The sequence below is a fragment of the Burkholderia pyrrocinia genome (assembly GCF_018417535.1).
GTDB classification, from domain to species: Bacteria; Pseudomonadota; Gammaproteobacteria; order Burkholderiales; family Burkholderiaceae; genus Burkholderia; species Burkholderia pyrrocinia_E.
Genome location: NZ_CP070978.1, coordinates 2967460 through 3025130, shown reverse-complemented (window position 1 = coordinate 3025130; position 57671 = coordinate 2967460). Strand labels below are relative to the sequence as shown.

46 protein-coding genes (2 of these 46 only partly in view) are annotated in these 57671 nt (G+C 68.8%); 25 read left to right on the top strand and 21 right to left on the bottom strand.

From position 1 onward, the window contains the following. Positions 1-6002: the 5' portion of an autotransporter-associated beta strand repeat-containing protein gene (locus JYG32_RS31685; RefSeq protein ID WP_249744795.1), read on the bottom strand. The gene continues 2593 nt to the left of window position 1, outside the view; the window shows 6002 of its 8595 coding nt (coding positions 1-6002); its start codon is at positions 6000-6002; its stop codon lies beyond the left edge, outside the window. On the opposite strand from JYG32_RS31685, the gene JYG32_RS39505 reads away from it, so the two are divergent. Further along, positions 6001-6135 (top strand): hypothetical protein, encoded by a 135-nt coding sequence (locus tag JYG32_RS39505; protein ID WP_283842734.1) that lies wholly within the window; start codon positions 6001-6003, stop codon positions 6133-6135. The two genes, JYG32_RS31685 and JYG32_RS39505, sit on opposite strands and share 2 nt — an antisense overlap. 38 nt (positions 6136-6173) lie before the next feature. Further along, the gene (locus JYG32_RS31675; RefSeq protein WP_213266232.1) at positions 6174-6683 is read left to right on the top strand and encodes a hypothetical protein; all 510 of its coding nucleotides are present in this window, start codon (positions 6174-6176) and stop codon (positions 6681-6683) included. A 50-nt stretch (positions 6684-6733) separates the two neighbouring features. Here the strand turns inward: JYG32_RS31675 and JYG32_RS31670 are convergent, their stop codons facing one another. Both JYG32_RS31670 and JYG32_RS31665 read right to left on the bottom strand, forming a co-directional pair. Beyond that, positions 6734-7393: a YdcF family protein gene (locus JYG32_RS31670; RefSeq protein WP_213266231.1), complete on the bottom strand. Its 660-nt coding sequence runs from the start codon at positions 7391-7393 to the stop codon at positions 6734-6736. A gap of 247 nt (positions 7394-7640) precedes the next feature. Next, entirely contained in the window at positions 7641-8675 is a 1035-nt protein-coding gene (locus tag JYG32_RS31665; protein ID WP_174383566.1) for a rod shape-determining protein, read from the bottom strand. A 268-nt stretch (positions 8676-8943) separates the two neighbouring features. Here JYG32_RS31665 and JYG32_RS31660 point away from each other — a divergent pair, with 268 nt between their 5' ends. Further along, a complete protein-coding gene (locus tag JYG32_RS31660; protein WP_213266230.1) occupies positions 8944-11337 on the top strand; it encodes a patatin-like phospholipase family protein in 2394 nt (797 codons plus the stop codon). Between the two features lie 39 nt (positions 11338-11376). Here the strand turns inward: JYG32_RS31660 and JYG32_RS31655 are convergent, their stop codons facing one another. Continuing rightward, entirely contained in the window at positions 11377-12540 is a 1164-nt protein-coding gene (locus JYG32_RS31655) for an ATP-binding protein (RefSeq protein ID WP_213266229.1), read from the bottom strand. 64 nt (positions 12541-12604) lie between these two features. Beyond that, complete coding sequence (locus JYG32_RS31650) at positions 12605-13315, bottom strand: response regulator (RefSeq protein ID WP_213266228.1); 711 nt, start codon at positions 13313-13315, stop codon at positions 12605-12607. Positions 13316-13533: 218 nt separating this feature from the next. On the opposite strand from JYG32_RS31650, the gene JYG32_RS31645 reads away from it, so the two are divergent. The 3 genes from JYG32_RS31645 to JYG32_RS31635 all read left to right on the top strand — a co-directional run bounded on the left by JYG32_RS31645 (position 13534) and on the right by JYG32_RS31635 (position 16429). Further along, on the top strand, positions 13534-14448 hold the full coding sequence (locus JYG32_RS31645; RefSeq protein WP_174381380.1) for a glutaminase: 915 nt from the start codon (positions 13534-13536) through the stop codon (positions 14446-14448). Between the two features lie 237 nt (positions 14449-14685). Beyond that, positions 14686-15276, top strand: coding sequence for a cysteine hydrolase family protein (locus JYG32_RS31640; protein WP_213266227.1), 591 nt, complete (start codon positions 14686-14688; stop codon positions 15274-15276). A 199-nt stretch (positions 15277-15475) separates the two neighbouring features. After that, positions 15476-16429, top strand: coding sequence for a fatty acid desaturase family protein (locus JYG32_RS31635; protein WP_213266226.1), 954 nt, complete (start codon positions 15476-15478; stop codon positions 16427-16429). Positions 16430-16462: 33 nt separating this feature from the next. Here JYG32_RS31635 and JYG32_RS31630 read toward each other — a convergent pair whose 3' ends face one another. Genes JYG32_RS31630 through JYG32_RS31620 form a run of 3 tightly spaced genes read right to left on the bottom strand, consistent with a single transcriptional unit; the run spans position 16463 to position 20140 of the window. Next, complete coding sequence (locus JYG32_RS31630; RefSeq protein WP_249744794.1) at positions 16463-17599, bottom strand: aromatic ring-hydroxylating oxygenase subunit alpha; 1137 nt, start codon at positions 17597-17599, stop codon at positions 16463-16465. A gap of 4 nt (positions 17600-17603) precedes the next feature. Next, complete coding sequence (locus JYG32_RS31625; protein ID WP_213266224.1) at positions 17604-19202, bottom strand: GH3 family domain-containing protein; 1599 nt, start codon at positions 19200-19202, stop codon at positions 17604-17606. Beyond that, positions 19202-20140 carry a fatty acid desaturase gene (locus JYG32_RS31620; protein ID WP_213266223.1) on the bottom strand — a complete coding sequence of 313 codons (939 nt, stop codon included), beginning with the start codon at positions 20138-20140 and terminating at the stop codon, positions 19202-19204. The genes JYG32_RS31625 and JYG32_RS31620 overlap by 1 nt, the downstream gene beginning before the upstream one ends. A 95-nt stretch (positions 20141-20235) precedes the next feature. On the opposite strand from JYG32_RS31620, the gene JYG32_RS31615 reads away from it, so the two are divergent. Both JYG32_RS31615 and JYG32_RS31610 read left to right on the top strand, forming a co-directional pair. Then, positions 20236-21123, top strand: a complete 888-nt coding sequence (locus tag JYG32_RS31615) for a metal-dependent hydrolase (RefSeq protein WP_213266222.1) — start codon at positions 20236-20238, stop codon at positions 21121-21123. Continuing rightward, positions 21120-22013: a hypothetical protein gene (locus tag JYG32_RS31610; protein ID WP_213266221.1), complete on the top strand. Its 894-nt coding sequence runs from the start codon at positions 21120-21122 to the stop codon at positions 22011-22013. Before JYG32_RS31615 ends, JYG32_RS31610 begins: the two co-directional genes overlap by 4 nt. A gap of 16 nt (positions 22014-22029) precedes the next feature. Here JYG32_RS31610 and JYG32_RS31605 read toward each other — a convergent pair whose 3' ends face one another. Together JYG32_RS31605 and JYG32_RS31600 are read right to left on the bottom strand one after the other, a co-directional pair. Continuing rightward, on the bottom strand, positions 22030-23145 hold the full coding sequence (locus JYG32_RS31605; protein ID WP_174381387.1) for a hypothetical protein: 1116 nt from the start codon (positions 23143-23145) through the stop codon (positions 22030-22032). Between the two features lie 10 nt (positions 23146-23155). Beyond that, positions 23156-23866 carry a hypothetical protein gene (locus tag JYG32_RS31600; RefSeq protein ID WP_174381388.1) on the bottom strand — a complete coding sequence of 237 codons (711 nt, stop codon included), beginning with the start codon at positions 23864-23866 and terminating at the stop codon, positions 23156-23158. 61 nt (positions 23867-23927) lie between these two features. Between JYG32_RS31600 and JYG32_RS31595 the strand changes: the two genes are divergently transcribed. Then, positions 23928-26615: a fatty acid desaturase gene (locus JYG32_RS31595; protein ID WP_213266220.1), complete on the top strand. Its 2688-nt coding sequence runs from the start codon at positions 23928-23930 to the stop codon at positions 26613-26615. Then, positions 26573-27478 (top strand): metal-dependent hydrolase, encoded by a 906-nt coding sequence (locus tag JYG32_RS31590; protein ID WP_213267520.1) that lies wholly within the window; start codon positions 26573-26575, stop codon positions 27476-27478. Before JYG32_RS31595 ends, JYG32_RS31590 begins: the two co-directional genes overlap by 43 nt. 88 nt (positions 27479-27566) lie before the next feature. On the opposite strand, the gene JYG32_RS31585 is transcribed toward JYG32_RS31590, so the two are convergent. The 3 genes from JYG32_RS31585 to JYG32_RS31575 form a co-directional block, all read right to left on the bottom strand. Further along, positions 27567-28298 (bottom strand): ribonuclease T2, encoded by a 732-nt coding sequence (locus tag JYG32_RS31585; protein ID WP_213266219.1) that lies wholly within the window; start codon positions 28296-28298, stop codon positions 27567-27569. A 246-nt stretch (positions 28299-28544) separates the two neighbouring features. Next, complete coding sequence (locus JYG32_RS31580) at positions 28545-29123, bottom strand: hypothetical protein (RefSeq protein WP_213266218.1); 579 nt, start codon at positions 29121-29123, stop codon at positions 28545-28547. Between the two features lie 98 nt (positions 29124-29221). Beyond that, positions 29222-30625 (bottom strand): HdeD family acid-resistance protein, encoded by a 1404-nt coding sequence (locus JYG32_RS31575; protein WP_213266217.1) that lies wholly within the window; start codon positions 30623-30625, stop codon positions 29222-29224. A gap of 359 nt (positions 30626-30984) precedes the next feature. Between JYG32_RS31575 and JYG32_RS31570 the strand changes: the two genes are divergently transcribed. From JYG32_RS31570 to JYG32_RS31540, 7 genes are all read left to right on the top strand, one after another. After that, positions 30985-31623, top strand: a complete 639-nt coding sequence (locus JYG32_RS31570; RefSeq protein WP_213266216.1) for a hypothetical protein — start codon at positions 30985-30987, stop codon at positions 31621-31623. A gap of 84 nt (positions 31624-31707) precedes the next feature. Next, positions 31708-32265 (top strand): helix-turn-helix domain-containing protein, encoded by a 558-nt coding sequence (locus JYG32_RS31565; protein WP_213266215.1) that lies wholly within the window; start codon positions 31708-31710, stop codon positions 32263-32265. A gap of 79 nt (positions 32266-32344) precedes the next feature. Continuing rightward, positions 32345-32926 carry an HD domain-containing protein gene (locus JYG32_RS31560; protein WP_213266214.1) on the top strand — a complete coding sequence of 194 codons (582 nt, stop codon included), beginning with the start codon at positions 32345-32347 and terminating at the stop codon, positions 32924-32926. 55 nt (positions 32927-32981) lie between these two features. Then, a complete protein-coding gene (locus tag JYG32_RS39745; RefSeq protein ID WP_433960867.1) occupies positions 32982-33146 on the top strand; it encodes a hypothetical protein in 165 nt (54 codons plus the stop codon). 289 nt (positions 33147-33435) lie between these two features. Then, positions 33436-34629 (top strand): efflux RND transporter periplasmic adaptor subunit, encoded by a 1194-nt coding sequence (locus tag JYG32_RS31550; protein ID WP_213266213.1) that lies wholly within the window; start codon positions 33436-33438, stop codon positions 34627-34629. A gap of 2 nt (positions 34630-34631) precedes the next feature. Next, the gene (locus tag JYG32_RS31545; RefSeq protein WP_213266212.1) at positions 34632-36656 is read left to right on the top strand and encodes a MacB family efflux pump subunit; all 2025 of its coding nucleotides are present in this window, start codon (positions 34632-34634) and stop codon (positions 36654-36656) included. 12 nt (positions 36657-36668) lie between these two features. Then, on the top strand, positions 36669-38042 hold the full coding sequence (locus tag JYG32_RS31540) for an efflux transporter outer membrane subunit (RefSeq protein ID WP_213266211.1): 1374 nt from the start codon (positions 36669-36671) through the stop codon (positions 38040-38042). A gap of 21 nt (positions 38043-38063) precedes the next feature. Here the strand turns inward: JYG32_RS31540 and JYG32_RS31535 are convergent, their stop codons facing one another. Continuing rightward, entirely contained in the window at positions 38064-39602 is a 1539-nt protein-coding gene (locus tag JYG32_RS31535) for an MFS transporter (RefSeq protein WP_213266210.1), read from the bottom strand. A 178-nt stretch (positions 39603-39780) separates the two neighbouring features. Here JYG32_RS31535 and JYG32_RS31530 point away from each other — a divergent pair, with 178 nt between their 5' ends. Then, complete coding sequence (locus JYG32_RS31530) at positions 39781-40710, top strand: LysR family transcriptional regulator (RefSeq protein WP_213266209.1); 930 nt, start codon at positions 39781-39783, stop codon at positions 40708-40710. A gap of 30 nt (positions 40711-40740) precedes the next feature. Here the strand turns inward: JYG32_RS31530 and JYG32_RS31525 are convergent, their stop codons facing one another. The 6 genes from JYG32_RS31525 to JYG32_RS31500 form a co-directional block, all read right to left on the bottom strand. Then, positions 40741-41880, bottom strand: a complete 1140-nt coding sequence (locus JYG32_RS31525; protein ID WP_213266208.1) for an enoyl-CoA hydratase/isomerase family protein — start codon at positions 41878-41880, stop codon at positions 40741-40743. Then, positions 41877-42668, bottom strand: coding sequence for an enoyl-CoA hydratase (locus tag JYG32_RS31520; protein ID WP_174381403.1), 792 nt, complete (start codon positions 42666-42668; stop codon positions 41877-41879). The genes JYG32_RS31525 and JYG32_RS31520 overlap by 4 nt, the downstream gene beginning before the upstream one ends. Next, the gene (mmsB, locus tag JYG32_RS31515; RefSeq protein ID WP_174381404.1) at positions 42665-43567 is read right to left on the bottom strand and encodes a 3-hydroxyisobutyrate dehydrogenase; all 903 of its coding nucleotides are present in this window, start codon (positions 43565-43567) and stop codon (positions 42665-42667) included. Before mmsB ends, JYG32_RS31520 begins: the two co-directional genes overlap by 4 nt. Positions 43568-43585: 18 nt before the next feature. Continuing rightward, complete coding sequence (locus JYG32_RS31510; RefSeq protein ID WP_213266207.1) at positions 43586-45115, bottom strand: CoA-acylating methylmalonate-semialdehyde dehydrogenase; 1530 nt, start codon at positions 45113-45115, stop codon at positions 43586-43588. A gap of 99 nt (positions 45116-45214) precedes the next feature. Further along, complete coding sequence (locus JYG32_RS31505) at positions 45215-46921, bottom strand: AMP-binding protein (protein ID WP_213266206.1); 1707 nt, start codon at positions 46919-46921, stop codon at positions 45215-45217. A gap of 169 nt (positions 46922-47090) precedes the next feature. After that, positions 47091-48224 (bottom strand): acyl-CoA dehydrogenase family protein, encoded by a 1134-nt coding sequence (locus tag JYG32_RS31500; protein WP_213266205.1) that lies wholly within the window; start codon positions 48222-48224, stop codon positions 47091-47093. Positions 48225-48361: 137 nt separating this feature from the next. On the opposite strand from JYG32_RS31500, the gene JYG32_RS31495 reads away from it, so the two are divergent. The 3 genes from JYG32_RS31495 (at position 48362) to JYG32_RS31485 (ending at position 51853) form a co-directional block, all read left to right on the top strand. Continuing rightward, entirely contained in the window at positions 48362-49396 is a 1035-nt protein-coding gene (locus JYG32_RS31495; RefSeq protein WP_174381408.1) for an AraC family transcriptional regulator, read from the top strand. A 121-nt stretch (positions 49397-49517) separates the two neighbouring features. After that, positions 49518-51083, top strand: coding sequence for an NfeD family protein (locus tag JYG32_RS31490; RefSeq protein WP_213266204.1), 1566 nt, complete (start codon positions 49518-49520; stop codon positions 51081-51083). Next, positions 51080-51853 carry a slipin family protein gene (locus JYG32_RS31485; protein ID WP_174378450.1) on the top strand — a complete coding sequence of 258 codons (774 nt, stop codon included), beginning with the start codon at positions 51080-51082 and terminating at the stop codon, positions 51851-51853. The genes JYG32_RS31490 and JYG32_RS31485 overlap by 4 nt, the downstream gene beginning before the upstream one ends. Positions 51854-51934: 81 nt before the next feature. On the opposite strand, the gene JYG32_RS31480 is transcribed toward JYG32_RS31485, so the two are convergent. Beyond that, positions 51935-53212: a haloacid dehalogenase-like hydrolase gene (locus JYG32_RS31480; RefSeq protein ID WP_213266203.1), complete on the bottom strand. Its 1278-nt coding sequence runs from the start codon at positions 53210-53212 to the stop codon at positions 51935-51937. A 616-nt stretch (positions 53213-53828) separates the two neighbouring features. Here JYG32_RS31480 and JYG32_RS31475 point away from each other — a divergent pair. From JYG32_RS31475 to JYG32_RS31460, 4 genes are all read left to right on the top strand, one after another. Next, positions 53829-54728, top strand: a complete 900-nt coding sequence (locus JYG32_RS31475) for a M24 family metallopeptidase (RefSeq protein WP_213266202.1) — start codon at positions 53829-53831, stop codon at positions 54726-54728. 44 nt (positions 54729-54772) lie between these two features. Beyond that, on the top strand, positions 54773-56560 hold the full coding sequence (locus JYG32_RS31470; RefSeq protein WP_213266201.1) for an SDR family oxidoreductase: 1788 nt from the start codon (positions 54773-54775) through the stop codon (positions 56558-56560). 30 nt (positions 56561-56590) lie between these two features. Continuing rightward, a complete protein-coding gene (locus JYG32_RS31465) occupies positions 56591-57496 on the top strand; it encodes a metal-dependent hydrolase (RefSeq protein WP_174378454.1) in 906 nt (301 codons plus the stop codon). Between the two features lie 78 nt (positions 57497-57574). Continuing rightward, positions 57575-57671, top strand: the beginning of a protein-coding gene (locus JYG32_RS31460; protein WP_174378455.1) for a hypothetical protein. It continues 191 nt past the right edge of the window; only the first 97 of its 288 coding nucleotides appear in the window; the start codon lies at positions 57575-57577; its stop codon lies beyond the right edge, outside the window.

Sequence of the window (57671 nt, the reverse complement as noted above, 5' to 3'; positions counted from 1 at the left end):
TTGGTGCCCGCCCCGCCGGTCAGCGTGCCGATCGTCTGCGCGCCTGTCGCGCCGCTCAGATTGAACGTCGCGCCCGTGCCGGCCAGATTCACCGCGCTGCCCGACGCGAGGCTGCCGCCCGCGCCGAGCGCGAGCGTGCTGCCGCCGTTGATCGTCGTGCCACCGGTGTACGTGTTCGCGCCCGTCAGCGTCTGCGTGCCCGTGCCCGCGAGCGTGACGCTGCCCGCGCCGCCGATCGTCCCGCCGAACGTACCGGCGCCGCTCCCGTTCAGCGTCAGCGCGTTCGTGCCGAGGTTCACGGCGGTGCCGGCCACGCCGGCCAGCGTGCCGATCGTCTGCGCACCCGATGCGCCGCTCAGGTTGAACGTCGCGCCCGCGCCGGCGAGATTCACCGCGCCGGTCGATGCAAGGCTGCCGCCCGCACCCAGCGCGAGCGTGCCGCCGCCGTTGATCGTTGTGCCGCCGGTATAGGTGTTTGCGCCCGTCAGCGTTTGCGTGCCGGTGCCGGCCAGCGTCAGGCCGCCGGTGCCGTCGATCGCACCGCCGAACGTGCTGGCGCCGTTGCCGCTCAGCGTCAATGCGTTGGCGCCCAGGTTCACGTTCGTGCCGGCCACGCCGGTCAGCGCGCCGATCGTCTGCGCGCCCGATGCGCCGCTCAGGTTGAACGTCGCGCCCGCGCCGGCCAGGTTCACCGCGCCGCTCGCCGCGAGGCTACCGCCCGCACCCAGCGCGAGTGTGCTGCCGCCGTCGATCGTCGTGCCGCCGGTGTACGTGTTCGCCCCCGTCAGCGTCTGTGTGCCCGTACCGGCCAGCGTCAGACCGCCGGTGCCGCCAATCGCGCCGCCGAACGTACTGTTGCCGCTGCCGTTCAGCGTCAGCGCGTTCGTGCCGAGGTTCACGGCGGTGCCGGCCGCGCCCGACAGCGTGCCGATCGTCTGCGTGCCTGTCGCACCGCTCAAATTGAACGTCGCGCCCGCGCCGGCGAGATTCACCGCGCTGCCCGACGCGAGGCTGCCGCCCGCACCCAGCGCGAGCGTACTGCCGCCGTCGATCGTCGTGCCGCCGGTATACGAATTCGCACCCGTCAGCGTTTGCGTGCCGGCGCCCGCGAACGTCACGCCGCCGGTGCCGCCGATCGCGCCGCCGAAAGTCCCGCCGCTGCCGGACAGCGTCAGCGCGTTGGCACCCAGGTTCACGTTCGTACCGGCCGCGCCGTTCAGCGTACCGATCGTCTGCGCGCCCGACGCGCCGCCCAGATTGAACGTTGCTCCCGCGCCGGCGAGATTCACCGCGCCGCTTGCTGCGAGGCTGCCGCCCGCACCCAGCGCCAGCGTGCTGCCGCCATCGATCGTCGTGCCGCCCGTGTACGTGTTCGCGCCCGTCAGCGTTTGCGTGCCGGTGCCCGCGAGCGTCACGCCGCCGGTGCCGCCGATCGCACCGCCGAAGGTACTGTTGCCGCTGCCGTTCAGCGTCAGCGCATTCGCGCCGAGATTCACGTTCGTACCCGCGGCGCCGCTCAGCGCACCGACCGTCTGCGCGCCCGTCGCGCCACTCACGTCGAACGTCGCGCCCGCACCCGCGAGGTTCACCGCGCTGCCCGACGCGAGGCTGCCGCCCGCGCCGAGCGCCAGCGTGCTGCCGCCGTCGATCGTCGTGCCGCCGGTATACGTGTTCGCGCCTGTCAGCGTTTGCGTACCGGTGCCTGCAACCGTCACGCCGCCCGCACCGCCGATCGTCCCGCCGAACGTACTGCTGCCGCTGCCGTTCAGCGTCAGCGCATTCGTGCCGAGGTTCACGCTGGTGCCGGCCACGCCGGCCAGCGCGCCGATCGTCTGCGCGCCCGATGCGCCGCTCAGGTTGAACGTCGCGCCCGCGCCGGCCAGGTTCACCGTGCCGGCCGATGCAAGGCTGCCGCCCGCACCCAGCGCGAGCGTGCTGCCGCCGTCGATCGTCGTGCCGCCCGTGTACGTGTTCGCGCCCGTCAGCGTTTGCGTGCCCGCGCCGGCGAGCGTGACGCCACCCGTGCCGCCGATCGTCCCGCCGAACGCATGGTTGCCGCCGCCGCTCAGCGTCAGCCCGTTGCCACCCAGGCTCACGATCGTGCCGGCCGCGCCGCTCAGCGCGCCGATCGTCTGCGCGCCCGATGCGCCGCCCAGGTTGAACGTCGCGCCCGCGCCGGCGAGATTCACCGCGCCGCTCGACGCAAGGCTGCCGCCCGCACCCAGCGCCAGCGTGCTGCCGCCGTCGATCGTCGTGCCACCCGTGTACGTGTTCGCGCCCGTCAGCGTCTGCGTGCCGGTGCCGGCCAGCGTCACGCCACCGGTACCGCCGATCGCGCCGCCGAACGTGCCGCTGGCGGTCCCGCTCAGCGTCAGCCCGTTGCCGCCCAGGTTCACGTTCGTGCCGGCGGCACCGCTCAGCGCGCCGATCGTCTGCGCGCCGGTCGCACCGCTCAGATTGAACGTCGCGCCCGCGCCGGCCAGGTTCACCGCACCCGTCTCCGCGAGGCTGCCGCCCGCGCCGAGCGCGAGCGTGCCCGCGTTGATCGTCGTGCCGCCGGTGTAGGTGTTCGCGCCGGTCAGCGTGGTGGTCGCCGCGCCGTTCTTCACGAGGCTGCCCGCCCCGGCGATCGCGCCGCTCAACCCGAGCGCGTTGCTGCCGCCCAGCGTGAGCGCGGCACCCGTGCCGAGATTGACCGCGTTGCCGACCGTCAGGCTCGCATTCGTATCGAGCGTCGCCGCGCCGCCGACGTTCAGCGCGCCGGTGCCGAGTGCCGCGGCGTTGCCGAGCACGAGGCCGCCGCTGTTCAGGTTCGTGCCGCCGGTATAGGTATTCGCACCGTTCAGCGTCTGCGTGCCGGTGCCGGCCAGCGTCAGGCTGCCCGTGCCGCCGATCAGGCCGCTGAACGCGCCGCTGGCTGTGCCGCCCAGCGTCAGCGCGTTGCCGCCAAGGTTGACGTTCGTTCCCGCGACGCCCGACAGCGCACCGAGAGACTGCGCGCCCGTTGCACCGCTCAGGTCGAGCGCCGCGCCCGCGCCGGCCAGGTTCACCGCGCCGGTCGTCGCGAAGCTGCCGCCCGCGCCCAGCGCGAGTGTGCCGCTGTTGATCGTCGTACCGCCGGTGTACGTGTTCGCCCCCGTCAGCGTCGTGGTCGCCGCACCGTTCTTCACGAGTGCGCCCGCGCCGGAAATCCCGCCGCTCAGCGCGAGGGCATTGCTGCCGCCGAGCGTCAGCGTCGCGCCGCTGCCGGCGAGGTTGACGGCGTTGGCGACCGTCACGCTCGCGTTCGTATCGAGCGTCGCCGCGCCGCCGACGTTCAGCGCGCCCGTGCCGAGCGCCGCGTTGTTGCCGAGCACGACGCTGCCGCTGTTCAGGTTCGTGCCGCCCGAGTAAGTGCTCGCGCCGTTCAGCGTCTGCGTGCCGGTGCCGGCCAGCGTCAGGCCGCCGGTGCCGGAGATCGCGCCGCTGAAGGTGCCGCTCGCCGTACCGCCGAGCGTCAGCGCATTGCCGCCGAGGCTCACGCTCGTACCCGCCGCGCCCGACAGTGCGCCGATCGCCTGCGCACCGCCCGTGCTGATGTCGAGCGCCGCGCCGGCGTTGGCGAGATTCACCGTGCCCGTTGCCGCGAGGCTGCCGCCCGCGCCGAGCGCCAGCGTGCCCGCGTTGACCGTCGTGCCGCCGGTGTAGGTGTTCGCGCCGGTCAGCGTGGTGGTCGCCGCGCCGTTCTTCACGAGGCTGCCCGCCCCGGAAATCGCGCCGCTCAACCCGAGGTTGTTGCTGCCGCCGAGCGTCAGCGCGGCGCCCGTACCGAGATCGATCGCGTTGCCGACCGACAGGTTCGTGGTCGTATCGAGCGTCGCCGCGCCGCCGACGGTCAGCGCGCCGGTGCCGAGCGCCGAGCCGTTGCCGAGCACGAGCCCGCCGGCATTCAGCGTCGTGCCGCCCGTATAGGTGTTCGCGCCGGACAGCGTCACCGCCGCCGCGCCGTTCTTCACGAGACCGCCGCCGCCGGCGATCACGCCGCCCAGGCCGAGACTGGTGCTGCCGCCGAGCGTCAGCGTCGTGCCCGTCGCGATGTTGACGCCGTTCGCGAGCGACACGTTGGTGGTCGCATCGAGCGTCGACGAACCGTTGACGTTCACCGCGCCGAGGCCGAGCGACGTATTGCTGCCGACGACGAGGTTGCCGCCGTTCAGGTTCGTGCCGCCCGTGTACGTGTTCGATCCGGTCAGCGCTTGCGTGCCGGTGCCGGACAGCGTCACGCCGCCCGTGCCGCCGATCGTGCCGGCATAGGTCGCATTGCCGCTGCCGTCGAGCGTCAGCGAATTGCCGCCCAGGCTCACGTTCGTGCCGGCCGCGCCGGCCAGCGAGCCGATCGTCTGCGCGCCCGTCGCGCCGCTCACGTCGAACGTCGCGCCCGCGCCGGTCAGGTTGACCGTGCCCGTCGCCGCCAGACTGCCGCCCGCGCCCAGCGCGAGCGTCCCGCTGTTGATCGTCGTGTCGCCGGTATACGTGTTCGCGCCCGTCAGCATGGTCGTCGCTGCGCCGTTCTTCACGAGGCCGCCGGCGCCGCTGATCGAGCCCGCCAGCCCGAGACTGTTGCTGCCGCCGATCGTCAGCGTCGAGCCGGTGGCGAGATTGACCGCGTTGCCGAGCGTCACGTTCGTGCTCGTGTCGAGCGACGCGTTCGTGTTGACGTTCAGCGCGCCCGTGCCGAGCGATGCCGTGTTGCCGACCACCAGACCGCCGCCGTTCAGGTTCGTGCCGCCCGTGTACGTGTTCGCACCGGACAGCGTCAGCGTGCCGCCGTCGTTCTTGGTCAGCGCGCCGCCGCCCGACACCGTGCCCGACAACGTGAGCCCGTTGGTGCCCTGCACCGTCATTCCGCCGGCGTTGAGCGTCACGTTGTTGGCGACGTCGAGTCCGGCCGCGCCCGCCTGCAGCGCGCCGCCATTCGCCGTGACGTTGCCGGTGCCGAGCGACGCGTTGTTGCCGACGATCGCGACGCCGCCGTTCAGCGTCGCGTCCTGCGCGGTGGACGCGCCGTTGATGGTCCAGTTGCCGGCGTTGACGTCGAGGTGGTTGAAGTTGATGTAGTTGTTGACCGCGATCGTGCCGTTCGTCGTGGCCCCCTGCTGCAGCACGAGCGTGTTGTTGCCGCCCGCGCCGCCGTCGACGACGCCCGTCGCCGCCACGCCGATCGTGATCGGGCCGACCGTGATGTTGAACGCACCGCCGGTGCCGCCCGCCGTGTTGACCGACGAGCCGGTCACGGCATTGAACGTGTTGGTGCTGTTCGCGCCCATCGACACGCCGCCGTTGATCGTACCGGAGTTGGTAAACGTATTGCCCTGCCCGGGCGTGCCGTTCGAGCCGAACGATACGCGGCCGGTGATCGTTCCGCTGTTGCTCATGTTGACCTGGCCGCCGCCGTATGCGGCGACCACGGGCGCGTCCGCGCCGACGAGGGTCGCACCGACCAGCGGGCTGGAGCCGATCGTGCCGGTGTTCGTGATGTTCGACGTGCCGCCCGTGCCGTTCTGGACCGACAGCGCCATGCCCGTCACGCCGCTGATCGCCACCCCCGTCGAGCCGTTCATCGTGCCGTTGTTGATGACGGTCGTGTTGCTCGCCGACGCGTTGCCGACCACGGTCCCGCTCGACAGCACGCCGAGCCCCGTGCCGAGCGCGGACGGGTCGATCGTGCCGTTGTTGGTCAGCGTGACGCCGTTGCCGGTCAGCGACATCGCGGTGCCGCCGACGCCGAGCAGCACGCCGACGCTCGCGCCGGGGTTGACCGTCACGTTCAGGTTGTTCGCGCCGTTCGAGTAACTGGGAGCCAGCGGGTTCGCGACACCGGAACAGGTCACCGTCGTGCCTGCCGAGCTGCAGGTCGCCTGGGCGGGAACGATGCCGGCGCCGGACAGCGCCAGGAAAACACCCGTCGGCAGCAGCAGTCTCGGGAACGGCTCGCCGGCTTTTTTCGAACGCGCAAGGTTCATGCTTTCCCTCATTTTTTTCTTTGATATTGGCATTGCGCCTACGCCGAACGGCATGCAGCAGAAAATCGCGGTCAAAAGCGTGCCCGCCGGCGGTCGCGATGCGACGTCGGTTTATTCATGGATGAATTTTTAATCGGCCCCGGGTTGCGGACGCGTGACTAGTCGAATGACATGACGGTGCCCCTGATTTTATGCAGCGACTTTCTGGTTGATTTGATTACTGCCCTGCTTTTTGTCAGACAAGGCTATATCAAACTCACACCATTTTCCAGCCGATATTTACCCATCGGATCAAGGGCCGACGAGCATGTATTTTTTACCCGTCGATGCGTGTTTGGCGACAGCATTCCGCATGTTTTTCGCCTTCCTGCCTTGATCTTTCGCAAAAACATCGGAGTCGCCGCATCCGTGGAAACGCTGATATACGACCTCGAATCAAGACACCCTATTTTTGCAGCGCAATATTTCCATATCGACAAATCGTCGATACAGATAATCAGCACCCGTTTAATAATCAAATACAAACCGGATTTTCAAGCGCTCGACAAAATCGCTTCGATTTCCACCTTGCATCAAACCGGAAACGCGAATCGTTATCGCTTGTCCGGCGAAAATGGGATCCGTGCGGCCGGCGAGAAAAGGAAGAACGCCGCATGCGGCGTGAAACGGCAGGAAACCTGAACGGACGGAGAAGATCGGACGCCGGGGGCATTCGCCCCCCGGGCACCGCGTTACGAAAACAGGCTCATCAGATAGAGCATCGGCCGGAACGATACCGGCCGCGCGTCGGGATTCACCCACAGACGCATCGCATACACCGCGTAGGCCGGCACTTCTCGCCAGCTCGAATAGACATCGCGCAACTGGAAGCGGCGCGGGTACGCGGCGTAGATGTTCGCCCGCGCGATGCCGACGCGCTCGAACGCAAGGCGCGCCCGCGCAAGGTGGTAGTACTGACTGACGATCAGCACGCGCGACAGGCGGTGCGCCTGCAGGTACGCGAGCGTATGCTGCGCGGTCGCGAGCGTGTTGTCGCCCTGGTCGTCGACGGCGATCCGGTCGGCCGGCACGCCGCGCGCCACGAGATAGTCGCGCATGGCCGTCGCTTCGTTCAGCCCCGGGCCGTCGATCGCGCCGCTGACCAGAAACGCCGGGCACTGCCCCGTGCGGTAGCAGCGCACGCCGACGTCGAGCCGGGCCGCGAGCACGGGCTTCGGCGCCCCCGTATCGTCGAGCGCATTGCCGAAGATCACGGCGACGTCGGTCGGCTCGCTCGGCATCCGCATCCCGTACGCGACGAGCACGACGGCCGCGGCGATCCAGATGCACGTGACGACGGCCAGCAGGCGGCCCGCTCGGGCCGCAAAGCCCCGTTTGGTGTGGGTTTTCAAGGTTCTCGGTCTCTCAGGTCGTCGGGCGTATCGGCTGGCCCGGCCCCGCATGGGCGCGTAACCCTAGCATGGCTCGCTCGCGCGTGTCCACGCGGCGGACCGATACCGGACTGTTAACGACCTGTTGGAAAGGTGACCGACACGCTTTGCGCGGGAAGGCGCTCCGGCGCTCCGGCGATACGGAGATCGAAGGAATGTGAATGGCTGCGCGCGCAGTGATGCCCGGCTTGGCCCGGCCCGAACCGAATCAATCGGCCGGACACATCGCGAGCCGCCCCATCGCCTCGCCGGCGCCGCGCACCGCGCAGGTGGCCGGCTCGTCGGCGATCCGTGCGACCAGCCCCGTCTCGTCGTACAGCAGGCGTTCGAGATCCGCGAGCAACGCGCCGCCGCCCGTCAGCACCATGCCGCGATTCGCGATGTCGGTCACGAGCTCGGCCGGCGCGTTTTCCAGCACCGACTTCACCGCGCCGATCACCTGCTTGAGCGGCGCGGCCAGCGCGTCCGCGACGTCGTGGTTGGACAGCTCGACCGAGCGCGGCAGCCCGTCGCCGATGCTGCGCCCGACCGCGCGCGTCGACGTACGCGGCACCGCACGGGTGGCCGAGCCGATCGTCTTCTTCACGTGCTCGGCCGTCTGCTCGCCGAGCAGCACGCCGTACAGGTTGCGGACGTGGTTGACGATCGCCGCGTCGAACTGGCTGCCGCCGACGCGGATCGCCTCGCGGTAGACGATGCCGCCGAGCGCGATCACCGCGACTTCGGTCGTCCCGCCGCCGATGTCGACGACCATCGAGCCGACCGGCTCGGTCACCGGCAGGCCCGCGCCGAGCCCGGCAGCCAGCGATTCCTCGATCAGTTCGACCTCCGACACGCCGGCCGCAAACGCGGCCTCGCGGATCGCGCGGCGCTCGACGGCCGTCGCATCGGACGGCACGCACAGCGTGACCTCGACGCGGCGGCCGAAGCGCGAGCGCGTGCGCGACATGTCGATGAAGCTGCGGATCATCTGTTCGGCCGCGTGCGCGTCGGCGATCACGCCGTGCCGCATCGGCCGCACGGCTTCGAGATGCCCCGGTTCGCGGCCGAGCAGCGCCTTCGCGAGCTCGCCGACCGCCTCGAGCGTCGGCCGCGCATCGGTTGCGCCGGCCTTGCGGAAGCAGACGACCGACGGCTGGTTCAGCACCACGCCGCGCTCGTGCGTATAGATCTGCGTACTCGCCGTTCCAGGGTCGATCGCAACGGGTTGCGCAAACAACTTTCCGAACAGCGGTGTCGACATATCAAGCCTTTTTGAACGATCGGGCCGGGACGGCCCCGCCGCATCCCAGCGGCGCGCCTGCCGCCCCATCATGAAGTTAGCGGCAAATCGTTCCGATACTTTAGCCAAATCCGATGATTATTTCGCGACGAAATTGCCGAAAACACCGCTTCGAGGGTGTCGGACTCCGAATCGGCCTCTCGCGTTACGCCTGTAAAACACGGTAATCTCTCGGTCTTGCCTGCTCCCGGCAGGCTTCAGACGCCCGATCACGCCAGGTATTTCCTCCATGACAGCGACCGTTTCCTTCCGCTGGGCGCGGGTGCGCCCGCTCTGCACGACGCTCGTCGCCTTCTGGTGCTGCACGGTCGTCGCGCAGCCGCTGCCGGCCACCGAACCCGCGCCCGCCCCCGCTGCAGCCGGCACGTCGGTGGCCGCTACCACCGCCGCCACGCACGACTGCACGGCCGACGGCGGCCCGGCCGGCCGCCCGTCGATCGGCCTCGTGCTGTCCGGCGGCGGCGCGCGCGGCTACGCGCACCTCGGCGTGCTGAAGGTGCTCGAGGAAAACCGCATCCCGGTCGACTGCATCGCGGGCACCAGCATGGGCGCCGTGGTCGGCGGCCTGTACGCGAGCGGGATGGCCGCCGCCGACATGCAGAAGCGACTGTCGGAGGTCAACCTCGCGGATATCGCGTTCGACGTGACGGATCGCGCGGACTTGCCGCAAAGCAGCCGCGAAGACGAGCGCCTGTACATCAACGGCCTGACGCTCGGCTTCGGCAAGAAAGGCGTGAAAGCGCCGGTCGGCCTCGTGCAGGGCAACCGGCTGCAGGCGCTGCTCGCGAACTGGACGGCCTCCGTGCCGACCAACCAGCCGTTCGACCGCCTGCCGATCCCGTACCGCGCGGTCGCGACCGACCTGCAGACCGGCCAGATGGTCGTGCTCGACCGCGGCTCGCTGCCGCTCGCGATTCGCGCGAGCATGGCGATGCCGGGCCTGTTCGCACCGGCCGAGATCAACGGGCGCGCACTCGTGGACGGCGGCCTCGTCAGCAACCTGCCGGTCGACACCGCGCGGCAGATGGGCGCGAACGTCGTGATCGCCGTCGACATCGGCTCGCAACTGCGCCCGCTCGACGCGCTCGCGTCGCCCGCCGACGTGATGCAGCAGATGGTCGGCATCCTGATTCGCCAGAACGTGTCGGCCCAGCGCCAGCAGATCACCGCGAACGACGTGCTGCTCACGCCCGCGCTCGGCTCGCTCGGCTTCACCGATTTCCAGAACGCACGCCAGGCCATCTCCGCCGGCGAAGCGGCGGCAACCGCCGCGCTGCCGAGCCTGAAGCGCTACGCGCTCAGCCCCGAGGAATACGCCACCTACCGCTCCGCGCACGCGCAGCCGCTGCCGCCGCCGGTCCGGATCACGCGCATCGAGATCAAGACGAGCGGCGGCGTGCCGAAACGCGTCGTCAGCGACGCACTGCACGTGAAGCCCGGCGACCTCTACGATCCGCAGACCGTCAGCCAGGACCTGCTCGGGCTGACCACGGGCGGCAATTTCGAGAGCGTCACCCAGCAGGTCGTGAGCCACGGCGACGACAACGTGCTCGAGATCGATGCGCGGGAGAAATACTGGGGGCCGAATTTCCTGCTGTTCGGCCTGGGCATGTCGAGCAGTTCGACCGACGAGGGCGGGTTCCGGCTGCATGTCGGCTACCGGCGGCCCTGGCTCACCGAATCGGGCCTCGAGTTCCGCGCGGATACGACGATCGGCAGCGACCTGCAGTCGGCGCGCGTCGAATTGCGCCAGCCGCTGCCGATGGCGTACGGCGTCTACATCTCGCCCTACGCCGAGTACCAGCGCCGCTACGCGAACCTGTACGACGACACCGGCAACGTGAAGATGACGCAGTACCTGATGCAGACGGCGCGCGCCGGGATCGATCTCGGCCTGCCGATCGCGCGGCTCGGCGATTTCCGGATCGGCCTCGGTTACGTGACCGGACACGGCTCGCCGACCTACAACCTGCCGCTCGACGTCGACGCAAACGGCCAGCAGTTGCTCTGGCCAAGCTTCACGTCGCAGGCGCTGACTGCGCGCGCGCGGCTCGTCATCGACCAGCTCGACGATCCGATGTTCCCGCGCAAGGGTTACTACACCGAATTGCGCGTCGAACGCTCGCTGGTGTCGCGCAACGGAGGATCGGCGCAGGAGTTCGACGACGGGATCAACAACGCGCCCTACACCGAGATCTACGGCAAGGCGATGATCGCGCAGCAATTCGGCCGGCACAGCTTCAGCGCGACGATCGAAGGCGGCAAGAGCATCGGCGGCACCAACCTGATCAACGCGTTCAACTTCACGCTCGGCGGCTTCCAGCATTTGTCCGCCTACGCGGCCGACCAGTTGAACGGCAACGAGCTCGCGTACGGCCAGATCACCTACATGAATCAGTTGATGACGTTCAACGCGTCGCCGGTCAAGGCGCTGTCGGTGGGCGCCAGCGCGGAAGTCGGCAACGTCTGGTCGAGCGGCCAGCTGATCGGCGGCGGCGCGCTCAAGCAGAGCTATACGTTCTTCACGAGCCTGTCGACCGCGTTCGGGCCCGTCTACATCGGCGTTGCGCTCGCGCCCGGCGGCCGCCGCAACTTCTACCTGCAGCTCGGCCGCACGTACTGACGCGCCCGCGGCGCGCGAAATGGTCCGTCGCGCCCGCCGTCAGGACGACGGGCCGGCCGCGGCGCGCGCCGTTCCGATCGGCCAGCTGATCTCGAAGCGCGCGCCGCCGAGCTCGACCGGATCGACGACCGCGATCCGGCCGTTGTGCGCATGGAGCACCTGCCGCGTGATCGACAGGCCGAGCCCGTAGCCGCCGGTGCGGCGGTCGAGGCGCACGAACGCATCGAAGATCCGCTCGCGTTCGTTCTCCGGCACGCCGGGGCCGTCGTCCTCGACGAAGATCCCGATGTTGCCGTGCTCGATCGCGATGCCGACGACGATCCGCGATTGCGCATACTTGCTCGCGTTGCGCAGCAGGTTGCGCATCGCGTACGACATCAGCCGCCGGTCCATCTTCACGCGCAGGTCCGATTCGAGCGCAATGCGCGACTCGATCGCACGCTCCGGATACAGCAGTTGCGCGTCGTTGACCTGGTGCTCGAACCACGCGACGGGCGCGGTCATCTCGAGGTTCGACTGCAGCGAGCTGTATTCGAGCCGCGCGAACGTGAGGCTCATGTCGATCAATTCCTCGAGCTCGGTCACGTCCTGCGCGATGCTCTCGAGCGCCCCCTGGTATTCGGCCGCGGAAGCGGGCTCGCGCAGCATCTCGAGCGCGAAGCGTACGCGCGCGAGCGGCGTGCGCAGCTCGTGCGAGATGCCGTTCGTGAGATCGCGCTGCGCGGCGATCAGCCGCTCCATGCGCATCGCGAGCGCGTTCAGCGTGCGCGCGAGCGGGCCGATGATCACGCTGTGCGATTCGCGTGCGCGCGTGTTGAAGCGTCCGCCGGTGAAGTCGATCGCGCGTTCGCGCACCATCACGAGATCGGACCAGACCGGCCGCATCCACCGGTATGCCGCGAGCGCGGGCGCGGCGAACACGAACGCGAGCACGATCCAGATGTCGCCCGGCAGCGAGTCGAACGCATGCCACACGACCTGCGGCGACAATTCGACGCACAGCGCGAGCGCCGGCACGAGCGCGGTCAGCAAGACGAGGCCGAGCAGATGCAGGTAGGTGCGCACGTAAAGGCGCGACCAGCTCGGAATGCGGTCGGCGCGCGTATCGGTCCACGCGCGACGGAAATGCAGCCAGCGCCATCTGACATAGCGCAGCGTCGGCAGCGGCGGTGCATCGGGGTGCGAACGGGTTGGTCGGATCATCGCGGCTCCCCGCTGGCGGGCGGAATGCCCGCGCGGAACGTGACGGCGTCGCCTGACGGCGGCGTCATTCCCACGCGTGCTTGCTGAATTGGTAACCCTTGCTGCGGATCGTCTTGATCCGCTGCGGGTTGCTCGCGTCGTCGCGCAGCTTGCGGCGCAGCTTCGAAATGCGCCCGTCGATCGTGCGGTCGAGGCCGTCGAATTCGACGCCGCGCAACTGCAGCATCAGGTCGTCGCGGCTGACGACCTCGCCCGCATGGCACACGAGCGCCCACAGCAGGTCGAATTCGGCCGACGTCAGATCGGGCGTGCTGCCGTCGGGCAGCACGACGGTCCGGTCGGTGCGGTCGATCGAGAACTTGCCGAACGCATAGCGTTCGGGCTGCGGCGCGGTGCTCGCGGGCGCGCGCGCGGGCGCGCGGCGCAACTGCGCCTTGATCCGCGCCAGCAGGATGCGCGGCTCGACCGGCTTGTGTACGTAGTCGTCCGCGCCGAATTCGAGGCCGAGCAACTCGTCGAACGGCTCGTCGCGCGCCGTCACCATGATGATCACGCCGTCGTACTGCTTGCGCGCCTCGCGACAGATTTCGAAGCCGTCCTTGCCCGGCAGGTTCACGTCGAGAATGACCAGATCGGGGCGAATGGACAGGATCGCCGACACCGCGGCGTCACCATGCAGCACAGTGTCGACTTCATAGTCGTTCTTGCGCAGGTAGCCGGCGATCAGCGTGGACAGGCGGGTGTCGTCTTCGACGAGCAGGATGCGAAAAGACATGGGCAACGGTCGGGTCATCGGGGAAGCCGTGGCGGCGCCGGTCATTCCGGACGCCGGCCATCGGCCGAAACGTACCGCATGATACTGCGCCCGCCGATTGCCCGTTTGCCAGTCTCAAAAATAAGGGCGCGATGCCGGCCGCGCTTGACGAATCGTCGCCGGGACGGTTCCATACGGGCTCGCCGGAATCCGGGCCACGCATCTACCCTGCCTGACTGATGAATTACCAGACGATCCTCGAACGCATCCACACCGAACTCGCCCCCTGGATTGGCCAGGGACGGGTCGCCGACTATATTCCCGAACTCGCGAGAGTCCCTGCCGACAAGTTCGGGATGGCCGTCGTGACGCTCGACGGAAACGTTTACACGGTCGGCGATGCGGACGAGCGCTTCTCGATCCAGAGCATCTCGAAGCTGTTCGCGTGCACGCTCGCGTTCCAGATGCTGGGCGATGCGCTGTGGGATCGGGTCGGCCGCGAGCCGTCCGGCACCGCGTTCAATTCGCTGGTGCAGCTCGAAAGCGAGCGCGGCAAGCCGCGCAATCCGTTCATCAATGCCGGCGCGCTGGTCGTCACCGACGTGCTGTGCCGCCGCTTCGTGAAGGCCGAGACGGCGCTCGTCGAATTCGTGCGGCGGCTGATCGGCGCGACCGATATCGACTACGATTCGCGCGTCGCGCTGTCGGAGCTGCAGCACGCGGAGCGCAACCGCGCGATGGCGCACTTCATGGCGAGCTTCGGCAACATGCAGATGCCGCCCGACACGGTGATCGATGCGTATTGCCGCCAGTGCGCGATCACGATGAACTGCGTCGAGCTGGCGCGCGCCGCGCTGTTCCTCGCGAACGGCGGCGTCGCGCCGGTGACCGGCGAGCGCATCGTCGATTCGAGTTCCGCGAAGCGCCTGTCGGCGCTGATGCTGACCTGCGGCACCTACGATGCGGCCGGCGATTTCGTGTATCGCGTCGGGCTGCCCGCGAAGAGCGGCGTCGGCGGCGGGATCGTCGCGGTGCTGCCCGGCGAGATGGCCGTGTGCGTGTGGGCGCCGGGGCTCGATGCGAACGGGAACTCGCTGGCGGGGACGCTGGCGCTGGAGTGGTTGACGACGTATACGGGGCGGTCGATTTTCTGACGCGCGCAAAGCCGGCTTGTGCAGGTGGCGGAGCAAGACGCTCCAGGTGCCGCCCGAGCTGTAACGCGATGGTTCGGCGAGCCCGGTCACGCACGACGGGCCGACCAGGTACCTGGGACTCGCGCGACCGCTGCTATGCTGATGCACGCATTCGTCGTCTGCAACGACAGCCGGCGGGAATGCGCCGATACGGAGAAAAGCAGCGGTAAAACCAACAACGATCGAGGGCCGTCAATAATGAATCAGCAAAACACATCGGATCACGCAACGGCCATCGTGCCGTCGCAAACTGCGCTGCTCGTCATGCATTACCAGACCGACATCCTCGGACTCTTTCCGTCGGTCGCGCCCGCGTTGCTCGCCAATACACGCCGGCTGTGCGACGCGGCGCGAGCCGGCGGCGTCGGCGTCTGGTTCGCGAACCTCCGGTTCAGCCCCGGCTATCCGGAAGTCAGCCCGCGCAACAAGAACGGGCAAGGCATCAAGCAGCTTGGCCTGTTCGTCGACGACGGCCCGTCGCCGGAGCTGGCGCGGCAGCCCGACGAACCGCTGATCGTCGCGCACCGCGCGAGCGTGTTCTTCGGCACCGATCTGCAGGCACGGCTGGTCGCGCAAGGCGTCGATTCTCTGATCATGGTCGGCATCGCGTCGACCGGCGTGATGCTGTCGTCGATCGCCCATGCGAGCGACGCGGACTTCCGCCTGTATACGGTCAAGGAATGCTGCTACGACCCGGACCCGGTGGTCCACGAGCATCTGTTCTCGACCGCCTTCGAATCGCGCACGACGGTGCTGTCGCTCGCGGATGCGCTGCGGCTGCTCGGGTAACAGACTGGCAGCATCGCCCGGAACCGCCCGCAGAATGACGGCTTACCGGGCGCTGCCGATTCCCGCCAGCTCGACAAGCCCTGCGCGCGGAATGGATCGCGTCGGCTGCCCGCACGGCCGCTCGTTGCGCGAAACCGGTGTATATTCCCGACCGATACGCCTGCATGCGCGCCTTCAACGACGCGCCCGACACCACCGAATGCCCACCCCATCCGCGCTGCCAACACCTGCCGAACTGAACCGTACGCTGCCGTTCGCGGCCGGCGCGCGGCCGTGGCGGCTCGTCCGCTATGCGTGCGTCGACTGGCTCGGCATCCTGCTGTGCTGGGCTGCAATCCGCTTCGTGCCGAATCCGTTCGTCTACGTCGCGGCCGGGCTGCTGATCGCGGGCCGGCTGCAGGCCTTCGGCGTGATCCTGCACGACGCGTGCCATATTCCCGCGCGGCGCATGACACTGCCGCTCGCGCTCGTCGACGCGCTCGCCGGCTGGACCATCGGCTCATCGATCGCCGCGATGCGCTATCACCACCTGCGCCATCATCGCGCGGTCGGCACCGCCGAAGATCCGTACCTGCACCGGCTGGCCGCGCGCGGCGGCTGGGTGCGACGCGCGATGATGCTGCGCGGCGCGCTGCTGCCGGCCTGGTGGCCGCTGCGCGCGCTGATGGCGCCGCTCGCGCTCGCGTGGCCGGCGTTCCGGCCGTGGTATGCGCGCGGCTTCATGCAGGACCGCTCGCGCCAGGATCTGCGTCGTCACCCCGAAGTCATCGCCTGCGCGCGGGCCGACCTGCCGCACTGCGCGGGCTATCTGCTCGCGATCGCCGCCGTCCTGCACTGGGATCTGCCGTTCTTCACTTACTACGGACTGCCATGGATCGTCGGCGGCATCATGAACGCGAACCGCGTGCTGCTCGAACATGACCACGTCGAGATCGGCGAACGTTCACCGGAATCGATCTGGCGGATGACGCGCACGATGACGTTCGGCTGGATCGGCAAGCTCGTGCTGTACCCGCGCAACATCGGCTATCACCAGGTGCATCACGCATATCCGGCGCTCGCGCTCGAGCATCTGCCGGCCGTGCACCGCTATCTGACGGACGGCAACGCGTTCGCGCCGCCCAGGTCCGATGTGGCCGGCACCGAGCGCTAGACGCCCTTCCCGGCGCGACATCGCCTGCCGCGCCTACAGCTCGAACCGCATTACCTTCTCGCCGCACTGCTCGGCCGGCAGCGGCTCGCCGCGCTTCACCGCGTCGAGCAGCCGGTCGATCGCGACATGCACGATGTCGGCGCGCACGTTGTGCGGGCGGAATCCCGGCGCGTTGTCGAGGCCCTGCCGGTGCGCGCGCATGATCCGCACGTCCTGCTGGATCACGAGGTGCGTGTACAGGTTCAGCAGCGGCCGCAGCGCGCGCAGCACCCAGCGCGGCAGCCTGAAGCGATACGCGATGTACGTGTAGACGCGCGAGCGGCGCGCATCGATCGGCGTGATCTGGCTGACGATCAGGAACCCGGAACGCTCGCCCCACAGGTAGTCGCAGCGCGTCACGTTCGGCGCGATGAAGCGGTCGACGTGCGCGAGCGACACCCGATCGGGGTTCGTGAGCCAGTCGACGCAGAAACCGATCTTGTCGTCGCCGTCGTGGTAGGTGACGGCGACGCTGTCCGGCGTCGCCGCGACCGTCGCTTCCATCGCCTGGCCGCGGCTGCTGCGGAAGATCCCGTCATGCACGAACACCGTATGCGGCACGTCCATGAAGTTCTGCGCGAGCATCGCGATGTCGCCGTCGAACGTGTTGACCATGAAGTACGATTGCCACGGCACGACGTCGCGGAACGGCATCCGGAATATCGCGCGCGCCGACGAATCGCCTGCGCCGAGGTACACCCAAACGAGCCCGTCGAGCAATTGCACGGGCAGCGTGCGCTGCCGGAACGGATAGCGGCCGGGCGTGCCCGTCGGCCGCGTGCCGTCGATGCTCGGCACATGGACGACCTGCCCTTCCCCGTCGTAGCGCCAGCCGTGATACGGGCAGACGAGCGCGTCGCCGTCGACCTTGCCGGCCGACAGGCGCGTACCGCGATGCACGCATTGATCGATCAGCGCGGCAATCCGACCGTCGCGCTGCCGGAACAGCACGATGCCGGTGTCGAGAATCCGGACACCGAGCGGCTTGTCGCGCGGGAGTTCGCGTTCGGTGCACGCGACGAACCATTGCTCGTGCAGGCCGTTGGCGGGCAGCGCAGGTTCAAGCGCGTGCGCCGCGTCGCGCGACGGGCAATCCTGCCCGCATCCGCGTGGTTCGATCATGTCGTTCATTGGGTCATTCATCCGTCATCGCGAGCAGCGCATCGGCCATCGGCAGCCGCGTCACGAGCGCGCACGGCTTCACGTCGCCCGCGCGAATGCCGGCCCGTTCGGCCGCCTGCTGCAACAGGTCGCCGAGCCGCGCCGGCGAGCGGGCCAGCCAGCGCACGCGCAGCGTGCCGAGCTGGCCGATGCGGCGCGCATGCGCGTAATGGAACGCCTGCGCCAGCTCGGCTTCGACGGCGGCGCGCATCGCGTCGGCTTCGTCACCGCCGATGTCTCCGGCGACGCACAGCACGTAGTGCGGCAGCCCTTCCCGCGCGGCGCACGGCACGATGCACGCACCGACTTCGCCGTGTTGCCCGCGCGCCCGGTTCAGTGCAGCGGCCGCGATCGGCTCGTCGAGCTTTTCGCCGACGAGATCGACGCTCGCCGCCGCACGCCCGACGAACGCAATGCGCGGTGTGCGCGCGGTCATCCCGACCACGCGAACGCGATCGCCGAGCGCATGGCGATACAACCCTCCGCCCGTGGTCAGCAGCACCTGTGCGTCGTCGCCGGGCCGCAGCCCTTCGACGTCGCACACGCTGCCATCGCCGCGCACGAATTCAAGGTAGTGGCTATCGATCGCCAGCGGGCAGCCGTCACCCTCGCCGAACGGAATGCTGGCGACGCCTTCGGTCGCGAACAGCCCCTTCGGCAGCCATTGCACGCTCGGGAACCGCACGCGCAACGCATCGGCGTAATGCTTGCTGGGGCCGTCCAGCCAGCAGCTCACGGCGGCCAGACGCGGCCACAGCGCGCGGCAATCGCCGTCCGCGATCGTGCGGTGCAGTGCCGCGCGACGGTCGGCCGGCAACGATGCTTCGACCCACGCGAGATCGCGCGCGCCGTCGGCATCGTCGCGATCGAACAGCGGACGCAGCACGCTCGTCAGGAACGTCGGGCTCCACACGCTGATGAACGCGAGCGCTTCGTCGGCGACCAGCGTGCGCAACGTCTCGCGCCGCCACGTCGACGCATCGCCGGTCAGCGGCGGCACGAGCAGCGTCGACGCGAGCGCAGCCGCGCTGCTGTCGCCGAGATAATCGAGATCGCTCGCCGAGCCGACCGGAATGCCGTTCGGCGCGACGCCGGGCGCCTGCAGCGACGGCGACATCGACCAGTACGCGCGCCCTTCGCCGAGCGCCGGACACCCGCGATACATGTCGGCCAGCCACACGATCATCGCAGCCTGCAGTTCGCGCAGGAACGCGGGCGTATACGGAATCAGCTTCTGGCGCGCGGTGCTGCCGCTCGTCCGTTCGAGGAACACCGGGCGCTCGGCGGTCAGCACCGGTTCCCGTTCGTGCGATACGCGATCGAGCCACGGCAGGAAGTCGGCGGCCGTATGTACGGGCACGCGCTCGCGGAACTGCGCGGGGCTGTCGATCCGGTCGAATCCGAACCGGCGCCCGAACGCCGTGTCGCGGTTCGCGGCGAGCAGCGCCATCAGCCGCCGCGCCTGCGCATCGCCCGGCGCATCGAGGCCGGCCAGCCAGCGGTCGACGTCCGGCTGCGCGGCGCGCGCGAACGCGCGCCATGCGTCGGCCGGGCTGCGGGCGGTGGCGTCCATCAGAAATAGGTCTTGTCGAGTTGCGCGAGATCGTCGGGCAGCCGGCGCGGCGCCACGAAGATCGTGAGCCAGCCGTACCACAACGGCCGCGTCTCGCGCAGGTCCGACGCGGCGTGCATGTCCTGCCAGCGCAGCGCGGGGCGGCGATGGTGCGTCAGGTTGTAGTTGAAGTTCAGCAGCAGCCAGCGCACGGGCGTCGGTGCACGCATGTTGTACGTGCCTTCGACGACATCAAGCGGCGTGCGCATGTGGTACACCCATTGCAGCGACGACCACGAGAACGCGAACGCGACGTACGCGATCAGTACCGCCGACACCGACCAGTCGAGCAGCCAGCCGGCCAGCAGCCACGCGCCGACAGCGGCGAGCGTTTCGTAGCGGATGCGGCGGAAGTCGGCCGTCGTGAATTCCTTGAAGGCGGCCGCATAGGTGTTGTCGTCGCCGCGCGCGGCGAGCCGCTGAATCGTGCGGCCGGGCACCAGCGCGAGCACGAAGCTGCCGACGACACTGCCGAGCCAGATGCCACCGAGGATCGCCGCGTAGTATTCGATGCGCTTGCGCAGCAGCGATTCGTCCGCCGTCGCGAAATCCGCGCGCTCGGCGCGCGTGCGGTTGCGCACGTGATGGCCGAGATGGTTCACGTGAATGAGTGTCGCGGCCGAACCGAACATCGTGGAAGCCCACCACATCATCATATAATTCGCGATCGGCCGGCGATGCCCGAACCCGTGAAAGGTTTCGTGCATCATCGAGAACACGCCCTGCATCACGAGGCAGAACGGCACGAGCACGAGCCACTTGATCGCGCCGGCACCCGTATGCGAGAGCCACGTGAGCGTGCCGGCCCACACGATGCTCTGCAGCGCGAGCACCAGCAGGTTCGCGCGATCGTAACGTCGGGTCTGTGCCGCAGCGGCTTGCGCGCTCGGTCGGTTCATGGCTCGGAATGGCGGTTGTTTGCACGGGAGGATACAACAGATGCGTCAGCCGCCGGTAACGGCCCGGGCCGCGCGCGGAACGAGGCCGAACTAGCATGCGCCCGGGTCGCTCCACCGACACCTCCCCCGCCGCGTCGCGGATGCCGGCGCGCGCCGTGCGCTTCGACATCGACGAACGCATTCCGCGCCATTGGTATCGCGGCCTGTGCCATGTCACGCGCTTTTTCGACGCGTTTTCCGTGATGTTCCCGCTCGGCGAGCGCTTCTTCATCGAAAGCGTGCGACCGTTTCGCGACCGCATCGGCGACGATGCGTCGCTGGCGGCCGAGGTCGATGCGTTCGTGCGGCAGGAAGCGTCGCATATCCGCGTGCACCGGCTCTACAACGCGCGCCTCGCGTCGCAACGCGTGCCGGTCGACGCGCTCGAAGCGCTGCTCGAAAAGCGCCAGCGCAACGCCGCGCGCCAGGTGTCGCCCGTCACGCGGCTCGCGCTGACCGCGTGCCTCGAACACTATACGACGATCCTCGCGCACCGCCTGCTGAGCGACCCGGCGATCCTCGACGGCGCCGATCCGACAATGGCGGCCGTGTGGCGCTGGCATGCGATCGAGGAAACCGAGCACAAGACCGTCGCGTTCGACGTGTTCGCGGCGGCCATGCCGAACGCGGTGCGGCGCTATGTCGTGCGCTGTGCGGCGATGCTCGGGATCTCGGTCTACTTCGTGATCGACCTGGTCTTTTTCGTGCATCGCCTCGTCGCGATCGACGGGCAGACGCGGAACGTGCGCGGCTGGCTGCAACTGCTGCGCTGGCTGTTCGTCGCGCCGGGCATCTTCACGCGCGTGATGCCGCTGTGGCTGTTCTGGTTCTCGCCGCGCTTCCATCCCGATCGCATCGACAGCGACGCGGCGCTGCGTGCCGCGCGTGCCACCCTCGAACCGTATCTGGCCGCAGCCGAACGCGAACCGGAATCGCACGCATGATGCGCGCGCCGTGGACGCCCGACGGGTTCGACGACTGGCGCCGCCACTATCCGGCGACGCCGTTCGCACGGGCCGACGCGGCGCTCGACCGGACCGACGCGTTCATCGACGGCTGGATGCAACGCACCGCCCGCCTGCCGCTGACGACGACGATCGTGCTCGTCGCCGGGCTGTACTCCGAATGGCTGCCCGGCTGCAATCGCAGCGCGCGGCAGACGCTCGGCGCGGCCGGCTACCGCGTGCTGATGGTGCCCGTGCGCTCCGCTCGCGGCGTGGTCGATCAGGGCGCGCATATCGGCGTGTACCTGCGTGCGCATCTGCCGGCCGGCGGCGAATTCGTCGCGCTCGCGCATAGCAAGGGCGGCATCGATACGCTCGCCGCGCTCGTCGGCGATCCGGTGTTAGCGAAGCGTTGTGCGGGCATCGCGCTCGTGCAGCCGCCGATCGGCCCGTCGTCGATCGTCGATACGATCTTCCGTCATGGCCTGCCGCCGCACGCGGCCGCGCCGTGGCCCGACCGCATCGCGCACCGCCTGCTGCGCACGCGCTGGGCGGACGGCGGGACGCGCGACATCAGCAGCCGGCGCGATCCGCGCGTCGGCGCGATGCTCGCGGCGCTGCCGCGCGACCTGCATCTCGTGCATGCGGTGAGCTGGTCCGTCGAAGCGTCCACGCGCTTCGATTCGCATCACGCGCGGCTGAACGGCCATCGCCCAGGCTGCGCGCACGACGGGCAGTTCTATCTCGAACACCAGGTGATGCCGGGCAAACCGCAGATCTGCCTGCCTCGGCTCGATCACGGCCAGCCCGTGCTCGGCGGGCTCGGCTTCGACGCGGGGCGCTTCTGGCTCGCCGTTGCCGACCTGCTGCACGTCACGCGGCCGGCGTGAGCCGCACCGCCCGTCGTCAGACCAGATAGATTTCGAAGCCCGGCACGCGGCCGGCCAGCAGCCCGTCGATCGGCTCGGTCGGCTCGCCGGTCGACAGCGTATAAAGGTCCATCGGCGTACGCGCCGCACGATAGCGCGCGAGCGCCGGCCACAACGGATCGGCGTCGTACAGGCAAAGCTGCAGCAGCGCATGGCGATCGCGCACGCGCGCCCACGCGGCGTCGAGCAGCGCCGCGAACACGGCCGGATCGCGGCCGCGCACCTGCAGGTGCGTCAGGTAGACGTCGCGCAACGGTTCGCCGGGCCCCGCGATGCGCGGGCGGCGCAACGCGGGCGCCAGCGCGTTGAACGCGACGCGGATCGCATTCAGCGGCAACGGCAGGCGTTCCAGCACGATCCGCTTGATGTCGCCGGCATCCCACGGCGCGACGCAGCCGAGCAGGTTGTCGCGCGCGTCGAGCGCCAGCAGGAACGAATCGATGCCGAACGCGGGCCACGTATCGAGCCGGCGCGCGAATTCCGCGTCGGAGAACACGCAGCCGAACGGCTGGCGGCGCGACTCGGCGTCGAGCAAGGCGCGCAATGCGTCGGCGTGATGCGGCTGTGCATTGACGATCCGCACGCCGGGCGGCAAGCGCACGGCGGACGACAGGCCGCGTTGCGCGTAGATCGACACGTTCTCGTAGCCGTGCCAATGCGCGAAGCGCAACCGGTGCTCGCGCCGCGATCGCGCGAGCGATTGCATCGCGAGCCGGTTGTCTCGAATCATGCAGCAATACGCGTGATGCACGCCCGCCTCGCGCCGCAAGGCGGCGAAACGCTCGCGCACCGCGTCCGTCCATCCGCGCGACAGCCGGCGGTCGGGCATCAGCCGCAGATCGCCGAGATAGGCGACGGGCTGCACGCGTTCGCCGAGATAGCCGTCGCGCACGACGAGGCTCGCGATCCCCTTCAGCGCCGCCTGCTCGTCCTCCGCGAGCCACACTTCGTGGGCGGACGCGTGGCAACGGTGCAGTGCGAAGTAGTCGGGTGCCCGGTCGAAACGCAACGGCAGGCTGCCCTGCATCGCATGGCGGGTCTGGAAATCGAGGATGCGCGCGTTGTCGGCCGGCTGCGCGAGACGAATCTGCATGCGTGCCGGCTCACGCGCCGTCGAACAGCCGGCGCGCCAGCGGCCGCAGGTTCGCCGCCGACAGCTCGCACAGACACACAAGCTCGTCGCCGCGCGCATACCCGGGGTTGCGCGCCAGGAAATAATCGACGTCGGCGAGCCGCTGGTGCGCGGCCGGCACCTCCGCGAGCGTGGGTGTCAGCCGGCCTTGCGGTGTGTCGAACGACAGGATGCCTGTCGCAGGGTCGTAGGCACGCCCGTAGCGGTCGGCGGCCAGATGGTCCATCAGGTCCTGCGTGGCCGATGCGCTTGTGCCGCCCGCGCGCGGCGCGTAATCGCGCGCGAACGCGCGCAGGTAGCGGTATGTGCGATGCCCCTTGCAGATGAGGAACCAGTACAGCGGCACCGCAGGCGCCTGCCGCCACACGTCGCCCGCATGACGGATCCACGCGAATGCGAGATGCTGCGTGCCCCAGTGCGCGGGATCGATGATCGTGTCGCCGGAAAAGATCACGCGAATCGACGCGTCGCGCCAGCGGGTCTCGTACTGCTTGAGCGTCGAGAAGCCCTGGATTGCACCGCCGCCGTCGCGCAGCACGATGCAGTGCGTCTTGTCGCCGAGATCGCGGTCGAACTGCGCGCGCCCCGTGTCGCAATAGGACGCCGCATACAACGAGAACATCCGGTCGATGTCGTCCGGGCGCAAGGCCGCACGGTCGACGGCGGTGGCGCGCAACTCCATCGGGCACTCCTGCAAGGCTGAACACCTTGCTATGATAGCCGGTCATCCGCCCGCTCCCACCATGTCCCAGGTCCTTTCCCGCCAGGATGCGAACGTCGCGCCGATCGCCCGGCCATGGTTCGTGCTCGTCGCCTACCTGATCGTGACGGGCATGCTCTATCGCTTCGTCACACACCGGCCGCTCGGCCCGGTCGAGATCATTCCGGCGAGCGCGCTCGATCAGGCGATTCCCGTGCTGCCCGGCACCGTGCCGCTCTACCTGACCTACCTGTTCGTGATGCCCGCGCTCGTGTGGCTCGGGCGCGGCCGCGCGTGGCTGCTGCCGGCGTTCTTCGCCGGCGCGCTCGCGGCCGGGCTCTGCCTGACAAGCCATCTGCTTCACCCCACCGCGATCGTGTGGCCCACCGCCGATACCGGCTGGATCGCGTGGCTGCAGCGGCTCGATACGCCGCTGGCCGCGTCGCCGAGCGGGCACATCGCACTGCCCGTCGCGATCGCGAGCGTGCTGCTCGCGCTGCGCAAGCGGCCGGCCCTGCTGTTCGTCGCGTGGAGCGCGCTGCTGGCGGCGACGGTGCTGACCACCGGCCAGCATCGGGTGGCGGATGTCGCAGCGGGCGGTACGGTCGGCCTCACTGCGGGCGCGTTGACGATCGCACTGTTGCGGCTGCGAGCGAATCTGCGTACGACAGCCGCGCTGCTGATCGAATGGGCGTGCATCGTCGTCGCGCTGCGTGTCGCGATCGCGCTCGATGCGTGGTACCTGACCGCGCTTGCGGCGCTCGTCGTCGCGACCCGACAGCATGCACTGTTCATCCTGTATCACGACGCGGCGCACTATCACCTTGCGCGTGGCCGTGGCCTCAATGACTTCCTGATCAACCTCGCGATCGGCGTACCGGGGCTCGTGCCCGTCGAGTTCTACCGGCCGCTGCATCTCGCGCATCACCGGCATCTCGGCACCGCGCAAGACCCCGAGCGTCGGTTTCTCTATCACGGCCAGCCATGGCGGTTCCGGCCGCTCGACGCGCTCGCGCTCGCGCGGCAACTGCTCGGCGATCTGTTCGTGCTGAACATGGTGCGCAACATGGCCGCGTTTCGACGCGCCGGCGCGCCGCCCGTGCGGCTCGGGCGGCCGTTTCATGCGGCGGCGGCGGTATGGGTGGCGATCGTCGCACTGCTCGTGTGGGCCTGTTCCGCGCGAACGATTCTGCTGGTCGCGGCGCTGTGGTTCGTGCCGCTGCTCACGCTGTCGGTGCTGCTGCAAAAGATTCGCAGCATGGCCGAGCACAGCGGCGGGCCCGATGCAACGCCGGGCTGGAGCGACTGGACGTATTCATGGCGAACCGGATGGATCGGCCGCGTGCTCGTGTGGCCATACCACATCAATCTGCATCTGCAGCATCACCGCAATCCGTCGATTCCGTGGCATGCGTTGCCGGAGGCGGTGGGTAGCAACGAACGCCGACTGGAGTCGCGCGAACTCGTCGCGCTGCTCTGGCGCGGGCGCCCGGTCGCCGAACGGCGTGCCGCGGCCTTCGAGCAACCCGATACGGGCACCCGAGCTGCAGACGCCGATATTTCATCCAGTCGATACGCGGAACACCAAGCATCGCCCGACCTGCCGCCAGGCCATGCGGCGGCATTACCGAGGATGCCTGGCATTCAGGTGCTGCGCGGTGTCGCCATCCTGCTCGTTCTGATCCAGCACTATCTGCTGGCGCTACCCGATGCCGGTGCCGCGGTCGACAAGCTGTCGCTCTGGGGCGGGGTCGATCTCTTCTTCGCGATATCGGGGTTCGTGATCAGCCGCTCGCTGCTGGCCGGACGCGCAACCGATCGCATCGATGGCGCCACATGGCGCGCGTTCTGGATCAGGCGAATTGGCCGGTTGCTGCCCGCCGCCTGGACGTGGCTCGCCATCGGCATCGCACTCGGCTTCACGCTGACGGCGTTCGGCCGCCTCGACACGGCCGCACAACTGCGCGCAACGGCCGCCGGTGCGTTCGGCTACGCCAACCTCTTCTGGGCCGGGTGCCATGCGAGCGGCGCCGCGGTGCAATGCGGATTGCCGCAGTTGACGGCGATCTACTGGAGCCTGTCGCTCGAAGAACAGTTCTACGTCGTGCTCGCGACTGCGTTGCTCGTGGTGCGGCTGCGCACGTTGCTCATCGTCTCGCTGACGGGTGTCGCACTGCTCAATACCCTGTCCTATCATGCGCTCGATCTGCGCTGGTTCCTGCGTGTCGACGCGCTTGTGCTCGGCGCAGGCGTGTATGCGTTCCACCGAACGCAGGCATCTCGTCGCCTTGCGGCCATGCTCGCCGTCCGAAGCCTCATGTCGCCGGCCAGGATCGCGCTGCTGGCAATCCTCGTCTGCGCCCCGCTCATCTCGGCACGCGCACCCATTGCCGTCATCGCGCTGGCTGCCGCCGGCCTCGTCTGGCTGGAAGCGGCCGGCAACCATCGACGCGGCGTGCCGCGCCCAGGCCGGTTCAGCGTCGCGATGTGCTGGGTGGGCGAACGAGCGTATTCGATCTATCTCTGCCACCTTCCGGTCCTGCTCGTCACCTACGAAATACTGTGGCGCGCCGGGGGATTCGCGTCCGTCGGAGGGTCGCAACTGGCGCTGGCCGGCATCGGGTCGCTGAGCGCGATCGCGCTGATTGCCTCACTCTCGTACCGCTATCTGGAGCAGCCCGGCATTCGATGGAGCCAGCACCTGACACGCCCGGCAACCGAGTCGACATGAAATTTCCCTTCCGGCGTTCGCGCACGCCCGATGCGATGCGTGCCTCGCCCCCGATCCCGCAACGCGACCTGCGTTTCCCGCTCGACGACACCATCCCGCGATACTGGTATCGCGGCCGGTGTCACGTCACGCGCTTCTTCGATGCGTTCTCGATCATGTTCCCGCTCGGCGAACGGTTTTTCATCGACAGCGTCAGCCATTTTCGTGACAGGATTCCCCGCGATACGCCGCTCGCTGAAGACGTCGCAGGATTCATCCACCAGGAAGCCACGCATATTCGCGAACACCGGCGCTACAACGACCGTCTCGTCGCACAAGGCGCCCCGGTCGAACAACTCGAAGCGCTGATCCGGCGCCGCCAGCAAAACAGCCTGTCGGCCATGCCGGCCATCACGCGTCTCGCGTCGACGGCCTGTCTCGAACACTTCACGGCGATCCTGGCCCACCAACTGTTGCGGCACTCGGAGGTGCTCGACGGGGCGGATCCGCGAATGGCAGCGATCTGGAGATGGCATGCGATCGAGGAAACCGAACACAAGGCGGTCGCATTCGACGTGCTTGCCGCCATCGAGCCGCGATCGCTCAGGTGCTACCTGATTCGCTGCGGCGCCATGCTGGCGGTCTCGGTGTATTTCGTCTTCGATCTAACCTATTTCATGTACCGCCTCGCCGCCGCTGATCGGCAGCGCAGCAATCTGCGCGAATGGGCGCGCCTGCAATGGTGGCTGTTCGTGCATCCGGGCATCTTCACGCGGATCCTGCCAGCCTGGCTGTTCTGGTTCGCGCCGCGGTTTCACCCTGACCGGATCGACAGCGGCGAGGTGCTGCGAACCGCACGTCGAGCACTCGAGGAACGGGTCTGAGATCCCGGGGCGGCAGCCGTCGCCATGCATGCCGGAACAGTTCGGCACACGCCGGCCGGCATGCCGCTGCCGACCGGCGAACCCCGCGTTACTTCGCGATATACACGCCCGACGTCGGGCACGTGCCCTGCGTATTGCCGTCCGTCACGAGCGACGCGGCGCTCGGGAACTGCGTGGTCGCATTCGTCTTCACCGCGATCCACGCTTCGGTGAAATAGCTGACGCCATTGGTCTTCGTGCACTTCAGCGACACCGCGCTGCGCGTATTGCTGCCGAACGCGCCTTCGAACGCGGACAGCAACTGGTTACGCGTGACCGTGTTGCCCGCGTTCGCCTGCAGGTATGCATTGAACGACGTGTTGCCGAGCCGGCTGATCATGCCGGACGCCTGGTTCCAGTACGCATCGGGCGACGCCGAATTCGAGCAGGTGCCGTGCTTGAACCATTCGTGCTTGTCGAGGCACGACGCGACGCCCGGCATGTACGTCGACAGCGTGTTGCGGGTCGCGCTGCTGATCGGGTAGGCGTCCATGCTGCACCACTGGTGCGCGTTGTCGAGATCGACGTCGCTCTGCGGCACGCCGCAGTAGAACGGCTGGTTGCCGTCATATCGGTTCGGCCACAGGCCATGCAGCGACAGGCTCGTCGCCGCATACGAGCCGGCGAGGTTCGTGCATTCGGGCGTGTCGTGCGACGCGCAGAAGCCGGGCTCCCACGAGGCGGCGAGCAACAGGTAGTCGTAGCTGGTCTGCGCGGTGGCGTGCAGTGAAGCGGAAGCGACGGCGAGTGCGGCAGCGGCGCGGGCGAGCGTCTTGAGCATGGCGTTTCCTCGGAAAAGGCTTGCGGTCGCGGGATGCGCCGCAAGATTGTCGAATGTCTGCCCGGGATTGTTGCTGCCGCAACGTGGCACGAATGTGAAGGTGGCCGAATTATGTGCGGTGGCACGGCCACGCGCCGTCGCGCCGCGCGAAATCGTCGCGAACCGCAGGCGCGGGCGCTCATACCGCGCCCCGCCCGATACCGCGCACGGCCGATGCGTGCCGCGTTCCCGGCGGCACGCCGTCGCTCACGATCCGGCACCCAGCTGCGTGCACGCACGCGCGGCCGATTCGGGGCCTTCGAGCACGAGGATCTGCCACACGCCGACGCTGACGCGCCGGCGCGCCGCCGTCGACGAATCGGCCAGCAACGCCTCGACGCGCGGCGCAGCGCCCGGCGCCTGCTGCTTCAGCGCCGCGTGATGCCGCGCGCGCGACGCCGGCTCGGATTCGTACACGTCGCACAGGTGCACCATGCCGGCGAGGCCGGCCACGTCGTCGTCCTTGTCGATCGCGCCCGCCTCGACCGGCGCGAGCCCGTCGCGCTCGGCCGCCGGCAGCTTGCTGCGCGCGCCTTCGTCGATCGACGTGGCGAACGCCGGCGGCAGCCCGCCGATCGCCGCAACGATCCGGCTGCCCGCGGCGATCATGTCGCCCTGGCACTCGATCTTCTCGTCGGCTGCGACATTCGAGCAGAACGACACCGAGGTCCGGTACACGTCGTTGCTCATGCGCGGCACTTCGTCTTCGGCCGCATGCGCGAAGCCGGCGCTTGCCAGCGCCAGCGCAGCGGGAATCAGGATGCGGAAAGCGCTCGTCTTGTTCATTGTTGTTCGACCGTATGGGGGTTCTTGTCGCGGGCAATCTCGCCGGGCCGCACGGTAGCAGCCCCTGCGGCGCCGGGCCCTCGTCCGGCGCCACGCGATCACTTCGTCGACGCAGCCTCCGATCCGCCGGGCGACAGCGCCGCGCTGTCCTGCTCGCGCCACGCGCGGCGCGACGTCATGATCGCCTTCACCGCCGAGCGCGCGACCTTCCACCACGCGAACGGCCGCGGGTCGGCGAGCATGCTGAGCGCGCGCGCATAGTCAAGCGTGAGCCCGGGCGTCCACGCCATCGTCACCGCGCGCTTGCGGATCTGCGCGGCAACCCACAGCTCGGGCGTGAGCAGCAGCCGGACGAACGCGCCCCACCCGGCCCGCGCGCCCTTCAGCCGCCACACCGCGCCGTCGAGCGCGGCTTCGAGCGCGTTCGACACGGTGCTCGAGCAGTTGCGGTGCGTGAGGTTGTACGTCACGTTCTGCCGGTATGCCGACCAGAATGCATCCAGCTTCGCCGGATCGTAGTTGCGGATCCGCACGCGCACGGTCGACGGGCACCACGCCTTCGACTCGGTCGCGTAGTCGGGCTGGAACAGGCCCGGGACATCGTTCTCGCGCGTCGCACGCAGAATGCGCGTGAATTCGTCCGGAGAACGATCGATTTCGACACCCGGATACAGGCTGATATAGATGCCCTCAGGCGACTCCAGCGCCGCGTGCCCGGTCGAGATCACACCGTTGACGTCCACCGCCGCGATATAGCGGTCGATCACCGGATAGCGCTGCGCTTCGGCCTTCGACGTGCCGGTCGGCGTCCACACGTGCACGGTGAGCGCGCGCTCGCCGTCGGCCGGCGGGCCGTCCCATTCGCTTTGCGCGAAATGCGGCCGGTCGCGCGCATCGTCGAGATCCGGCGCGAGCGCCGGCGCGGGCGACGTCGCGAACGCGGGATTGCGCGTGAGCCGCCGCACGCGTGCGGCGAGGCTCAGCATGTGCATCCCGCCAAATATCAGCAGCAGGCCGAGGCAGTACGGCACGGTGCCCACGTAGTGCGTCGGGTACGGCTGGAAGAAGAAGATCGCCAGCAGAATCTCGACAACACCCCACGCGAACGCGACGTTCCAGCGGCGGTAGCGCACCATCCATGCGGACGTGCATTGCAGCAGCCCGTCGACGAGGAACAGCGTGCCGAAGATCATCGACAGCAGGAAGTGGCCGTGGTGATGCCCGGCGAACACGAGCCCCGCGGCCACCACGACGACGATGCCCTTCACGTAGCGCAGGATGCGCTGCCCGCCGACGCCGCTGCCGGCCACCGCGAGCGTCGCGAGCCCCTCGATCAGGAACAGCCACGCAAACAGCTCGATCGGGAAATGCAGCGCACCGTCGAGCGCGTCGACGAAGATGACGGCACCCGCGACGACCCACAGCCAGCCGAGCACGGTCAGCCCGCGCCAGCGGGTTCGCAGATATTCGATGCCCAGCAGCAGCAAGACCAGTCGTACCATCGCGCCCTCGTGTCATTTTTCTGGATACGCGCGGCCACGCGTTTCCTGTCATGTCGACCGTGCGTCGTGCCACGCGCCGGTCGGAAAGCGGCAATCGGTGCCGGCGCGTCATGCCGTCGACATGACCGATGGCGGCCGGCACGCGCCGCTCTGGCCGAATAATAAGATATGACGGAGTCGGTTGAAAGCCTGCCGAAAACGTTTTCGGCAGGCCCGGGGATCCCGGTGCGCCGCCGGATGCGGCGCGATCGACAACGCTGCCATGGCAGATTTCCCGTTCGACAACGGGCGGCGAATGCGCCAGAATCCCCGCTCCGAGGGCGAAAGCCACTGCACCGCACCAGACGGGACGACAAACAATGAACGTATCGATCACGCGCCGGCGCCTGCTGGCCGCCGGCGTGGCCGCGAGCAGCCTCGCGCTGTCGGGCTGTTTCACGCCGAAGCTGTACAAGGACGACGCCTACAGCGAAGAGGTGTCCGGATTCATGATTACCGAGGACGGCAAGAGGCTGGTCGTCCTCGGCACGCGCTACCACTACATCGTCGATCTGCCGGCCCAATTGCGGCCGGTACTGCAGTCCGGCTACCGGAAATCGCTGCGCACGACGTTCGCCGGCTTTCATGCGAGCGGCGGCAGCATCACCGGCCACTACCGGATCCTGTTGCCGAAGGTCGCGTCGGAAGACGATCGACAGGCAGCCACCGCCGACGGATTCACGAGCGCGCCGGCCGGTCTCGTGCTCGAAGGCGACATCGACGGCAAGCGCTATTCGACGGAAGGCTTCGCCGCGAAGGACAACGGGCCCGCGCAGCCGTTCAACCGGCCGTATTCGGTGTACATCAGGGAATCGCCATCCGTGGTCGGCATGGGTCTGCGGATTCTCGCCACGCCGATCACGGTTGCCGCCGACGGCGTGCTCGTGCTCGGCGGCATCGTGCTCGTGCCGTTCGCGGCGATTGCGATCCAGGCAAACGGCGGCCTCCGGATCATGTAACGGCGCGCGCGTCGCCCCTGCAGCACCGGTGGCAGCGGCCCGCGACACGCGAGCGCACACAACGACCGCAACCGGAGCATCGCCATGACCGCCTCACCGCTTCACACGCCACCGCTCGGCCCGCAGCTCAAGCGCTGGCGCGCGCTGCACCGCGTGAAGCAAAGCCACGCGGCCGAACTGTTCGGCGTCGGGCAATCGACGATCTCCCGCTGGGAAGCCGGCCTGCAGCAGATGTCGCCCGACGAGCGCACGACGGCCGAGCGGCTGCTCGCCGCGCGCCTCGATTCCGCGGGCGACCACGCGCTCGCGCGCCTCATCGCGGGCAGCGCGGGCCGCATGCATCTCGTGTGCGACCTCACGCACCGCCTGCTCGCCAGTTCGCCGGCGCGTGCGGCCGAATTCTCGCAGCCGCTGCCGATGCTGCTCGGCACATCGCTGTGGCGCTACGCGACGCCGGAGATCGTCCGCATGGAAGCCGCGCTCGACACGCTCGGCTGGCACGACCGCGCGGGGCCGCCGAGCGTCGAATTCGACACCGGCGCGAATGCGTCGCGCGTCGTGCCGATCCGCGGCAGCAGGTGCCGGTGGACGCGGATGACGCTGTCGGACGGTTCGGCCGCGCGGCTCGTGGAAACGCTGTAGCACGCCGCGCATATTTCATGCGTGGACGAACTGCGCCCGGCCGCCTTACGCTTGATGGCCCATCGCAAGGACTCCGACCATGACCCCCGACACGATCCACGCGCGGCTCGATTTCCTGCGCGAAGCCGAACGCCTGAAGGACGTGCTGCGCAGCGGCCACACGTCGGCCGGGCGCGCGGAAAGCACGGCCGAGCATAGCTGGCGGCTGTGCCTGATGGCGCTCGTGTTCGCCGACGCGCTGCCCGGCATCGATACGCTGAAGCTGCTGAAGCTGTGCGTCGTCCACGATCTCGGCGAGGCGCTGCACGGCGACATCCCCGCGATCGAGCAGGCCGCACACCCGGACAAAAGCGCGCACGAACGCGACGACCTGCTGACCCTGACGGCGTCGCTCGATCGCACGCTGCGCGACGAGATCGTCGCGCTGTGGGATGAATACGAAGCAGCCGCGTCGCCGGAAGCGCGCGCGGCGAAAGCGCTCGACAAACTCGAGACGATCCTGCAGCACAACCAGGGCAGCAATCCGCCCGATTTCGACTACGCGTTCAATCTCGGCTACGGCCGGCGCTATACCGATGCCGCGCCGCTGTTCAGTGCGATCCGCGATATCGTGGACGCGGATACGCAACGCAGGATCGATGCGGGCGGGCAGCGCGCGTAAGCTCGCGAGATCGGGCGCGCGGCACCGCGCGCCCTGCTCGCACGAGGCTCGCCGCATGACGCGGAACATCTACGACGACCCGGCCTTCTTCCAAGGCTACAGCCGCCTGGTCCGCTCGGTTCACAGCCTCGACGGCGCGCCGGATCAGGTCGATTCAATGCCCGCGCTCGACGAGGAACACGACCGGCCGATGATGGCAATCGTCGCCGCACAGCGGTAACACGGGCCGCAGCACGCGCTGCGGGCCCTCGCTCCCCCCTTTTCACAGATCGCAACAATGATGCCGCCCGGCCCCCGCGCCGGCGCGGCGCTCGCACAATTCAGCACAATTTCCACACGATTTGGCGAGAATTCCTCGCTTACCATGAGCGCCTGATTCGAATCGGCACGCCCGCGCGATGCGTACGCGGAGGCCGTCGCGGGCGACATGCCCGGCATGCGACGCCGACAGGATCGTCCCGCCCGGCCGCACGCATCGCCGGCGCCCGCTTCATCCTCGCCGCATTCTCATGACTCAGAAGACCCATCGCCGCCGGCGCATCGTGCTCGCCACCCTTGCCGTCGTCGCGATCGCCGCCGGCGTCGCGCTGAAGGCCTGCGCGCCCGACAAGCATCCGCAGTACCTGTCCGCGCCCGTCACGCGCGGCGATCTCGAGAACGCCGTGCTCGCGACCGGCGCGCTGCAGGCGTTCAAGCAGGTCGACGTCGGCGCGCAGGTGTCGGGGCAGTTGAAGACGCTGAAGGTCAAGCTCGGCGACAAGGTCGCGAAGGGCCAGTGGCTCGCCGAAATCGATCCGGTGATTTCCGAAAACGCGCTGCGCCAGGCGCGCGCCGGCGAAGAAAGCCTGCGCGCGCAGCACCAGTCGACCGCCGCGCAACTGACACAGGCGGAGCTCGCGTTCCGGCGTCAGCAGGCGATGCTGCCCGACGATGCGACGTCGCGCGAAGCGTTCGAGGCCGCGCGCGCGACGCTCGACGTGCAGCGCTCGACGCTCGCGTCGCTCGCCGCGCAGATCCGCTCGGCCCGCATCCAGATCGAGACCGCGCAGGCCAACCTCGGCTATACGCGCATCGTCGCGCCGATCGACGGCGAGGTCGTCGCGATCGTCACGCAGGAAGGCCAGACCGTGATCGCGCAGCAGCAGGCGCCGGTGATCCTGAAGCTCGCGGATCTCGACACGATGACCGTGAAGGCGCAGGTGTCGGAAGCCGACGTGATCCGCGTGAGCGCCGGCCAGACCGCGTATTTCACGATCCTCGGCGAACCGGACAAGCGCCACTACGGCAAGCTGCGCGCGATCGAGCCGGCGCCGCAGAACTACGCGGAAGCGCAGAGCGCGCTCGGCGGCGGCGCGGGCGGCGGCGCGAAGCCGAACGCCGCGGTGTTCTACAACGCGCTGTTCGAAGTGCCGAATCCCGAGCATCGGCTGCGCATCTCGATGACCGCGCAGGTCGGCATCGTGCTCGGCAACGCGCGCAACGCACTCAACATCCCGGCCGCCGCGCTCGGCGAGAAGCGCAAGGACGGCAGCTATGCGGTCCGCGTGCTGCGCGCCGACGGCAGCACGGATACGCGCAACATCCGCATCGGCATCAACAACAACGTACGCGTCGAAGTGCTGGCCGGCCTGAAGGACGGCGAGCGCGTCGTGATCGGCGAAGCCGCCGCCGACGAGCACGCACCGCTGGCGGACGTGGTGTGACGATGCGCCAGCCCCTGCTGAAACTCTCGAGCGTCACGCGGCGCTTTCCGGCCGGCGACAAGGACGTCGTCGTCCTGAACAACGTCAACCTGTCGATCGACGCGGGCGAGATCGTCGCGATCGTCGGCGCGTCGGGTTCAGGCAAGTCGACGCTGATGAACATCCTCGGCTGCCTCGATCACCCGAGCGAAGGCACCTACACGGTCGGCGAACGCGACACGCACATGCTCGACAGCGACGAGCTCGCACAACTGCGCCGCGAGCACTTCGGCTTCGTGTTCCAGCGCTATCACCTGCTGCCGCACGTCGATGCGGTCGCGAACCTCGAAATGCCCGCGATCTATGCAGGCACCACGCGCGCGGAGCGGCACGAACGCGCGCGCGAGCTGCTCGCGCGCCTCGGGCTCGCGGATCGCGCGCACCACCGGCCCGGGCAACTGTCCGGCGGCCAGCAGCAGCGCGTGAGCATTGCGCGCGCGCTGATGAACGGCGGCCAGGTGATCCTCGCCGACGAGCCGACCGGCGCGCTCGACACGAAAAGCGGCCAGGACGTGATCCGCATCCTGCACGAGCTGAACGCGCTCGGCCATACGATCGTCATCGTCACGCACGACAAGGACGTCGCGCGCCATGCGCGGCGCATCATCGAGATCAGCGACGGCGAGATCGTCGCCGACCGGCGGAATCGCCACTATGCGGAAGCGCTCGCGGAAGCCTGCGTCGACACGACCGAAGAATCGGCCGGCGCGCCGTCCGCACGCGATCGGCACGACGACCCGCCGCCCGCCGACGCAGACACCGGCACGCGCGCGCGCCGCTTCGCGGCCGGCACCGGCCGCTTCGCCGAGGCTTGCCGGATGGCGTGGATCGCGCTCGTGTCGCACCGGCTGCGCACGCTGCTGACGATGCTCGGCATCATCATCGGCATCACGTCGGTCGTGTCGATCGTCGCGATCGGTGAAGGTGCGAAGCGCTACATGCTCGACGAGATCGGCAGCATCGGCACGAACACGATCAACGTCTATCCGGGCACCGACTGGGGCGACAGCCGCGCGGACTCGATCCAGACGCTCGTGCCGGCCGATGTCGCCGCGCTCGCCGAGCAGCCGTACGTCGACAGCGCGACGCCCGAAACGTCGCGCACGCTGCTGCTGCGCTACCGCAACATCGACGTCAACGCGCTCGTGAGCGGCGTCGGCGACCGCTTCTTCCAGGCGCGCGGGATGCGTTTCGCGCTGGGGGTCGCGTTCGACGAGGACGCGGTACGCCGCCAGGCGCAGGTGGCCGTGATCGACCAGAACACGCGCCGCAAGCTGTTCGGCGCGACGCGCAATCCGGTCGGCGAAGTGATCCTGGTCGACAATGTGCCGTGCGTCGTGATCGGCGTCACGGCCGACAAGAAGAGCGCATTCGGCAGCGTGAAGAGCCTGAACGTGTGGGTGCCGTACACGACCGCGAGCGGACGCCTGTTCGGTCAGCGCCATCTCGACAGCATCACCGTGCGCGTGCGCGACGGGCAACCGAGCGCCGCCGCCGAGAAAAGCCTCGAAAAGCTGATGATCCAGCGCCACGGCCGCAAGGATTTCTTCACGTACAACATGGACAGCGTGGTCAAGACCGTCGAGAAGACCGGCCAGTCGCTGACGCTGCTGCTGTCGCTGATCGCCGTGATCTCGCTCGTCGTCGGCGGGATCGGCGTGATGAACATCATGCTCGTGTCGGTCACCGAACGCACGCGCGAGATCGGCATCCGGATGGCGGTCGGCGCGCGCCAGTCCGACATCCTGCAGCAGTTCCTCGTCGAGGCCGTGCTCGTCTGCCTGCTCGGCGGCACGATCGGCATCGCGCTGTCGTTCGGGCTCGGCGCGGTGTTCTCGATGTTCGTCGCGCAATGGAAGATGGTGTTCTCCGCCGGCGCGATCGTGACGGCGTTCGTCTGCTCGACGCTCACCGGCGTGATATTCGGTTTCATGCCCGCGCGCAACGCGTCGCGGCTCGATCCGATCGATGCGCTCGCGCGCGACTGACGGAGCCCGGCCATGACCTGTTCCTCACCGCTTCACCGCCTGGGCGCATTCGCGTGCGCGGCCGCGCTGCTGGCCGGCTGCACATCCGCTCGCCACGCGCCGCTGCCGGCCGTCGCGATGCCCGCGAACTGGGAAGCGCCGGTCGCGGCCGGCGCACCGGCCACGACGCGCGACTGGTGGCGCAGCTTCGGCGATCCGCAACTCGACCGCTTGATCGACGACGCGCTGCGTGCCAACAACGATCTCGCGATCGCGGCGATCCGCGTGTACCGCGCGCAACTGCAGGCCGGGCTCGTCGACACGAACCTGACGCCCACCGTATCGCTCGGCGCGAACGGCGCCGCGTCGCGCACGCTCGATACGCACCGGACGAGCCGGTCGAGCGGCGTCACCGGTTCGCTCAGCTATGAAATCGACCTGTGGGGCCGGCTGGCCGCGCTGCGCGATGCCGCGCACTGGGAAGCCGACGCAACGGCCGCCGATCTCGAAGCCGCGCGGCTGTCGCTGATCGGCACGACCGCGTCGCTGTACTGGCGGATCGGTTATCTGAACCGGCAGATCGCGCTCGGCGACGCGAACATCGCGTATGCGGTGCGCACGCTCGCGGTCGTCCGGTCGCGGCATGCGGCCGGCGCCGTGTCGGGGCTCGATCTCGCGCAGGCCGAACAGAGCCTGTCCGCGCAACGCGCCGCGCAGACCCAACTGATCCAGCAGCGCACCGAGAACCGCCACGCGCTCGCGCTCCTGTTCGACCGGCCGCCGCAGCAACGCGCGGCCGAACCGTCGGCACTGCCCGACGCGCCGCCGCCGGAAGTGGCGGCCGGCCTGCCGGCCAGCCTGCTCGGCCGGCGCCCGGACCTGCGCGCGGCGGAATTCCGGCTGCGCGAATCGCTCGCGCAGGTCGACGCGACGCGCACCAGCTTCTATCCGACCTTCACGCTGACCGGCAGCGCCGGCACGACGAGCACGAGCCTCGAGCGCGTGCTGATGAATCCGGCCGGCACGCTCGGGCTCGGCCTCGCGCTGCCGTTCATCCAGTGGAACACGATGCAGTTGCAGATCAAGGTGTCGAAGTCGCAGTACGAGGAAGCGGTGGTCGGGTTCCGCCAGCGGCTCTACACGGCACTCGCGGAAGTCGAGAATGCGCTGTCGGCGCGCGTGCAGCTCGAACGCGAGGCCGAACAGCGCGCGCTGTCGCTGGCCCAGGCGCAGCGCGCCGAACAGCTTGCCGCCGCGCGGTTCGCGGCCGGCGCGACCGCCGTGCAGCCGTGGCTCGACCAGCAGCAGCGGCTGCGCGACGCGCAAAGCGCCGACGAGCTGACGCGGCTGAACCGGCTCAACAACCAGATGACGCTGTACCGCGCGCTCGGCGGCGGAATGTCCTGACCGGCGCGGCCGCATTCCGCGTCATTCGCACACGGCCGCTCCACGCCGCGCCGGCGCGAACGCCACCGCGCTCGCGGTCGCGAGCACGGCCACGCCGGCCGCGCCGTACACCATCACCCAGCCGAACCCGTGCACGAGCGCCGCGTGCAGCGCCGCGCCGGTCGGGTCGGCCTGCGCGAGCGCCGGTGCGATCGCGTACAGCCCGTCGGTACGACCCGACGCGATCTCCTGCGCAAGCCGGCGCAGCGCCGCATCGCCGATCGCACCCGCGGCACCGCCCTTCAGGCTCGCGACAATCCCCGCGACCAGCACGAAGCCCATCGTCGCGATGTTCAGCGCGAGCGAGATCATCCGCGCGCTCATGTCGATGCCCGACGCCATCCCGGCCCGCGCGCTCGGCACCGCACCCGTCGTCGTGTTGGTGACGGGCGTGTTCGTGAGCCCGAGCCCGATGCCGGCGATCACGCAGCCGGGCAGCATCGTGAGCCAGCTCGCGTGCTCCGCCGCGCTGCCGAGCCGCATCAGCGCGAAGCCGGCCGCGATCGTGAACAGGCCGCCCGGGATCACGACGCCCGGCCCGTAGCGCAGCGCGAGCCGTTCGCCGAACGGCGGCGCGACCAGCGTCGGCAGCGTGTACGCGAGCAGCGCGAGGCCGGCCGTCACGCTGTCGTAGCCGAGCGCGACCTGGAACCAGATCGGCAGGTAGATCATGAACGGCCAGAAGCTGAAGTTCATCCCCATCGAGCCGAAGATCGCGCCGGTGAACGCGCGAATCCGGAACACGGAGAAGTCGAACATCGGCCGCGCGCTGGCGCGCTCCGCGACGAAGAAGCCCACGAGCGCCAGCACGGTCGCGCCGAGCACGCCGAGGCCGGCGGCGCTCGTCAGCCCGAGCTCCGCGCTCTGCGTGATGTAGAACGCGAGGCCGAGCACCGCGAGCGACAGCGTGACGATGCCCGCGACGTCGAGCGTGCCCGCATGCGGATCGCGCGACTCCTGCACCGCGCCGCCGATCAGCGCGAGCGCCACGGCCGCGAGCGGCGCATGGACGAGGAACACCCACGGCCAGCTCGCCAGCGCGACGATCGCGCCGCCGACGATCGGCCCGAAGCCGAGCCCGATGCCGAACACGATCCCCCAGATCCCGAATGCGCGGCCGCGCTCGCGACCTTCGCGGAACTGGTGCGACAGCACCGCGATCTGGCAGATCAGCATCGCGCCGCCGCTGGCGCCCTGCAGCAGCCGGCCCGCGACGAGCACCGGCACGTTCGGCGCGAGCCCGCACAGCAGCGACGTCGCGCCGAACAGCACGGTGCCGATCACGTACACGCGCTTGCGGCCGAACCGGTCCGCGAGCGTGCCGGCCGCCATCAGCACCGTCGTACATGCGATCGTGTACGCGTTCATGATCCACTGCATGCCGTTGAAATCGCCATGCAGCACGTGTTCGAGCGTCGGCAGGATCACCGGCACGCTCGAGATTTCGAGGCCGAACATCAGCGACGTGAGACAGACGGCCGCGAGCGCGACCGCATTCCTGCGGGAGTCGGATAGCGTCATGCGTATTGCGCGGCGGCCCGGCGACAGGCCGCGCGCCTCCAGGTGAGAAGGATTTGCCGCGCGCGGCCGGCGACGCACGCTGAACGGGAATCGGTACTATAGTGAGAATTTCACTCCCCATTGACGCATGCATATCTCCAAACTGGGGAATCACAGGACTCAATCAGCACAACCTGCCATGACCGACAGACTCGACGGCGTAACGACCTTCGTCCAGGTGGTGGAATCGGGCAGCTTCGCGCTCGCCGCGGAGCGGCTCGACATGACGCGTTCGGCCGTCGGCAAGGCGGTCGCGCGGCTCGAGAAGCGGCTCGGCGCTCGGCTGCTGCAGCGCACGACGCGCAGCCAGAGCCTGACCGACGACGGCCAGGCGTACTACGACCGCTGCGTACGCGCGCTGTCGGAACTGGAAGCGGCGGAAGCCGATCTCGACTGCGGCCGCCACGAGGCGCGCGGCAAGCTGCGGCTGAGCGTGCCGCTCGCGTTCGGGCACCACTGCGTGACGCCGATCGTGCTCGACCTCGCGCGCACCTATCCGCACCTGCGGATCGACGTGTCGATCACCGACCGCTTCGTCGATCTCGTCGAGGAAGGCATCGACCTCGCGGTGCGGATCGGCACGCTCGCGGACAGCACGAGCCTCGCGGTGCGCCGGCTCGGCACGCAATACGGCAGCCTCGGCGCGGCGCCGTCGTATCTCGCGCGCTACGGGATGCCGAAGTCGCTCGACGATCTGAAGCATCACCGGACCATCGCATATTCACGCTCGGGCGTGCCGCAGCCGTGGGACCTGCGCGCGCCGGACGGCTCGACGGTACGCGTCGACATGCAGCATCAGTTGAGTTTCGACGACGTGCAGGCGATCGCGGCGGCCGGTGCGTCGGGGTTCGGGATCGCATGGCTGCCGAGCTGGCTGCTCGACTACTACGTGAAGCGCGGCGAGATGGCGGTCGTGCTCGACCGCTGCTTCGTCTGCGAAGGCGACATTCACGCGATCTGGCCAAAGACGCGTTACCTGCCGCGCAAGACGCGCTGCGTGATCGACGCGCTCGCACAGGCGATTCCGCCGATGATCGAGCGCCGGGATGCGTTCAACGAGATGAAATGAAACCGACGCGCCGTACGGCGCGTCGGGCGGTCACGCCACGCCGAGATCGGCGAGCGGATGCGCGAACAGCTTCCACGGCGACGTCAGGAAATGCCGCACGCGTTCGGCGCGCAGCTCGACGAGCGATGCGGGCGCCCAGCGCGGCTTGCGATCCTTGTCGACGAGATGCGCGCGCACGCCTTCGCAGAAGTCGCCTTCCTCGATCGCGCGCGCAACGATACCCAGCTCCATCCGGAACGATTCGGCAAGCGTCATCTGCCGGCCGCGCAGCAACGCTTCGCGCGTCACGTGCAGCATCGTCGGCGAATGGCCGGCGAGCGTATCGAGCGTCGCCTGCAGCCATTGACGGTGCTCGCGCGTCAGCTCGTCGCGCGCGAGATCCTGCGTCAGCGTCGCGACGATCCGCTCGACGGTCGAACGCTTGTCGAAGTGGCGGACGATCCACGGCATCTGGCTGTCGAGCGCCGCATGCGGCACGACGTTGCACGGCGGCTCGAACACCTTGCGCAGCGCCGGCAGCACGTCGTCGTCCCACTTGACGCTTTCGATGCGCGTCTCGAACGTGTCGAGCCACGCGGACGGCACGCACAGGTCTGCCAGCTTCGCGGTCAGCGCGTCGGCGCCCGACAGCATCGCGCCGGTCAGCCCCACGTACAGTTCGAGTTCGACCGGCATGCGCGACAGGAAATGCGTCGCGCCGACGTCGGGCACGAGGCCGATGCGCGTTTCCGGCATCGCGATCTTGCTGCGCTCGGTCGCCACGCGCAGCGCCGCGCCTTGCGCGAGGCCCATGCCGCCGCCCATCGTCACGCCGTCCATCAGCGCGACCACCGGCTTCGGGAACGTGTGGATCGCGTAGTCGAGCCGGTATTCGTCCACGAAGAACGGCAGCCAGGTTTCGCGTTGCGCGACCATCCGGTACAGCGCGCGCACGTCGCCGCCCGCGCAGAAGCCCTTCTCGCCCGCACCGCGCAGCACGACCGCGACAATCTGGTCGTCGTGACGGCAGCGCTCGAAAAGCGCGGCCAGCTCGCCGATCATCGCGTACGACAGCGCATTGAGCGCGGCCGGCCGGTTCAGCGTGATCAGCGCCACGCGATTCACCACGCGGAACAGCACCTCGGGCGCGGGTTCCGCGAACGCGTCGGAAGTCGTCACCGGCGTGCTCATCGTTGCGGCTCTCCGTCGGTGTGCCACTGCGGCGCGCGCTTGCCGAGAAACGCGGCTACGCCTTCGCGCGGATCGTTCGTGTCGAACAGGTCGACGAAGCGTTCGCGCTCGACCGCGAGCGCCGCGCTGCGCGGCACGCCGCGGCGCGCGAGGCCGATCAGCTCCTTGCTGTATGCAACCGCGTGCGGGCTCTGCCGCGCGACGTTGCGCGCCAGCGCCAGCGCCGCGTCGCGTGCCGCCCCGCTCTCGACCACGTCTTCGACGAGGCCGATCCTGAGCGCCGTCGCCGCATCGACGCGCGCGCCGGTCAGGATGATCTTCTTCGCCCAGCCTTCGCCGACGAGCCAGGGCAGCGTCTGCGTGCCGAGCCCGCACGGCAGCAGGCCGACCGACGGCTCCGGCAGTGCCATCTGCGCATGCGTCTCCGCGATCCGCAGGTCGCACGCGAGCGCGCATTCGAGGCCGCCGCCCATCGCGTAGCCGTTGATCGCCGCGATCGTCACGACGCGTGCATCGTGCAGCGCCTCGAATGCCGCACCGAAACGCGACGCCATCGCGCGCGCGACCGCGCGGTCGCCGTCGGCGAACGTGTTGAGATCGGCGCCCGCGCTGAAGAACTTCGGGCCGTCGCCCGTGATCACCAGCGCGCGCACGCGCGGGTTCGCGTTCAGTTCGGCGACGGTTTCCTGCAGTTGCTGCAGCCCTTCGGCGGTAAAGGCGTTCGCGGGCGGACGCTTGAGCGTCGCGCACGCGATCGCGCCGTCGTCGACGTAGTCCAGTTCGATCATGTCGCGTCCTTCTTCGTTGCCGGTTGGTACAGGCGGATCACCGCCGAGAAATCGAGTTGCCCGTCGCCGCGGCTACTCATCGTCTGGTAAAGCTGCTGCGCGAGCGCGCCGAGATAGACGGGCTGGCGCGCCTGCTTCGCGGCGTCGTTCGCGAGGCCGAGATCCTTCAGCATCAGGTCGGTGCCGAAGCCGCCCGAGTAGCCGCGCGACGACGGCGCGGTGTCGATCACGCCCGGATACGGGTTGTACGTGTCCGAGCTCCAGCAGCGGCCCGTCGACGTATTGACGATGCCGGCCAGCACCTTCGGGTCGATGCCGAGCGCGACGCCGAGCGACATCGCCTCCGATACGGCCGCCATCGAGATGCCGAGCACGAGGTTGTTGCAGACCTTCGCGACCTGCCCCATGCCCGTCGCGCCGCAGTGGACGATGTTCTTGCCCATGCCGGCGAGCACGGGTTTCACGCGCTCGAAATCGGCATCGCTGCCGCCGACCATGAAGGTCAGCGTGCCGGCCGCCGCGCCGCCGGTGCCGCCCGATACCGGCGCATCGACGAACGCGCCGCCGTGCTCGCGCACCAGCGCGCCGAATGCCTGCGCGCTCGCCGGGTCGATCGTGCTCGAATCGATCACGGTCGCGCCCGCACCGAGGCCGGCCAGCACGCCGTTTTCGCCGGACAGCACCGAGCGCACGTGCGGTGCGGCCGGCAGCATCGTGATCACGAACGTCGCGCCCGACGCGGCATCGCGCGGCGACGCGGCAACCTGCGCGCCGGCGTCCTGCAGCGCGCGCAATGCGTCGGCGCTCAGGTCGAACGCATGCACTTCATGGCCGGCCTTCAACAGGTTCAGCGCCATCGGCGCACCCATGTGACCCAGGCCGATAAATCCGATTTTCATTTTCGTGTCCTCCGCCGCTCAATGCAGCCGGATCGTCGTATTCACCGGGCCGGCCGTCGTGTCGTCGTCGAACCAGCGCGCGGTGACCGTCTTCGTCTGCGTGTAGAACTGCACGACCTGCTTGCCGTACGGGCCGAGATCGCCGAGCTTCGACCCGCGCGAACCGGTGAAGCTGAAGAACGGCACCGGTACCGGAATCGGGATGTTGATGCCGACCTGGCCGATGTCGATTTCGCTCTGGAACTTGCGCGCGGCGGCCCCGCTTTGCGTGAACAGGCCCACGCCGTTGCCGAACGGGTTCGCGTTGACGAGCGCGATCGCGTCGTCGAGCGTGTCGGCTTCGAGCACGACGAGCACCGGGCCGAAGATTTCGTGCGTGTAGACCGACATGTCGGTCTTCACGCCCGAGAAGATCGTCGGGCCGATGAAGTTGCCGCTTTCGTAGCCGGGCACCGTCACACCGCGGCCGTCGAGTTCGAGCTTCGCGCCTTCGTTCACGCCCGCTTCGATCAGCGACAGGATGCGTTCCTTCGCGGTCTTCGACACGACCGGGCCGACGTCGGTGCCGGCTTCCGCACCCGCATTCACCTTCAAAAGCTTCGCCTTGGCGACGAGATCGGGCAACCAGTCGCGCGCGTCGCCAACCAGCACCGCGACCGATGTCGCCATGCAGCGCTGCCCCGCCGCGCCGAAGCCGGCGCCGACGAGCGCATTGATCGTCTGCTCGCGGTTCGCATCGGGCAACACCACCGCGTGGTTCTTCGCGCCCATCATCGACTGCACGCGCTTGCCATGCGCGCTGCCGAGCTGGTACACATGCGTACCGACTGCCGTCGAGCCGACGAACGAGATCGCCTTCACGAGCGGATGCGTGCAGATCGCATCGACGACTTCCTTGCCGCCGTGCACGACGTTCAGTACCCCTTTCGGTATGCCGGCCTCGATCGCGAGCGCGACGAGTTCCATCGTCGACATCGGGTCCTGCTCCGACGGCTTCAGCACGAACGTGTTGCCGCAAACGATCGCCATCGGGAACATCCACAGCGGAATCATTGCGGGGAAGTTGAACGGCGTGATGCCCGCGCACACGCCGAGCGGCTGGCGCAGCGTGTAGGTATCGACGCCGCCTGCGACGTTCTCCGCGAATTCACCGAGCTGCAGCGAACCGATCGAGCACGCGTGCTCGACCACTTCGAGGCCGCGGAAGATATCGCCTTCGGCATCGGGAATCGTCTTGCCCTGCTCGGCCGTCAGCGTCTTCGCGATGCGCTGCTGGTTCGTGCGCACGAGATCCTGGAACTTCAGCATGATGCGCATGCGCGCGGCGATCGGTGTGTTCTTCCACGTCGCATAGGCGGCGTGCGCGGCCTGCACGGCCGCGTCGACTTCGGCGACGGTCGCGAACGGCACGCGCGCGAGCACCTGCTGCGTCGCCGGGTTGACGATATCGCGCCACTCGTTCGTGGCGGACTCGACGAAGGCGCCGTCGATCAGCAGCTTGACCGTCGGCACGTCTTGCCCCGTCCGGGGCGTCGGATTCGCGTTCATCGTTTCACTCTCCTTGGGAGTGCCGCCGCGCGACGTCGCGCGCAGGCGGCTGGTTCGATGCATCGGCGGGCAGCGCAACACGCGCGGCCCGCGGCCAGGTCATTTCAGTTCGGCGGCAAAATCCTCTTCCCAGTATTCGCCGGGCATTCGCGCGGTCGCGTCGTCGCCGCGTTCGATCTCGCGGCGGCGCAGCTCGACGCGGCGGATCTTCCCCGAGATCGTCTTCGGCAGCTCCGCGAACTGCAGGCGGCGGATGCGCTTGTACGGCGCGAGCTTCTCGCGCGAGAAGCGGAAGATCTCCAGCGCGAGCGCGGGGCTTTCCTCGTAGCCCTGCCGCAGCGTGATGAAGGTTTTCGGCACCGACAGCCGCACGGGGTCGGGGCTCGGCACGACGGCCGCCTCGGCGATCGCCGGATGCTCGATCAGCACGCTCTCGAGTTCGAACGGGCTCAGCCGGTAGTCGGACGACTTGAACACGTCGTCCGCGCGGCCGATGTACACGTAATAACCGTCATCGCGGCGCATCGCGATGTCCGACGTGCGGTAGTGACCGTCGCGCATCGCGTAGGCGGTCGCGTCGGGATTGTTCGCATAACCGCTCATCAGCCCGACCGGGCGCGCGACGCCGGCGCCGATCGGCAGCGCGACCTCGCCTTCGGTCACGGGCACGCCGTCCGGGTCGAGCAGCGCGACGCGGTAGCCGGGCAGCGGCCGGCCCATCGAGCCCGCGACGACCGGCTGGCCCGGCGAGTTGCCGATCAGGCAGGTCGTCTCGGTCTGGCCGTAGCCGTCGCGAATCGCGATGCCCCACGCCTTCTTCACGCGCTCGATGATCTCGGGATTCAGCGGCTCGCCCGCGCCGACGATCTCGCGCAGCTTCACGTCGAACGACGCGAGCGGCTGCTGTACGAGCATGCGCCACACGGTAGGCGGCGCGCACAGCGTGGTCACCTGGTATTTGACGAGCGCATCGAGCACGACCTTCGGCTCGAAGCGCGCGTAGTTGAATGCGAACACGCACGCCTGCGCATTCCACGGCGCGAAGAAGCAGCTCCACGCGTGCTTCGCCCAGCCCGGCGAGCTGATGTTCCAGTGGATGTCGCCCGGCTGCAGGCCGACCCAGTACATCGTCGACAGATGGCCGACCGGATAGGTGCGGTGCGTATGCTCGACGAGCTTCGGCTTCGACGTCGTGCCCGACGTGAAGTACAGCAGCATCGGATCGTTCGCGTGCGTGACCGCGTCCGGCTCGAACGCGGCGCTCGCCGCATAGCCGTCGTTCATCGCGAGCCAGCCCGCGCGCGGCGCGCCGGCGACGATCTTCCGCGCGAGGCCGAGGTCCGGCTGTTCGAATTTCGCGGTTTCGTTCTCGTCGACGATCGCGTATTTCGCGCCGCCGATCTGCACGCGATCGCGCACGTCGTCAGCCGACAGTTGCGTGGTTGCCGGCAGCACGATCGCGCCGAGCTTCATCGCGGCGAGCATCGCGTCCCACAGCTCGACACGGTTCGGCAGCATCAGCAGGATGCGATCGCCGCGCACGACGCCGATCGAGCGCAGCCAGTTCGCGATCCGCGACGAACGCTCGGACATCTGCGCGAACGAATACGGATCGCCCGTGCCGGTCGCCGCGTCGACGATCCACAGTGCGGGCCGGTCGTTGCCGCGCGCCATCGGGTCGAAGTAGTCGAGCGCCCAGTTGAACGCATCGAGCACCGGCCACTCGAAATCGCGGTACGCGGTTTCGTAGTCGGTGCGATGGCGCAGCAGAAAGTCGCGTGCGTCCAGGAATGCCTGTACCGTCATCGTGTCGTCTCCTGTCTCCAGTCTCCATGCCTCGCGGTCAACCGGCGCATGCGCTGCAGCGCATGCCCGATTCCCTCTCGCGCGGCCCACGGTCACGTCGTTGCGTGCCGCGTTCACCGCGCTGCCCTCGTGCCCTGCGTGCCGTTTCTATGGACGCGACCGCCGCGGTTCAAAGCTGCCGCGCGATCACCATCCGTTGCACTTCGCTGGTGCCTTCGTAGATCTGCGTGATGCGCGCGTCGCGATAATGACGCTCGACTTCGTAATCGACCAGGTAGCCGTAGCCGCCGTGGATCTGGATCGCGTCCGAGCACACGCGCTCGGCCATCTCGGACGCGAACAGCTTCGCCTGCGACGCTTCCGACAGGCACGGCAGCCCGGCCGTGCGCAGCTTCGCCGCGTGATGCACGAGCAGGCGCGCGGCGTTGATCTGCGTGGCCATGTCGGCGAGCTTCTGCTGGATCGCCTGATGCTCGGCGATCGGCTTGCCGAACTGCACGCGCTCGCCCGCATAACGGCGCGCCTTGTCGAACGCCGCGCGCGCGATGCCGAGTGCCTGCGCGGCGATGCCGATGCGGCCGCCCTCGAGATTCGACAGCGCGATCTTCAGCCCTTCGCCGCGATTGCCGAGCAGGTTCTCTTCCGGAATCGCGCAGTTCTCGAACGTGATCGGGCACGTATCCGACGCGCGGATGCCCATCTTCTTCTCGGGCTTGCCGACGATGAAGCCCGGCGTGTCGGTCGGCACCAGGAACGCGGAAATGCCGCGCTTGCCGGCTTCCGGGTCGGTCATGGCAAAAACGATCGCGACACCGGCGCGCTGGCCGTTGGTCACGAACTGCTTCGCGCCGTTCAGCACCCATTTGCCGTCGCGCAGTTCCGCACGCGTGCGCAGGTTGTTCGCCTCGGAGCCGGCCTGCGGCTCGGTCAGGCAGAATGCGCCGATCACGCGGCCGGACGCCATGTCGGCCAGCCAGCGCTCCTTCTGCGCCGGCGTGCCGAAGCCGAGGATCGGCCCGCAGCCGACCGAGTTGTGCACGCTCATCAGCGTCGCGCACGCGGCGTCGCCGGCAGCGATTTCCTCCATCGCCAGCGCATACGCGACGTAGTCCGTATACGAGCCGCCCAGCTCCTGCGGCACGATCATCCCGAGCAGGCCGAGTTCGCCGAGCTGCGCGACGATGGCGTCGGGCAGCTTCGCATCGTGGTCCCACTGCGCCGCGTTCGGTGCCAGCATTTCGGTGGCAAAGGCGCGCGCGGCATCGCGAATCATCCGCTGGTCTTCGGTATAAAGCTCGTCCATGGTGCTGCTGTCTCCCGTGGCCGCCGGGCGCGACCGTCCTTGCGTTTCGATGCAACAAGTGTAGGCAAGCGCGCGCGACTGTTCGATGCTCGCGTCGCTCATTTACACTGAGCGTTTTTGCCATACCGGCGACACCGATGAAGCAGGAAGACAAGGGAACCGTCGCGATCAGCCTCGTCGCGTACAGCGTCGCGCTCGCCACCCGGCGCGGCGTCGCGGCCGAACCGCTGCTCGCGCAGGCCGGCATCGCCCCCGCGCTGCTCGGGCAGCCGCGCGCACGTGTCTCCGCGCAGCAATACGGCGCGCTGTGGAACGCGATCGCGCGCGCGCTCGACGACGAGTTTTTCGGGCAGGATCGCCACCCGATGCGCAGCGGCAGCTTCATCGCGCTGAGCCAGGCCGCGCTGTCCGCGCGCGACGGGCTGCACGCGATGGCGCGCGCGGTGAATTTCATGCACTGCGTGCTCGACGACCTGCACGCGGAGCTCGACGCGAACCCGCAGCGCGTGCGGCTGCGCTTCGTGCACCGCAACAACGGCGCGACGCCCGCGATGTTCACGTACGCGACCTATTTCATCATCGTCTACGGGCTCACCTGCTGGCTGATCGGGCGGCGCATCCCGCTGCTGCATGCGAGCTTCCGCTGCGACACGCCGCCCGCCGATCACGAATATCCGTCGATGTTCTGCGACGACATGCGTTTCAACGAGCCCGATTCGTATGTCGATTTCGATCCCGAATTCGCGACGCTGCCGGTCGTGCAGAACGCGAAGACGCTGAAGACGTTCCTGCGCAACGCGCCGGCCAGTTTCATCGTCAAGTACCGCAACCCGAACGCGCTCGCGCAGCGCGTGCGCGCGGTGCTGCGCGGGATGCCGCCCGCCGCGTGGCCGGGCGCGGGCGGGATGGCCGCGCGGCTGCACGTGGCCGAGGCCACGCTGCGCCGCAAGCTGCATCAGGAAGGCCACGCGTACCAGTCGATCAAGGACACGCTGCGGCGCGATCTCGCGTTCGAGGCGCTGGCCGACCCTGCGCGCACGATCGCCGACGTCGCGGCGGCAACCGGTTTCGCGGAGCCGAGCGCGTTCTACCGCGCGTTTCGCAAATGGAGCGGGCGCAGTCCGGCCGACTATCGCGACGAAGTGCTCGCGCGGGGCGGCGGCGCAAGCTGAATCCGGCCGGGGCGGCCGCGCCTTCGCGCTTTGCGCCGAAACCGCCTAATCTTTAAGCATCGGGCTAACGCCCTTTCCGCAAGCCGGACGGCGCGCGGCCGCGCGCCGCCCGGACGTCCCGATGCGATTTCACCGTCATGGGTCGCCGCCGGCGCCTGCCGCGCCCGACGGCCACCCCCGTCACCCGCTGTCCGCGCGGGTCGCGCGCGCTGCGCTGTTCGCGGCGCTGCTCGTCGTGTGTGCGGCCGTCGCCGCGCCGCCGCCTGCCACTACCCCGTTAGCCGCGCCCCCCGTCGTCGTGATCCCCATCAACGGCGCGATCGGGCCGGCCAGCGCCGACTTCATCGTTCGCTCGCTCGACCGCGCCGCACGCGAGCACGCGCCGCTCGCGATCCTGCAGCTCGACACGCCCGGCGGCCTCGACACGTCGATGCGGCAGATCATCAAGGCCATCCTCGGCTCGCCGGTGCCGGTCGCCGCGTTCGTCGCGCCGGGCGGCGCGCGCGCCGCGAGCGCGGGCACCTACATCGTCTATGCGAGCCACTTCGCGGCGATGGCGCCCGGCACCAATCTCGGCGCGGCGTCGCCCGTGCAGATCGGCGTCGGCGGCGCCGCGCCGCCGGGCGCGAACCCCGCTGCGCCACGGGCGCCCCCGGCCGGGACGCCGGGTGCATCGGGCGCCTCGGGCACGTCGCCGGCCGCGCTGCCGAACGACACGCAATCGACCGAGATCCGCAAGGCGATGCAGGATGCGTCGGCCTATATCCGCGGCCTCGCGCAGTTGCGCGGGCGCAATGCCGAATGGGCCGAGCGCGCGGTGCGCGAAGCCGTCAGCCTGTCGGCCAGCGAGGCGCGCGCGCAGCATGTCGTCGACCTGATCGCGCAGGATCCGGCCGACCTCGCGCGCCAGCTCGACGGCCACAGCGCGACGACCACCGCCGGCACGGTGCGGCTCGCCACCGCGCATGCGCCACTCGTCGTGGTCGAACCCGACTGGCGCAGCCGCTTCCTGTTGATCATCGCCGATCCGAACGTCGCGCTGATCCTGCTGACGATCGGCATCTACGGCCTGTTCTTCGAATTCGCGAACCCCGGCTTCGTGCTGCCGGGCGTCGCCGGCACGATCTGCCTGCTGGTCGGGCTGTTCGCGATGCAGTTGCTGCCGATCAGCTATGCGGGCCTCGGCCTCGTGCTGCTCGGTCTCGGCTGCCTGGTCGCCGAGGCGTTCCTGCCGACCTTCGGCGTGCTCGGTTTCGGCGGGATCGTGTCGTTCACGATCGGCGCGCTGATGCTGATCGATACCGACGTGCCCGGCTACGGGATTCCGTGGCCCGTGATCGCGAGCCTCGCGCTCGGCGGCGGGCTGCTCGTCGCGGGCGTGTCGAGCGTTGCGCTGCGCGCGCGGCGGCGTCCGGTCGTGACGGGCGCCGAGGCGATGGTCGGCAGCATCGGCGAAGTGCTCGACGACGGCTTGCAGGCCGACCAGCCGCACGGTGCGGCCGGCCCCGCGCCATCGGCCGCGGGCTGGGTGCGCGTGCATGGCGAGCGCTGGCGCGTCGCGAGCAGCGTGCCGCTCGCCGCGGGCTGCCGCGTGCGCGTCACCGGCCGTCAAGGATTGCTGCTCACCGTCGCGCCGCTCTATGACGTGCCGGCTCAGGAACAACAACACCAAGGAGAACCAACATGATGGGCTACACGTTCGGCTTCAGCAGCGTCCTGATCGTCTTCGTCGTGGTGCTCGTCGCATCGTCGATCCGCATCTTTCGCGAGTACGAGCGCGGCGTGGTGTTCATGCTCGGCCGGTTCTGGAAGGTAAAGGGGCCGGGGCTCGTGCTGATCATCCCGATCGTCCAGCAGGTCGTGCGGATCGACCTGCGCACCGTCGTGTTCGACGTGCCGCCGCAGGACGTGATCACGCGCGACAACGTGTCGGTGAAGGTGAATGCGGTCGTGTATTTCCGCGTCGTCGATCCGGAGAAGGCCGTGATCCAGGTCGCGCGCTTCTTCGACGCGACGAGCCAGCTCTCGCAGACGACGCTGCGCTCGGTGCTCGGCAAGCACGAGCTCGATGCGCTGCTCGCCGAGCGCGAGCAGTTGAATGCCGACATCCAGAAAACGCTCGACGCGCAAACCGATGCGTGGGGGATCAAGGTGTCGACGGTCGAGATCAAGCACGTGGACCTGAACGAAACGATGATCCGTGCGATCGCGCGGCAGGCCGAGGCCGAGCGCGAGCGGCGCGCGAAGGTGATACACGCGGAAGGCGAATTGCAGGCGTCGGAGAAACTGCTGCAGGCCGCGCAGCGGCTTGCGCAGGAGCCGCAGGCGATGCAACTGCGCTACCTGCAGACGCTGACGACGATCGCGGCGGACAAGAATTCGACGATCGTGTTTCCGCTGCCGGTCGATTTTCTGGGAGCGATGCTGGACCGGTTGGGCTCGCCGCGCGAGCGCTGAGACGCTCGTTTTCCGGCCCGCGCGGCGCGGCCATCGATCCCGATGGACGCCGGGCCGCAACGGCCCGGCGCCCGGCTTACGTCAAGCCAGCAGCTTGCGCTCGGTCTTGCCGTACTTGATCGACTTCTCGTCCGGGATCATCAGGCCCGTGTGCTCGTCGCGGCCCTGCAGCAGGAAGCGCGCGTCCGGCTTGCCGATCTGCTCGGCCGCGAGCTTGCTGTCCGCACCGATCTCGCCCTTCTTCATCCGGTTGACGATCACGCCGGCCGCGGTGTCCTTGAAGTCGCGCAGCATCCACGCGTCGCCGTCGCTGTCGCCGAACACCAGCAGCGGGCCGTAGCCCTTGTTCGACTCGAGGACGTTGCGGATGCCCACCGTCTTGCCGGGCCCCCAGTTGAAATGCCAGCCGGCCGGATACGTGCTCGTGTACTTGCCGTCCCGCATGTCGAGACGCAGGCCGATCACGTTCCCGGGCGGCACGCCGTAGCCATAGTTCGGATTGCCGGCGAACACGCGCACGACATCGTCGAGCGACGCCGTGCTCACGTATACGTCGATGCCGTTCGCGCGCAGCGTGTGCATCACCGCGCGGATTTCCTCGTGAATGCGAATGCCGTGGAAATGCGTGTCGGCCACCACACCGGCCTTGCCCGGCAGCGACTTCGGGCTTTCGTAGCGGACCTTGCGCAGCGCGTCGCCGATGCCGTAGTTGTTCGACGCTTCCGCCATCGCCTGCAGCTCGGCGGTCGTCATGTTCCTGTAGAAGTAGATGATCCACTTGTAGCCAATCTCGAGCGGATGCGTGTCGCAGATCGCGTCGTACATGAAGTACAGCTTCGCGCGGAAATCCTTGAACTGATCGGTCTCGCGAATCTCGTCGAGGCTCTTGTCGCCGCCGAATCCCTTGTAGTTCGCGTAGAGCCAGCGATAGTCGGATTCGACGTCGGCCGCGAGGTCTTCCATCGTCACCGGCTTGCCGTCCACCGTCGTGTAGTCCTTCATGAACGCGCCCTTCGGCACGTCCTTCCACATCACGTCGACGAATTCGTCCGGCGTCAGCTTGTACTGCAGATGGTTGATCTGGTACATCAGCAGCGCCTCTTCGCAGTCGTTCATGATGCACGTGTTGTCCCAGTCGAACACCGCGTACGGGCGGCGCTTTTCGTCGTAGCGCGCGCTCGCGGCGCCATGCTGGTCAAGCACCGCCTGCAGGCGCGCGGCGTTGAACGGCGACCAGCGGCCCGGGTCCAGCGCATCCGGCGCGGTTGCGCTCTTCGCACCGGCCGTGCCGGCCTTGAGCATCAGCGACGTCGCAGCGGTCGCCGCGGCAAGGGTATTCATGAACTGGCGGCGTTGCATGGTCTCTCTCCGGTGAAATGTCGAATCGGCTTCGGTCGCTACCCCGCGCGGCACACCGCGCACCGGCGGCTCATCGGCTCGGCGAAGCCGGGACGGCTCCGAACCGGGGGCGAATGATGTGACGAAATTATTTCGTCAATTTGACAGCGTCACGCCGTGACGCGACGGGGAGTTGATCCGGCGCGACATGCCGGGCCGTCGGGCCATCGCAAGGCAGCCCGCACGCGCGGCCATCCAGGCCGGCGCCGGGACCGCGCGTGACAACCTCCGGCCGGCGCCCCGATCCGTACGCGTGCGCGCCGACGGTCATCCGGCCCCAACCTCCGGAGACCTAGAGTCTCCCCTCCATTTCGGCCCTTCATTAGGACAAATCCTCACCCCCGGGGGCTGGCGCGCAACGCCGAACCGGCTATCATCATTACATCGCTCAATGGCACATTAAATGCTGACTGAATAATTCGCGACGGGAACACCAGCGGATGCATTCCGGATCAGCGCCCCCGCTTTGCACAGGACCGGAGTGCGCTTTGCGCAGGACCGGGAGTAAGTGCTGAAGCACCAACACCGGTCGACAAGCGCTGAAGCGCCCACTCCGGCCGACATTTGGAGACGCATCATGGCCGACCACCATCCGCTGGCGGAAGTCCACCTCGACGAGCTGCCGCAATTCCGTGCGGTCCAGCAGCTTGCCTACCGCTGTGTCGAAACCGTCGGCGCGATGCTCTACCCCGGCATCACCGAGAAGGAAGCCGCGCGCCTCCTGACCGAATGGCTGCAGGACAACGGCGTGCACGACTGGCTGCACAAGCCGTTCGCGTGGTTCGGCGACCGCACCGCGTTCGAAGGCTTCTCGGGCCTCAAGCACATGGGCGGCTTCAATCTCGCGTTCTTCCCGAGCAACCGTCAGCTCGAAACCGACATGCCGGTGATCCTCGACGTCGCGCCCGTGCTCGACGGCATCGTGGCCGACGTCGGCTACGCGCACTGCCTCGGCGAAAACCCGATCCTCGAGCAGTTGCAGGACGACCTGATGGACCACCGCGACATGATCGTGCGGCTCGTGAAGGAACGCCGGTCGATGGCCGAGGTCGCGCAGGAAGTCGACGCGCTGTGCCGCCGCCAGGGCGTCGAACCGCGCCACAAGGCCTATCCGTTCAAGGTGCTCGCGCATCGTGTCGCGAAGATCCACAAGCTGTCGAAGCCGCGCTTCGTCGCGCGTTTCGGGCTGAACGCGACGCGCAACCTGCTGCTCGACCAGGGCCGCGCGGCGAAACAGCAGGGCTGGTCGCCGCTGTGGTCGATCGACCGCCGCTCCGAGCATGCGCCCGTGCCGGGCCTGTGGGCCGTCGAGCCGCATCTCGGCTTCGCCGGCGTCGGCGCGAAGTTCGAAGAGCTGCTCGTGATCACCGACGACGACGCGTACTGGCTCGACAACGACCTGCCGCACGTGCGCCGCTGGCAGCGCCGCCAGGCCGAACGCGCGCAGGCCGCCGCGACCGTGCCGGCCGCCGCCTGACGCGCCCGCGCCTTCCTCCCGAATCCCTGAACGACGGACTCACGATGCAGCCACTTTCCGACGAAGCGCCGCTGGCCCTGTTCGAATCGGTTCATGGCGAGACGGCGGTCGCGTCCGGCGACCTGACGCTCGCAGTCAAGACCTGGGGCGACCCGGCCCGTTCGCCGGTCGTGCTCGTGCACGGCTATCCCGACGACAGCAGCGTCTGGCAGCACGTCGCGCCGCTGCTCGCGCGCAAGCACTACGTGATCGCATACGACGTGCGCGGCGCGGGCCTGTCCGGCGTGCCGAAGCGCACGGCCGACTACCACCTCGCGAAGCTGACCGACGATTTCATCGCGGTGATCGATGCGCTCTGCCCCGGCCGCGCCGTGCACCTGATCGCGCACGACTGGGGCTCGATTCAGGGCTGGGAATTCGTCACCGATCCGCGCCTCGCCGGCCGCATCGCGTCGTACACGTCGTGCTCGGGGCCGTGCCTGGATCACGTCGGCTTCTGGCTGCGCGAACGCATGCTGCGCCCGACGCCGGCATCGTTGGCCAAGCTCGGCGGCCAGCTCGTGCGGTCGTGGTACGTGTACCTGTTCCACCTGCCGTTCATCCCCGAGCTCGGCTGGCGGCTGTGGCTCGGCCGCGCATGGCCGCGCCTGCTGCGCCGGCTCGAGAAGACGACCGCCGCGCCGCGCGCGACGCAGGCCGACGACGGTGCGCGCGGCGTGCGCCTCTATCGCGCGAACTTCATCCGCTGCCTGTTCGCGCCGCGCGAACGCTACGCGCATGCGCCCGTGCAGACGATCGTGCCGCTCGGCGACAAGTACGTGAGCCCCGCGCTGTCAGAAAACCTGTCGCGCTGGGTACCGCAGTACTACCGCCGCGAGGTCGCGGCCGGCCACTGGCTGCCGCTCGCCGATCCCGCGCGCTTCGCGGATCTCGCCGGGCAACTGATCGACGCGGTCGAATCGGGCGACGAACCGCCCGCGCTCGCGAAGGCCCGGCGCAGCGCGAAAACCGGCCGCTTCAGCGGCAAGGTCGCGGTCGTCACCGGCGCGGGCAGCGGCATCGGCCGCTGCGCGGCGCTTGCGTTCGCACGCGAAGGCGCGACGGTCGTCGCATGCGACATCGATGTCGCGAGCGCCGGGCGCACCGCGCTGCTGATCGGGCTGACCGGTGCGCAGGCGCACGCGAAACGCGTCGACGTCGGGTCCGCCGACGAGATGGAAGCGCTCGCGACCTGGGTCGGCAGCGAACTCGGCGGCGCGGACGTCGTGATCAACAACGCAGGCATCGGCATGGCCGGCGGCATCCTCGACACGAGCACGCGGCACTGGGAGCGCATCCTGCACGTGAACCTGTGGGGCGTGATCCACGGCTCGCGGCTGTTCGCGCAGCAGATGGCCGCACGCGGCACCGGCGGCCACATCGTCAACACCGCGTCGGCGGCCGCGTTCGGCCCGTCGCGCGATCTTCCCGCGTATGCGACGACGAAGGCCGCCGTGCTGATGCTCAGCGAATGCATGCGCGCGGAACTCGCGGAGAAAGGCATCGGCGTGACCGCTGTATGCCCGGGCTTCGCGGAAACCGGAATCATGGCGTCGACGCAATACGCGGGTGCCAACGCGCAGGACGAAGCACGGCTGCGCAAGCGCGCGACGAAGCTGTACCAGATGCGCGGCCTGAAACCCGAAACCGTCGCTCAGGCGATGGTCGACGGCGTGCTGCGCAACCGCCCGGTCGTCGCGATCGGCGGCGAAGCGCACGCGATGCGCTTCGTCGGCCGCTTCATGCCCTGGCTCGGCCGGATGATCGCCCGCGTCAGCATGGCATCGCATTGACGGCGCATGACGCCGCACACGGAGACACAGATGAGCGCTACCGCCGATTACCACAAGATCAAGGCCCGGCACGTGAAGTTCGACTTCAGCGACACGCCGATTACCTGGGTGCCGAACGATCCGGGCAGCACCCACATCATCAACACGCTGAACCTGCTGTTCCCGGAAGGCGAGCTGTGGTTCTGCCGCGTGTACAACAAGGCGCTGCCGCTGATCGCCGATGCGCGCCTGCGCGACGAGGCCGAAGGCTTCCTGCGGCAGGAAGCCGTGCATTCGCGTTCGCACGGCGGCGTGCTCAAGCACTACTACGACCGGCACGGCATCGACACGAAGCCGTTCACGCAGAAGCTCAACCGGCTGTTCACGCGCGTGCTCGGCGAACAGCCGCTCGGGCTGAAGATCGGTCATACGCGATTCTGGCTGCGACAGCAGCTCGCGGTGATCGCGTCGCTCGAGCATTTCTTCGGCTATCTCGGCAACTGGGTGCTCAACGCACACGGGCTCGACGAAGGCCGTGCCGACCCGACGATGGTCGACCTGCTGCGCTGGCACGGTGCCGAGGAAGTCGAGCATCGCACCGTCGCGTTCGACATCTACCGGCACCTGGGCGGCACCTACGCGGAGCGCTGCGTGCACATGGCGTTCGTGATCCTGCTGCTGCTCTACTACATCACGACCGGCGCGAAGTTCATGTACAAGCGCGACCCGGCGGCCGGCCGCTACCCGGGCTTCGCGCTCGCGTGGTGGCAGGGTTCGCGGCGCGGGCACCTGCCGTCGTTCTGGAAGGTGATCGGCGCGGCGCTGCGCTATTTCAAGCCGAGCTATACGCCGCACCACGAAGGCTCGACCGAGCAGGCGCTTGCCTACCTCGCACGCTCGCCGGCCGCGCAGGCGGCCGCGCACGGCGGCAACTGGGGCACGACGAAGGGTGCGTAACCGGGTTTCCGGCGGGCGCGGCGGGCGGCGCCCGCCGAAATGCGTACAATCGCGGCTTCATTTCCCGGAGGTGCCGCGATGGCCATGAAGAAAACCGATCTCGAAAAGAACAAGGCGCTCAAGCTGACGCAAGCGATGAAGCAGTCGGGCGCCGCCCGTTTCGGCAAGGGCGCCG

Excerpts from the sequence above, each read along its gene's own strand:
- JYG32_RS31465 (WP_174378454.1), top strand. The coding sequence starts at position 56,591 with ATGAGCGCTACCGCCGATTACCACAAGATCAAGGCCCGGCACGTGAAG.
- JYG32_RS31490 (WP_213266204.1), top strand. The coding sequence starts at position 49,518 with ATGCGATTTCACCGTCATGGGTCGCCGCCGGCGCCTGCCGCGCCCGAC.
- JYG32_RS31510 (WP_213266207.1), bottom strand. The coding sequence starts at position 45,115 with ATGAACGCGAATCCGACGCCCCGGACGGGGCAAGACGTGCCGACGGTC.
- JYG32_RS31590 (WP_213267520.1), top strand. The coding sequence starts at position 26,573 with ATGGAGCCAGCACCTGACACGCCCGGCAACCGAGTCGACATGAAATTT.
- JYG32_RS31540 (WP_213266211.1), top strand. The coding sequence starts at position 36,669 with ATGACCTGTTCCTCACCGCTTCACCGCCTGGGCGCATTCGCGTGCGCG.
- JYG32_RS31525 (WP_213266208.1), bottom strand. The coding sequence starts at position 41,880 with ATGAGCACGCCGGTGACGACTTCCGACGCGTTCGCGGAACCCGCGCCC.
- JYG32_RS31605 (WP_174381387.1), bottom strand. The coding sequence starts at position 23,145 with ATGCAGATTCGTCTCGCGCAGCCGGCCGACAACGCGCGCATCCTCGAT.
- JYG32_RS31635 (WP_213266226.1), top strand. The coding sequence starts at position 15,476 with ATGCCCACCCCATCCGCGCTGCCAACACCTGCCGAACTGAACCGTACG.
- JYG32_RS31470 (WP_213266201.1), top strand. The coding sequence starts at position 54,773 with ATGCAGCCACTTTCCGACGAAGCGCCGCTGGCCCTGTTCGAATCGGTT.
- JYG32_RS31665 (WP_174383566.1), bottom strand. The coding sequence starts at position 8,675 with ATGTCGACACCGCTGTTCGGAAAGTTGTTTGCGCAACCCGTTGCGATC.
- JYG32_RS31650 (WP_213266228.1), bottom strand. The coding sequence starts at position 13,315 with ATGTCTTTTCGCATCCTGCTCGTCGAAGACGACACCCGCCTGTCCACG.
- JYG32_RS31625 (WP_213266224.1), bottom strand. The coding sequence starts at position 19,202 with ATGGACGCCACCGCCCGCAGCCCGGCCGACGCATGGCGCGCGTTCGCG.
- JYG32_RS39745 (WP_433960867.1), top strand. The coding sequence starts at position 32,982 with ATGACGCGGAACATCTACGACGACCCGGCCTTCTTCCAAGGCTACAGC.
- JYG32_RS31585 (WP_213266219.1), bottom strand. The coding sequence starts at position 28,298 with ATGCTCAAGACGCTCGCCCGCGCCGCTGCCGCACTCGCCGTCGCTTCC.
- JYG32_RS31620 (WP_213266223.1), bottom strand. The coding sequence starts at position 20,140 with ATGAACCGACCGAGCGCGCAAGCCGCTGCGGCACAGACCCGACGTTAC.
- JYG32_RS31550 (WP_213266213.1), top strand. The coding sequence starts at position 33,436 with ATGACTCAGAAGACCCATCGCCGCCGGCGCATCGTGCTCGCCACCCTT.
- JYG32_RS31520 (WP_174381403.1), bottom strand. The coding sequence starts at position 42,668 with ATGATCGAACTGGACTACGTCGACGACGGCGCGATCGCGTGCGCGACG.
- JYG32_RS31575 (WP_213266217.1), bottom strand. The coding sequence starts at position 30,625 with ATGGTACGACTGGTCTTGCTGCTGCTGGGCATCGAATATCTGCGAACC.
- JYG32_RS31565 (WP_213266215.1), top strand. The coding sequence starts at position 31,708 with ATGACCGCCTCACCGCTTCACACGCCACCGCTCGGCCCGCAGCTCAAG.
- JYG32_RS31595 (WP_213266220.1), top strand. The coding sequence starts at position 23,928 with ATGTCCCAGGTCCTTTCCCGCCAGGATGCGAACGTCGCGCCGATCGCC.
- JYG32_RS31610 (WP_213266221.1), top strand. The coding sequence starts at position 21,120 with ATGATGCGCGCGCCGTGGACGCCCGACGGGTTCGACGACTGGCGCCGC.
- JYG32_RS31475 (WP_213266202.1), top strand. The coding sequence starts at position 53,829 with ATGGCCGACCACCATCCGCTGGCGGAAGTCCACCTCGACGAGCTGCCG.
- JYG32_RS31600 (WP_174381388.1), bottom strand. The coding sequence starts at position 23,866 with ATGGAGTTGCGCGCCACCGCCGTCGACCGTGCGGCCTTGCGCCCGGAC.
- JYG32_RS31505 (WP_213266206.1), bottom strand. The coding sequence starts at position 46,921 with ATGACGGTACAGGCATTCCTGGACGCACGCGACTTTCTGCTGCGCCAT.
- JYG32_RS31485 (WP_174378450.1), top strand. The coding sequence starts at position 51,080 with ATGATGGGCTACACGTTCGGCTTCAGCAGCGTCCTGATCGTCTTCGTC.
- JYG32_RS31560 (WP_213266214.1), top strand. The coding sequence starts at position 32,345 with ATGACCCCCGACACGATCCACGCGCGGCTCGATTTCCTGCGCGAAGCC.
- JYG32_RS31480 (WP_213266203.1), bottom strand. The coding sequence starts at position 53,212 with ATGCAACGCCGCCAGTTCATGAATACCCTTGCCGCGGCGACCGCTGCG.
- JYG32_RS31675 (WP_213266232.1), top strand. The coding sequence starts at position 6,174 with ATGACGGTGCCCCTGATTTTATGCAGCGACTTTCTGGTTGATTTGATT.
- JYG32_RS31615 (WP_213266222.1), top strand. The coding sequence starts at position 20,236 with ATGCGCCCGGGTCGCTCCACCGACACCTCCCCCGCCGCGTCGCGGATG.
- mmsB (WP_174381404.1), bottom strand. The coding sequence starts at position 43,567 with ATGAAAATCGGATTTATCGGCCTGGGTCACATGGGTGCGCCGATGGCG.
- JYG32_RS31645 (WP_174381380.1), top strand. The coding sequence starts at position 13,534 with ATGAATTACCAGACGATCCTCGAACGCATCCACACCGAACTCGCCCCC.
- JYG32_RS31535 (WP_213266210.1), bottom strand. The coding sequence starts at position 39,602 with ATGACGCTATCCGACTCCCGCAGGAATGCGGTCGCGCTCGCGGCCGTC.
- JYG32_RS31570 (WP_213266216.1), top strand. The coding sequence starts at position 30,985 with ATGAACGTATCGATCACGCGCCGGCGCCTGCTGGCCGCCGGCGTGGCC.
- JYG32_RS31580 (WP_213266218.1), bottom strand. The coding sequence starts at position 29,123 with ATGAACAAGACGAGCGCTTTCCGCATCCTGATTCCCGCTGCGCTGGCG.
- JYG32_RS31660 (WP_213266230.1), top strand. The coding sequence starts at position 8,944 with ATGACAGCGACCGTTTCCTTCCGCTGGGCGCGGGTGCGCCCGCTCTGC.
- JYG32_RS31495 (WP_174381408.1), top strand. The coding sequence starts at position 48,362 with ATGAAGCAGGAAGACAAGGGAACCGTCGCGATCAGCCTCGTCGCGTAC.
- JYG32_RS31530 (WP_213266209.1), top strand. The coding sequence starts at position 39,781 with ATGACCGACAGACTCGACGGCGTAACGACCTTCGTCCAGGTGGTGGAA.
- JYG32_RS31630 (WP_249744794.1), bottom strand. The coding sequence starts at position 17,599 with ATGAACGACATGATCGAACCACGCGGATGCGGGCAGGATTGCCCGTCG.
- JYG32_RS31500 (WP_213266205.1), bottom strand. The coding sequence starts at position 48,224 with ATGGACGAGCTTTATACCGAAGACCAGCGGATGATTCGCGATGCCGCG.
- JYG32_RS39505 (WP_283842734.1), top strand. The coding sequence starts at position 6,001 with ATGCTTTCCCTCATTTTTTTCTTTGATATTGGCATTGCGCCTACGCCG.
- JYG32_RS31640 (WP_213266227.1), top strand. The coding sequence starts at position 14,686 with ATGAATCAGCAAAACACATCGGATCACGCAACGGCCATCGTGCCGTCG.
- JYG32_RS31655 (WP_213266229.1), bottom strand. The coding sequence starts at position 12,540 with ATGATCCGACCAACCCGTTCGCACCCCGATGCACCGCCGCTGCCGACG.
- JYG32_RS31545 (WP_213266212.1), top strand. The coding sequence starts at position 34,632 with ATGCGCCAGCCCCTGCTGAAACTCTCGAGCGTCACGCGGCGCTTTCCG.